The organism is Streptomyces sp. NPDC057137, from assembly GCF_042670825.1.
Classification (GTDB): Bacteria; Actinomycetota; Actinomycetes; order Streptomycetales; family Streptomycetaceae; genus Streptomyces.
The window spans coordinates 1-56,629 of record NZ_JBHUUW010000013.1; the positions used below are offsets into that span (position 1 = coordinate 1).

Sequence of the window (56,629 nt, forward strand, 5' to 3'; positions counted from 1 at the left end):
GGATCCTCCCGGTGGCCCGCACGGTCGCGTCGTGCGCGGTCAGCCGGCGGGCAGATGCCGCGCCCGTGTCTCCCGCCCCCGCAGCCTCGGCGTGAACGTCGCGTGGAAGATCGTGGACGCCGCCCCGACGGCGGCGGCCCCGGCACTCAGCACGGACGGCTCCACCTCGACCCGGCGCAGCCGCCGGGCGGTCGGGAACTCGTTGACCGTACGGGCGATCTCGGCCAGGTAGAAGTCGGCGACGTCGTCCGTGAAGAAGGGCCCGCCGAGGACGATCAGATCGATGTCCAGCAGGTCGATCAGCCCCAGCGCGCCCCGCCCGACCGCCTGGGCCACCTCGCGTACGGCCGCTGCCGCCGCCCGGTCGCCGGCGGCCGCCGCCCGGCCCACCGCCAGATACGCGGCGGTGCTCCCGCTCGTCGTGGGCACCGGGCGCAGACCGCCGCGCGCCGCCAGGTCGGGCACGGACACCGGCGGATTGCACTCGGGCAGGATCTCGGGACGGCCGTCCTTGTCCACCCGCCCCAGCGCGATGGCGCAGAGCTGGCCGAACTCGCCCGCGTTCGAGCTGACGCCCCGGTAGATGTCGCCGTTCAGATAGAGGCCGGTGCCCACGCCCGTACCGAGGTAGAGATACGCGAAGTCCCTGGCCCGCCGGTCACGGCCGATCCAGCGCTCGCCCGCCGCGGCGGCCGTCGAGTCCTTCTCCATGATGACCGGGCACGGGAAGTGGTCCTTGAGGAGATACAGCAGCGGAAGATCACCCCAGGCCGACATCAGGGGCGGTCCCAGGACGGTCCCGGACGCGATGTCCACCGGCCCCGGCACCGCGACCCCGATGCCGAGGAATCCCTCGGGCCGTACGTCCCCGCCCGCCTCGGCCAGCGTCTCGCGGCCCAGCGCCGCCACCCGCTCCACGAACTCCGCCGGATCGGTGTCCGCGCTGACGGACCGGGTGCGGGTGCACACGATCGCCCCGTCGAGGTCGATCACGACCGCCGTCAGCAGCTCGGGATCGATATGGATCCCGAGCGCGTGCGCGGCGGCCCCGCGCAGCCGTACCGGCGTACGCGGCTTGCCCGACGTGGCGCGCAGCTGCGCGTCCTCGATCAGGATGCCCCGGTCGAGCAGGGACCGGGCGATCCGGGACACCGACTGCTGGGTGAGACCGGTGCGGTGGGCGATCTCGCCGCGCGTGATGGTGCCGGACAGCCGGACGGTCTCGATGACCACGCACTCGTTGAACGACCCCAGGTCGATCTGGTTGACGCCGCTCCAGGTGTGACCTCGCGCCGAGCTGTCCGTCGGGTGCTCGGCCCGCAGATGGCCCGCCACGTTCTCGCGCAGCCAGCGCACACCGCGGTACGGGTCGTCGGCGCGCCCCGCCGCGTACCGCTCCAGTTCGGCGGCCAGGTCGAGATAGACACGCCGCGAGGACTCCGGATGGCTGGTGCTGTCGAGGGCGATCATGGCCCGGAGGAACGTGCGCCAGGTGGCGCGCGCGGGGATGTGATGGCGTGTCATCTTGCCTGTGGCGCCGGGCGGTTGGAAGACCTCGGTGGCCGGGGCGGGGTCGCTCCCGGGGGCGTCGTCCCACAGGGTGATCGCGTGCAGGGCGAGATCGGGATGCCGTCGGCTCGCCTGCGCGAGATAGCCGGCCAGCGCCCGGTCGGACGCGATGACGTCCGGGCGGTGCGGGGAGTCCGGGCCGGGTGGCCAGTTCCCTGTGCCCGCGCCGGGTCGGGCGGTGGAGCCGGAGCCCGAGCCGTCCGCGGGACCGGTGGCCGTTGACGGGCGCTGCCCGGGGTCGGCGCCGGAGGCGCCGCTCGTGCCGACCCCGTGGGCGGGGTTCCGGCACGGTCCGCCGGGCGCGGTCACGCCGGCCGAGCCCTCCGCCGGGTCGGTGGTCGAGTCCCCGCAGGTGCTGCTCGCCGCGTCGCGCTCGGCGTCCGCGCCGGGCCGACCGGCTCCGGTACCGGCGTGCCCACCGGGCCGGGTGGCGGAGCCGGGGACGACGGCCGCCGGGCGGCCGTCGTCCCCGGTGCTTCCGTCAGGGGTGGGGCTCGCCGCCTGCTCCGTCTCCGCGCTCGCGCCGGACCCCGACCGGTGGACCCGTCCCGCGCCGGGACCGGGCCCGGTGGGGGGCCCCGGATCCGGGTCGCCGGTCGGCCCGGGACCCCGGCGCCGCGTCGATGCCAGCGCCGCGTCCAGAGAGCGGTCGAGGCCCGCCAGGACGTCCGCCCCTATCACCGTGCCCGCCCTGGCCGGGGTGCTCGGGACCAGGCGGGTGCCCGCCAGGAGGACCCCGCGCAGCGCGTCCGCGTAGAGGCCCATCACCCACACGTCGGCGCCCGGCAGCGGTGGGCGGGTCGGGACGGACGGGGACACCGGCTCGTCGGGGACCAGCCGCCAGCGGCGGCGGATGCCGGCGACCGTGGCGTGCGAGAGGCCCAACTCCCGTGCCACCGCGCGCGACGCGCCGCTGCCGCCGGGGGCGAGCAGCGTACGCGTCACGACCTCGGCCTCGTCGACCGTCGCCGGTCTGCCGGTCCGGGGCCGGTGTTCGAGACCGTCGATGCCCGCGCTCGTCCAGCGCTGGCGCCAGCTGCCGACGGTCTGCCGCGACACCCCGAGCCGGCGCGAGATTTCCGCGTCGCGCAGCCCGTCGGCCGCCAGCAGTACGACACCGGCCCGGGTGGCGAGCGGGCCGCCCTCGTCGGCCCAACGGCGCAGCACGGCGCGGAGTTCGGGGGAGAGCGCGCCGTCGCCCGGTCGGGTGTCGGACGGTCGGGTGTCGGACGGTCGGGTGTCAGACACCGGGGACGCCCCTCGGACCCGCACCGCGCACCAGCCGCAGGGTCAGGATCTGGAAGGGCCGCAGCGTCAGCGCCACCGACCGGCCGGTGTGCGCGTGGACGGCGAGTGTGTCCTCCAGGAGGTCCGTCTCGCGCACGGCGGTGAACGGGAAGCCGGCGGTCAGTGTCGTACGGGCCCGGCCGCCCCGTGACTCGTACAGCCGGACCACGACATCACCCGACCGGTCGTCGGCGAGCTTCACCGCCTCGACCACGACGTCCGGACCGGCCACGCTCACCAGCGGCTCCACCGGCCCGGCCGCCGGGCCCGGCCGCAGCGGGAGGTTGAGGGCGTAGCCCTCCGAGATCGCGTCACCGACATCGGCGCCGGGCCGCAGCGTGTGCCGGAAGTGCTGCGGCCCGCGGTCGGCGTGCGGGTCGGGGCTGTGCGCGGCGCGCAGCAACGAGAGCCGTACGAGCGTGGTGGTCCCGGCGTCCGCGCGGGTCCGGCGCGACACGTCGTAGCCGTACGTGGCGTCCGAGGCGAGTGCCACGCCCCAGCCGTGCTCGCCGACATGGATCCAGCGGTGCGCCCACTGCTCGTAACGGGCCGCGTCCCAGCTGGTGTTCTCGTGCGTGGGACGCTCGACATGGCCGTACTGGATCTCGCCGCGGCTGTTCTCGGCGTGCACGTCCAGCGGCCAGACGGCCTTGAGGAGCGTGTCCTGTTCCCGCCAGTCGACGTCGGTGTCGATGGTCAGCGCGCGGCTGCCGGCCGTCAGCGTCAGGCGCTGCGTGATGGTGGACCTGCCGGTGCCGCGCTCCACCCGTACCCGCGCCAACAGCGGTCCCTCGTCGGTCACTTCGACCGACGAGGCGACGTCGAGATCGCGGTGCGTGTCGGGACGCGGTGCGTCGAGCCCGGTCGCGCTCCACAACGCCGGGTCGTCCCGGTGCAGTTGGAGCAGATTGCCCGCGACGCCGGGTGCGATGGCCTCGCGGTCCGCCGTCAGGTCGAGCGCGGAGCGTACGAGCCCCGCCGAGTCGACGTGGATCCGCAGCAGCCCGTTGTCCAGCAGATGCCCGCCGCCCCGTTCGGGGCCGGCGGCGGTGACGGTCACCGGCGCCGTGCCGTCGAGCGGCAGCCCGGCCGTACCCCGGCCGAGCGCGGGAGCCTCGGCCAGCACGGCGAGCCGCCCGCCGGACAGCGGCTGGCCCGCGCCCGCCGCGCCCGGCTCCGTCAGCCGGTCCTGGTCGAGCACGACCACCTCGCGGCGGGCGCGCGGCCCGGCGTTGAGGACCGTCGCCCCGTCCGGCCCGCCCGCCGCCCGCCGGATCAGGCTCTCCAGCCTGCGGTGGATCGCGCGGTACGTCTGCTCGGCCTCCTCGTGCACCCAGGCGATGGCGCCGCCCGGCAGGATGTCCCGGCTCTGGTGCAGCAGGACCCGCTTCCACAGGGCGTCCAGCTCCTCGTACGGGTAGGGCACCCCGTCCCGTACGGCCGCCGTCGCCGACCACAACTCGGCCTCGCGCAGCAGGGATTCACTCCGGCGGTTGCCCCGCTTGGTGCGGGCCTGGCTGGTGTACGAGCCGTGCTGCGTCTGCGCGTACAGCTCGCCGCGCCACACCGGGGCGTGCGGGTACTCGTCGAGCGCGTCCCGGAAGAAGTGCGCGGGGTGCTGGATCTCGACCCGGGGCGAACCCTCCAGATCGGCCAGCCTGCGGGCGCGTTCCAACGTCTCGCGGGTGGGGCCTTCGCCCTCGCGGTCCGCGTCGTGGTCGGAACCCTCGGAACCGTCGGAGTGGTCGGGGGCGTCGGAGCCGACGGGCCCCTGGCCGAACGGCATCAGCGAGCGGCTGCCGCCGCCCTTGTCCGCGTACGCCGCGACCGCGTCGGCCAACTCGGGCCCCGTGAGCGCCGCGTGGCGCGGACCGGCGGGCGGGCAGTGGGTGAAGATCCGGCTGCCGTCGGCGCCCTCCCACCAGAACGTGTGGTGCGGAAGGGAGTTGGCGTCCCGCTCGGCGAGCGTGTGACCGAGCAGCCAGCGCGCCCCTGCCAGCACGGCGAGTTGGGGGAGAGCGGCACTCATGCCACCGGGCCCGGGCAGCCAGACACCGTCGGGGCCCAGGCCCAGCTCGTCCCGGTAGAAGCGTCTGCCGAACGTGAACTGCCGTGCCAGCGACTCCCCGCCGGGGAGATTGAGGTCCGGCTCCACCCACATGCCGCCCACCGGGACCCAGTTGCCCCGTGCGACGGCCTTGCGTATCCGCTCGAAGACATGCGGGTGCTGGTCCTTCATCCAGGCGTGCTGCTGTGCTCCCGGCGCGGCGAACACCAGCTCCGGGTACTCGTCGGCGAGCGTGGCCACGCTGCTGAAGGCGCGGGCACTCGCGCGCACGCTCTCGCGCATCGGCCGCAGCCGGGCGGATCCGGAGCGCGTGTGCCCGACGGCGGCGACGGTGTGCGCGGACTCGTACGCCCGGCGGGCCAGCACCGGCGCGAGGATGCCCCGCGCGTCGGCGGCCGTCCCCGGGATGTCACGGGGGTCGACGGCGTCGACGGCCCGGTCCAGTGCCCGCAGGATCTCGTGGCGGCGCGGCAGTTCGGCGGGGAGCGCGCGCATCAGGCTGTCCAGGACATCGATGTCATGGATGAGCTGCCAGATGTTCTCGTCGCGTACGGCGAGATCCGCGCGGAGCAGCTGGTGGAGGGGTTCGTCGCCGGCGGTGACCGGGTCGCCGAAGTGGGCCCCGGCGCCAGTGGCCGGGTCGATCGCCGGATTGGCCGCGGCCTCGACGAGCAGCCGTACGGGCTCGCCGCCGCGCGCCTGCGTCGCGACGGTCACGGTCCTGTTGTGCGGGTGCAGGCCCTGGAGCGGTGTGCCGTGCTCGTCGTGGACCAGCCCCTCGGCGCGGTCGCCGCCGAGGTCGATGACCGCCTCCACGCGGCGGCCGGCCCAGCGCTCGGGCACGTCGGCGCTGAAGCGGAACCAACTGGTGGACCAGGGGCCGCCGCCCCATGTCTCGCCCACGACGAACGGCGTGTACCCGGCGCGGAGCGCCACGTCGACGGGCACCGGCTCGCCCGGGATGTGCCAGGCCCCGACCTCCATGGGAAGCCGCCCGGTGTACAGCGCGGGGCGCAGCCGACGGTCGAGGAAATGCGCTGTTCGCGCCTCTCCGGACTTCCTTCGGTCATGCATGGGCGGCCCTCCCTGTCCAGCCAGTAACCGCCATGTAAAACCAAGAGTGTTATCAAGTCAACGCCTGTCCCGATTACTTCTGAGTTCCTGGTGGTGGGGGCTCTGCGATTGATTTGTCAGTCGAATTCCCGCCCGTAAAGTTCCCCTCCTGGACATTAATTGCCCTGACGAATCGGGAAACGGAGAACCATGGGAAACCGTGCGAGAAGCGCGGGAGATGCGCGCATAAGAACGGCAGGAAGGCCGCCGCCTTCCTGCCGTTCGTGTGGGGGGTGGGGGCCGTCGGGCCCCCCGCCGGGAGACTACGGCCGTACGGCCTCCGGCCTCGCGCAATCGCTGCGCACCGGCAGCCAGACACCGTCGCGCGCTGCGTCGAGCAGCGTCAGCATGACGTCCAGGACATGGCGCGCGAGTTCGCCGGACGCCCGGTGCGGCCGGTCCTCGGTGAGCGCGGTCGCCAGATCGGCGAGACCGGTGCCGCGCCCGGCGTCCCGGTAGCCGCCCGACACCGCAAGCCGCTCCCACTCGCCGCCGGCCCGGTGCAGCTCCACCGGCCCGTCGAAACCGTTGGGATCGGGCATGGACAGCGAGCCCTCCGTGCCGTGCACCTCGATGCGGGGCAACCGGGCCGCGTGGATGTCGAAGCTCATGACCAGCGTGGTCAGCGCCCCGCCCGCGTGCTCCAGGAGTCCGGTGACATGGGTGTCCACCTCGGCGTCGAAGTGCTCCCCGGCGCGCGGTCCGCTGCCGATGGTCCGCTCGGCGCGCGGTTTGGACGCGGCCCCGGTGACCCGGCTGACGGGCCCGAGGAGATGGACGAGCGCGGAGAGGTAGTACGGGCCCATGTCGAGCAGCGGCCCGCCGCCGGGCCGGTAGTAGAACTCGGGGGCGGGATGCCACCTTTCGTGCCCGGCGGTGGTCATGAACGCCGTGGCGGCGACCGGGGCGCCGATGAGCCCGTCGTCCACCGCCGCGCGCGCGGTCTGCACGCCCGTACCGAGCACGGTGTCGGGGGCGCAGCCGATCCGCAGTCCCCGGCTCTCCGCCGCCGCGAGCAGACCGTCGGCCTCCTCGCGTGTCATGGCCAGCGGCTTCTCGCCGTACACATGCTTTCCCGCGTCGAGCGCGGCGCGCGCCACCTCGGCGTGTACGGCGGGCAGCGTCAGGTTCAGTACGGCGTCGACGTCGGGGCGCCCGACCAGCTCGGCGACCGTGGCGGCGACGGCGACCCCAGGCACCCGCGCGGCCACGGCCTCGGCGCGGGCCGGGTCGAGGTCCGTCACGGCGGTGAGCCGTACGTCGTCCAGCTGTTCCAGCGTCTTCACATACTCGCCGCTGATCTTGCCCGCGCCGACCATGCCGATCCTCAGCGGCTCGCCCACAGCGGTCCCCTTCCGGTCGGCGCGCGCCGGGAGCGGGGGCCGGGCGGCGGGCCCGATGCGGTGGCTGTCACGGTCGTTGCACGCTCCCGTCGGTGTTGCGCAGCAGGGCCCAGCGGTCGTGCTCCAGCGGCTCGGGCACCGGATGTCTGCGCGCCGCCGCCTCGTCGAAGTCGACGCCGTGGCCGGGCCTCTCGTGCGGGGACAGCGCGCCGTCGTTCGCCACGACCGTACCGGGGAAGACGTCGAGCACGGCGGGCTTGAAGACCGCGGCCTCCTGCACACCGAAGGCGTGGCTGCTGATGTTCATGGCGAGCGTGGCGGCCTGGGCGACGGGGCTGACGTCGGCGGGGCCGTGCGGCGCGAGCCGTACGCCGCGCAGTTCGCAGTAGGCGGCGAGCTTGCGGGCGGGGGTGAGACCGCCGAGCGTGGGGACCCGGATCCGGGCGAAGTCGATGGCGGGGCCGTCGAGCAGCGGCAGGAACTGGCCGACGTCGTGGAAGAGTTCGCCCACGGCGAGCGGTACGGGGGAGCCGGCGCGCAGCGCGGCGAAGTGGCGCGCGTCCTCCGGGGCGAGCACGTCCTCCACGAAGTACAGCCCGGCGTCCTCGACCCGGCGCAGGAAGTCCCGGGCCTGCCGGGGGTCGAGGCGTTCGTGTACGTCGTGCAGCAACTCGACCTCGTCGCCGACCTGTTCGCGTACCGCTGTCAGGACGCGCGGCACGGTCCGTACGTACGCGGCGGAGTCCCACGGCACCGAACGGGTGCGCAGCGCGTGGGCGTCGGCGGAGCCCGTGGCGCCGGTGCCGTAGGTGTCGGAGCCGGGCACGGACGCCTGGACGCGGACATGGCGGTAGCCGCGCTCGCGCGCCGCCACGACCTTGTCGGCGATCTCGTCGGCGCTGTCGCCGCTGACATGGGTGTAGGCCTCGGCGTGGGTACGGACCCGGCCGCCGAACAGCGAGTACAGGGGCGCGCCCAGGCGTTTGGCCTTGAGGTCCCACAGGGCGACGTCGATTCCGCCCAGCGCGTTGCCGGTGACCGAACCGCCGCGCCAGTAGGCGCTGTTGAGCAGCAGCCGGTGGATGTCGTCGATGTCGTCGGGATCGCGTCCGACGAGCATGGGGGCCAGATAGTCGTCGAGCACGGACCGTACGGCGAGGGTGCGTTGCGGGTCGCTCGCGCAGCCGAGGCCGTAGAGCCCCGGTTCGTTGGTCTCGACGCGGACGATGAGATGGGGGCAGCCGTGCGGTGCGGTGAGGAAGGTGGAGACGGCCGTGATGCGGATCTTCGCACCGCGTTCCTCGACCCAGGGAGCGGGGGCGAGGATGTCGGAGCGGGCATCAGGCTGAGCCATTCGAACTCCAGCGTACAGATAGCAGGATGATGTACTGCTATCCGAACGTAGAGAGAGCGTCTTTAATTTGTCAATGACTCTACCAAATATGGGTCGAACAGTCTTCAGTGCTGTCCGAGCCGTTTGAGGAGGGTCCGCAGCGAATGTGCGGCCTCCGTGACGGCTCCGGCGATCTCCTGTGCGCGGGCGTCGTCCATGCGGCTCTTGGGGGCCGAACAGCTGATCGCGTCGCCGCCGCCGTGCCCGGTGCCGAGCGCCACGGCCACGCACCGGATGTCCACGGAGTTCTCGCCGTCGTCCATCGCCCAGCCCTGCAGCCGCGCCTCGGCGAGCTGGCGGATCAGCTCGTCGGGATCGGTCACGGTGTCGGGCGTGAGCCGGGCCAGCGGCCAGTCCAGCCGGCGCTGCACCTCGGCCGCGTCGTACTGCGACAGCATCGCCTTGCCGAGGGCCGTGGCGTGCGCCGGCAGCCGGCGGCCCACCGCCGAGTACATCCGCAGGGCGTGCCGTGACTCGCGTTTGGCCAGGTAGACGACGTCCGTCCCGTCCAGCCTGCCCAGGTGCACCGACTCGCCGGTCTCCTCGGCGAGCGCGTCGAGCACCGGTCCGGCGAGGCTGGCGACGTCGTCGCCCTCCAGATAGGCCGTGCCCGTCAGCAGGGCCTTGAGGCCGAGGCTGTAGCGGGTGCCCGAGGCGTCCAGGTCCACCCAGCGCCGCGCCTCCATCGTCCGCAGGATCGCGTGCAGGCTGCTTTTGGGCACGGCCATCGCGCTCGCCATCTCGGCGAGCGAGAGCCGGGCACCCTCGGTGCCGAGCAGTTCGAGCACTTCGAGCACCCGAGCCGCGGACTTGACCTCCTCGGGCTTACGCCCTCGCGCTGCTGCTGCCACCGATTCCACGGAACCTCCGCTCCCCGCACCGGCGCCCCTCGGCGATCCGGTCAGCACGATTCTCGACGTGCGTCTTGACGCTATATCACCGCAACCATAAGTTCAGTCACTCCAACGTCATTCGGCCTTCTGAACGGGTTGATTCTTAGGTAGGGGCCATGCGCATACCTTTCGCACGGAATGTCCGGCTCGTGGCTCTGGCCGCGACCACCGCGCTCACACTCACCACCCTCTCCGCCTGCGGCGGCTCGGACTCCGGCTCGGACTCCAAGTCGCTGGAGATGTGGACCTTCAAGCAGTCCCATGTCGGTGCCCTGCGCGCGGCGGCCACCGAGTTCAAGAAGGAGACCGGCATCTCGGTCAAGGTCGAGGTGTACACACCCGACGACGCCTACACCACCAAGGTGCAGAGCGCGGCCAAGACCGGCGGCCTCCCCGATGTCCTCGAAGTGCACTCCGACGGTGAGGACTTCGTCCTCGGCGCGGCCGGCGTCACCGCCGACCTCCAGGACCAGATCCCGGACGACTGGAGCGGCCGCTTCCAGGAGGCGATCAAGGGCTCCGGCACCGTCACCCCGCAGAAGTTCAAGGAGTCGCAGGCCAAGGACTCCACGTTCAAGGGCGTCGAGGAGGGCCAGCGCTTCAGCGTGCCCCTGACCGCCGGCACGTTCGGCATCGTCTACGCCAACAAGCAGAAGCTGGCCGACGCCGGCATCACCAAGGCCCCGACCACCTGGGAGGAGTTCCTGGCGGCGGTCCAGGCCACCCACCACAAGGACCCCAAGACGGGCGGGATCAGCCTCGGTCTGAAGGTCAAGTCGACCGGACTGACCTGGGTGCTCCAGCCGCTGGCGTTCGCCCAGCTCGGCAAGCAGCCGTACTGGGACCTCTTCGGCAAGGACAAGGCCACCGACTTCGGCTCGGCCAACGGCACCAAGGTTCTGAGCATGTACGACCAGCTCACCCCGTACTGGATGCCGGGCTCCCAGACACTCAGCATCGACGAGGCCGACCAGGCGTTCGCCCAGGGCAAGTCGGCCTTCGCCGTCGGCGGCACCTTCACCCTCGCCTTCCTCCAGCAGAACGACATGAAGGCCGACGACGTACTCGCCTTCGGACTGCCCGCACCGAAGGACGGCGCCGTACCCGACCGGGCGCTCGGCCCGCTCGCGCTGACCGGACTGAGCCTCACCGCCACCAGCGAGCAGCCCGAGAACGCCAAGAAGTGGATGGAGTTCCTCTCCGGCACCGACGTCGCCGCCCGGTTCGCCAAGGACTCGGCCGACCTGCCCGCCACCGAACTGGGCGCCGACTCCGCGAAAGTCCTCGGCCCCGCGCTGACCTCCATGATGGAGAGCTTCGACGGCACCGAGGAGACCACCTACGACCCGAGCGACAACTCCTTCCGCCCGCCGGGCTACGACCAGGACGTGGCCGGTGAGATCGTCACCGATCTGAGCCCGCTCGGCCGGGACACACCGGCGCAGACGGGAGCCAAGCTCCGCGAACTCAACAGCAACTACTGGGCGACCCAGTGACCACAGCACCTCGGCCCACCACGGTGGGGGAGGCCGGGAGCGTCGGCAAGAGCCGTACGCTCCCGGCCGGGGCGGCGGACACCGCCCCCGGCCCCGGCAAGCGGCCCTGGCGCCGCAAGTTCGGCGGCGAGGCCCTCTCCGGATATCTGTTCGTCGCCCCCGCGGTGGTCCTCTTCGCCGTCATGGGCCTGTACACCGTCGGTTACGGCTTCCTGCTGAGCTTCGCGTCCTGGAACGGCTTCATGCCGCACTGGACCTGGGTCGGCCTGGACAACTACGCCGACCTGCTCTGGCGCAGCCCCGTCTACGCGCCACGCGTGCGCAGCGCGGGACTCAACACCCTCTGGGTGATGATCGCCGTACCGGCGCTGACGGTCATGGTGTCGTTTCCGCTGGCCATCCTGCTCAACCAGGCACGCAGGATGCAGGCCGTCCTGCGCTCGGTCTTCTTCCTGCCGTACGTCACCAGCGGTATCGCCGTCTTCTTCGCCTGGCAGTACATCCTCCAGCCCGACGGCGCCGTCAACCTGCTGCTCGGCCAGCTCGGACTCGGCTCGCTCCAGCAGCCCCAGGGCTGGCTCGGCAACCCCGACACCGCGCTGCCCACACTGATCGTGGTGACCGTGTGGGGCGCCGTGCCCGTGTCCATGCTGCTGTATCTGACCGGGCTCCAGTCCATAGACCGCAGCCTGCTGGAAGCGGCGCAGCTCGACGGCGCCGGCTGGTGGCGGACGAACGCGTCGGTCGTCTGGCCGCTGCTGCGCCCCATCACGGCCATCGTCGTCCTGCTCAATCTGCGCGAGTCGCTCCAGGGCTTCCAGACCTTCCTGGTGATGACCAACGGCGGACCGGGCGACCACACCAATGTGCTGGGCCTGGAGGCGTACAGCCTGGCCTTCCTGAAACAGCTCCGTCCCACCCTGGGGCTCGCCAGCGCACTCGGCTGGCTGCTGTTCGCCGCCGCCCTGGTACTGGCCCTGATCAATCTGCGAGCGCTGCGGAGCAAGACATGACCTCGATCCCCGTGGCGGACAAGCGCGCCCACGCGACCGCACACCCCGACAAGTCCGACAGGCCGGCCAAGCGGCCGGGCGAGAGCAGGGCCCGCGGGCGCCGGACCCTGGCGCGCGTCGTCGTCGGTCTGCTGCTCGCCGGATACGGACTGGTCAGCGTCTACCCGTTCCTCTGGATGGTGTCGGCCGCGTTCAAGGACCAGCTGGAGGTGGTCAGCGGCGGTCATCTGATCCCGAAGAACCCCACCTTCGACACCCTGATCGACACCTGGAACAAGCTCCACTTCTTCGACTTCTTCCTCAACAGCCTGCTGGTCACCCTCTACACCGTGGTCCTCACGCTGGTGATCTACGCGGCGGCCGGCTACGCCTTCGCCGTGCTGCGCTTCCCCGGCCGCACCTTCCTGCAGCGGCTGTTCATCTCCCTGCTCTTCGTGCCCGGCGTGACGGTGATGCTGCCGATCGTGCTGCTGGAGAACGAGATGGGCATCCTCGGCACCCATTGGGGACTGGTGCTGCCCTTCGTCAACGGCGGTGCCCCGCTGTCGATCCTGCTGATGACCGGGGCGTTCAGCACCATCCCGGCCGAACTGCGCGACTCCGCGCGCGTCGACGGCGCGAGTGAGTTCCGGATCTTCCTCAACATCTATCTGCCACTGGCCCAACCCGCCCTGATCACCGTCGCGTTGCTCACCGCGATCCCGACCTGGAACGAGTACCTGCTCACCCGGGTCTCGCTCACCGACCGGTCGACCTTCACCCTTCCGCTCGGCCTCCAGACCCTCGCGGCCGAGAACGTGCCCCACTACAACAACCTGATGGCCGGAGCCCTCATCGTGGTCATCCCCGTCGTGCTGCTCTTCCTCTGTCTCCAGCGCTACTTCGTCAACGGCCTCGTCGGGGCGGTGAAGGGCTGATGCGCGTCCTGGTCACCGGAGCCGCCGGACACATCGGCGGCCATGTCATCGACGACCTGCTGGCCCACGGCCACCGGATCGTCGCCACCGACGTCGTCCCCGTCGAGGATCCCCGGCCGGACCGCGTCCACACCGGCGATCTGCGCGATCCCGACCTGGTACGCGACGCCATGGCCGGCGCCGAGGCCGTCGTCCATCTCGGCGCCATCCCCCACCCCAACTCCGACGACGACAGCGCCCTGTTCGCCACCAACTGCCTCACCGCGCACCGGGTCCTGGACGAGGCGGGCCGCACCGGCGTACGCCGCGTCGTCGCCGCCTCCAGCCTGGCGGCCGTGGGACTCGCCTGGTCGCCGAAGCCGCAGTCCCCGCGCTACGTACCGCTGGACGAGGAACATCCCACGCTCGTCCAGGATCCGTACGGTCTCTCCAAGGTGGTCCTGGAGGAGACGGCCCGCGCCACGCACCGGCGCCACGGCACCGACATCGTCTGTATGCGGTTCCCGTTCACCGGCACCGGCGAGCGGCTGGCGGCGCAACTCGCCGCCGTACGCGACGATCCGGCCGCCCACCGGATGGACCTCTGGGGATGGCTCGACACCAGGGACGCCGCCAGGGCCGTCCGGTACGCGCTCCTCGCCGAACTGACGGGATGTCACATCCTCAACGTCGCGGCGGACGACACGTCGTCGCCCGTGCCGACGGCCCAACTGCTCGAAGAACACCACCCGGGCGTGCCGTACTTCGCCGAACTGACCGGCCACGCCTCGCTGTTCGACACCTCGGCCTGCGCACGGCTGCTGGGCTTCGCACCGGAGCACCGCAGGAGCCCTCTCGACGCGGAGACCGACGCGGACGCGAAGGGATGAGAGGGAGGCGTGACGAGGGGTGGCACGGCTCGGGCGCGGAGTACGGCTCCGCGCCCCCCGCTGATCCGCGCCCCCGGGAAATGGGGTTAGGCTCGGGCGCGCCGCCCGCCCGCGGCGGAGAAGACGGAGAACGCGCACCATGGACACCACCCCGCGCCCCGCTCCCGGTCAGCTCACCTACCGGGACGCCACCGCAGACGACGTCAAGCCGCTCGTCGCGCTCATAGAGTCCGCCTACCGAGGCGAGAGCGCCCGCGCGTCGTGGACCTCCGAGGCCGACCTGCTGGAGGGCCAGCGCACCGACGAGCAGGGCGTCCTCGACGTGATCGAGGCCGACGGCAGCCGGCTCCTGATGGTCGAGTCCGACGGTGCGCTGGTCGCCTGCTGCCAGCTGGAACACCGCGGCCCCGCCGCGTACTTCGGCATGTTCGCCGTCGACCCCGAGGCGCAGGGCGGCGGCCTCGGCAAGCGCATCATCGCCGAGGCGGAGCGCCGCGCCCGCGCGGACTGGGGCGTCGGCGAGATGCACATGACCGTGATCGTCCAGCGCGAGGACCTGATCGCCTGGTACGAGCGCCGCGGCTACCGCCGTACGGGACAGCTGACCCCCTTCCCGTACGGCGACGAGCGTTTCGGCATCCCGCAGCGCGACGACCTGGCGTTCGAGCTGCTGGTCAAGCCGCTCGACTAGACGCCGTGGTTCGGCTCAGGCCGTGAAGCGGCCGGTGCGGCGGATCTCCGGGAAGTCGGTGGTCGCGCCGTCCAGCCCGAACGCGCGGACCAGCCGCAACTGGTCCGGGGTGTTCACCACCCACCCGATGATCCCGAGCCCCGCCGCGTGCGCGCGCTCGACGGCCTCCAGTGTCAGCCGCCGGATGTTCAGCGCCAGCGAGTCCGCGCCGACCGCGACCGCCCGGTCCACGATGTCGCCGCCCCAGCGACTGGCGATCAGCACCGTCCGTACGCCGGGCACCAGGGCGGAGATCTCGGCGACGGCCTCGTCGTGGAACGAGGACACCTCCACCCGCCCGACCAGCTTCCGCCGGTGCATGACCTCGGCCAGCGCGCGCGCCGCCGCCACGTCCTTGATCTCCGCCTGGAGCGGTGAGCCCACCGCGTCCAGGACCTCCTCGAAGACCGGCACGCGCTCGCCCTGCCCCGCGTCGAGCTCCCGCAGCTCGGCGAGGGTCCGGTCGGCGATCGGGCCCGTTCCGTCCGTCGTACGGTCCAGCTCGGCGTCGTGCATGACGACGAGCGCGCCGTCCTTGCTCAGATGAAGGTCGAGTTCGATGGCGTCCATACCGGCCCGCTCGGCGTGCAGGAAGGAGCGCAGGGTGTTCTCGGGTTCGACACCCATCACTCCACGATGACCGATGGTGAGGAAAGTCAAGGCTGACTCGCTTCCGTCGTCGGCGGCTCCCGCGCGGCGCTGTCCGGCCCCACGCGGCACGGCGGCAGCCTAACGGCCACGGGGCCGGTCTGGACCCGTGCCGTACCCGTACAGGCTTGGGCCTGTCGTCCACGACGAGAACGGCAGGAAAAACGCCCGTAAACCCGAAGCGAGGCAGGATAATTTGTCTCGTCCGCCCTTGTACGGGAGAATCGAAGACCGATACGGTGCTTTGACGCCAGCTTCTCCCGTGGAGGACATGACATGACGGAAATTCTTGTGCAGGACCGACCCGGAGGGCATGCGACCGACGACCAGCGGGTGGTCGAGCACCCCGCCTGGACCGAGCTCAAGAACGCCGTCGAGGAGATCCGCCCCTGGCAGTCCAAGGACGGTTCCATAGATTTCGACGCCGACGACGCGCCCCCGCGCGCCCTCGCCGAGGTCACGCTCGACCGCGTGACCGCCGCCGTCGAGCAGCTGTCGCCCCTGCTGCCGCACGACGCCGCCTACCACACCGCGCTCGTGGCGGACCTCCGCAAATGGGCCGACAGCGCCTTCGACGTACCCGACTTCCTGGACTCGCTGCTCGCCTTCCAGCCCGCGGCCGACCGGGTGGACCGGCTTCAGCACCTGGTCGTCTTCCCGATGTACACGCAGAACGGCAACCCCGACCGCAACCTCGAAGCGGTCGTCCTGCGCATGGTCTGGCCCGAGTGGCTCGCCGAGCTGGAGCGCACCCGCTACGACAACCCTCTCTTCTGCGGCATCACCTTCGAGGACTTCACCGCCGGTTACGACACCAACTCCGCGGTCCTCTTCCCCGAGACGATCGCCGTCCGGCAGGCCCCCGAGCGGTTCAGCTGGGGCGGCATCTTCTGCGACCGCGAGGCCGCCCGCTTCCGCCGGGTCAGCGAGGCCGCCGTCGGCATCCTCGGTGTCGAACTCCCCGACGACATCCGCGAGATGATCGGCGACCAGGACCGCTGCCAGCAGGCCTTCGTCCTCTGGGACATGATCCACGACCGCACCCACAGCCACGGCGACCTGCCGTTCGACCCCTTCATGATCAAGCAGCGGCAGCCGTTCTGGATGTACGGCCTGGAGGAACTGCGCTGCGACCTCACCGCCTTCAGGGAGGCGGTGAAACTGGAGGCCGACGGCGTCGCGCAGGGCCGCGATGTGCAGTACGCGGTGCTCTTCGACCGGATGTTCCGCTTCCCCGTCACCGGCGCCCGTGAGCGCAACTACGACGGCCTCGGCGGCCAGCTCCTGTTCTCGTACCTCCACAAGCACGACGTGGTGCGCTGGACCGACAACACCCTGCGCATCGACTGGGACCGGGCCCCGCAGGTCACCCAGCAGCTGCTCGGCGAGATCGAGAGCCTCTACCGGGCCGGTATCGACCGCCCGAAGCTGGTCCACTGGTTCGCCGCCTACGACCTCGTCTCCACCTATCTGGCCCCGCACCCGGGATCGCGCTGGGCCAAGGGCCCGGACGCCCTCGACCTGGATCTGCCGCCGCGCAAGCTGGTCGACGACGTGCTTCCGGACGAGTTTCCGCTCAGCATGTTCTACGAGGCCCTGGGCAAGAAGCTCAAGACCGTCATCGCGTCGACCCGGGGCATTCGGGCGACGAGCACCGAGCAGCGAGCCGCGTGAGCTCGTACGACAGCGGAGACACGGGGGACACCGGCATGACGGAGAAGACGACCATGAGCGGAAGCAGCGGAGCGGGCGGCGCACTGGACGGCGCCGTCGTCGCGGTCGCCGGAGCGGGCGGCCCCGCCGGGCGCGCCACCCTGCTGCGCCTGGCCTCGGCCGGTGCGACGGTGGTGGCGGCCGACGCGGACGCCACGAGCCTCGCCGAGGCCGTCGATGCCACACGCCGCGTCCACGGCGACGCCACCGTCACCGGCGACACCGTCGACCTCCTCGACCCGGCGGCCACCCGCGCCTGGGCCGCCAAGACCGAGAAGGACGCCGGCCGGGTGGACGGCCTCGTCCATCTCGTCGGCGGCTGGCGCGGCGGCAAGAACTTCGCCGACACCGACCTCGCCGACTGGGACCTGCTGGAGAAGCTGCTGATCCGCACCGTCCAGCACACCTCCCTCGCCTTCCACGACGGCCTGCTGCGCAGCGACCGCGGCCGCTACGTGCTGGTCAGCGCGGCGGGCGCGAGCAGGCCCACGGCCGGCAACGCCGCCTACGCGGCGGCCAAGGCGGCGGCCGAGGCCTGGACGCTGGCCCTGGGCGACGACTTCCGCAAGGCCGGGGGCGACGAGGGGCCGCGCGCGGCGGCTGCGATCCTGGTCATCAAGGCACTGGTGCACGACGCGATGCGCGCCGAGCGCCCGAATGCGAAGTTCGCGGGCTTCACGGACACCGGAGAGCTGGCCGACGCTATCGCCGGAGTCTGGGACCGGCCCGCCGGTGAAGTGAACGGAAACCGCCTGTGGCTGACCCCCGAGTCATGAGGTCCCGTACGACGGCCGCGCGTACGCACCACGACCCCGACACGCGCGGCTTCGCCAGCGACAACTACGCGGGCGCCCACCCCGAGGTGCTGGCCGCGCTCGCGCTCGCCAACGGCGGCCACCAGATCGCGTACGGCGAGGACGAGTACACCGACCATCTCCAGCGCGTCATGCACGGACACTTCGGCCCCACCGCGCAGGCTTTCCCGGTCTTCAACGGCACCGGGGCGAACGTCGTCGCGCTCCAGGCGATGACCGACCGCTGGTCCGCGGTGATCTGCGCCGAGTCCGCGCACATCAACGTGGACGAGGGCGGGGCGCCCGAGCGGGTCGGCGGGCTCAAGCTGCTCGCCGTGCCGACCCCGGACGGCAAACTCACCCCGGAGCTGGTCGACCGGCAGGCATGGGGCTACGACGACGAGCACCGCGCCATGCCGCAGGTCGTGTCGATCACCCAGAACACCGAACTGGGCACGGTCTACACCCCGGACGAGATCCGCGCGCTCTGCGAGCACGCCCACGAGCGGGGCATGAAGGTCCATCTCGACGGGGCCCGGATATCCAACGCCGCCGCCTCCCTCGACGTACCGATGCGCACGTTCACCAACACCGTCGGTGTGGACGTGCTGAGTTACGGCGGCACGAAGAACGGCGCGATCTTCGGCGAGGCCGTCGTCGTGATCGACCCGGACTCGGTGCGCGCGATGAAGCGGCTGCGCAAGCTGTCGATGCAGCTCAGCTCCAAGATGCGGTTCGTCTCGGTGCAGTTGGAGGCGCTGCTGGCCGGCGACCTGTGGCTGCGCAACGCCCGGCACAGCAACGCGATGGCGCAGCGGCTCGCCGACGGCGTGCGCGCGGTCGACGGCGTCGAGATCCTGCACCCCGTCCAGGCCAACGCCGTCTTCGCCCGGCTGCCGCACGACGTGAGCGTGCGCCTCCAGAAGCGCTTCCGCTTCTACTTCTGGGACGAGGCGGCCGGTGACGTGCGCTGGATGTGCGCCTTCGACACCACCGAGGACGACGTCGACGCGTTCGTACAGGCGCTCAAGGAAGAGATGGCCAGGTAGCCGACGGCCGGCGCGGTCGAGGGCTGGCGGTGCATTACAGTGGACCTCTCGGTGTGCTGTGATGCACCGCTTCCGTATGTCCCGAGGCAAGGCTGACGATGACCCTGACACTCACCGTGTCGGACGAGGTGCACACCCTCGTCCCCGGCTTCACCCCGCTCGCCGTCGAGGCCCACGGGCTGGTGAACGGCCCCAGCAACGAGGCGAGTTCGGCGCTGCTCGACGACGCGGCCCGGCGGCTCGCCGCCCGGCTCGACGGGCGCGCCCCGCACGAGGACCCGCACATGGCCGCCTGGCGCGCGGCGTACACGGCCTTCGGCAGCAAGCCGTCCCGTACCCGCAACTCCGCCGAGGCGCTGGCCAAACGCGCCCTCGCCGACGGCGGACTGCCCCGGATCAATCTGCTCGTGGACCTCTACAACGCGATCAGCGTGGCCCATCTGATCCCCGTCGGCGGCGAGGACCTCGACCGGATCACGGGCGCCATGCGCCTCGTACGGGCCACCGGCGACGAGCCGTTCCACACCGCCGCGGGCGGCGAGAGCGTTATCGAGCACCCGGACGCGGGCGAGGTCGTGTGGCGCGACGACGAAGGCGTCACCTGCCGGCGGTGGAACTGGCGCCAGGGTGTGCGCACCCGGCTCACCGAGGAGTCGGTGAACGCCGTCTTCCTGCTGGAGAGCCTGGCCCCGATGACCCGGGCGGAACTCGACGCCGCGGGCACCGAACTCGCCGAATCACTGGAGAAGCTGAGCCCCGGGGCGCGGATCACGGTGCACCCCGCGGGCTGACGCGCCACCGGACGACCGGCCGGCGGCCCGGCCCGGCATGACGGACCAGCAGTGACGTTTCGGTGCAGTCGTCCGTAGGGCCGTGGGGCTCAGCCGGCTTCGCGGGCCTCGGCCGGCGTCGGAGCCGTACCGCCCAGGTGCGCCGGCACCCACCAGGTGTCGTTCGCGTCCTTGGGCCGTACCGGATAGGCGCGCTGGGCGGCTTCGAGCAGCTCCTGCACCCGCTCGCGCAGCCGCCGGGTGATCGCACCCGCGTACTGGTCGGCGGGGGCCTCCAGCGGCTCGCCGACCCGCATCGTCACCGGGATGTGGCTGCGCCGGAAGTTGCGCGGGCGCCCCTTGGTCCAGAGCCGCTGGGTGCCCCACAGCGCCATCGGGATCAGCGGCACGCCGGCCTCCTGCGCCAGGCGCGCCGCGCCGGACTTGAAGGACTTGAGCGTGAAGGACTGCGAGATGGTCGCCTCGGGGAACACGCCGATGATCTCGCCGGAGCGCAGCGAGTCGAGCGCGTGCGAGTAGGCGGTCTCGCCCTGATTCCGGTCCACCGGGATGTGCTTCATGCCGCGCATGAGCGGCCCCGAGACCTTGTGCCGGAAGACGGAGTCCTTCGCCATGAAGCGGACGAGGCGCTTCTGGGGGATCGCGGTGAGCCCGGTGAAGATGAAGTCCAGATAGCTGATGTGGTTGCTGACGAGGACGGCACCGCCGGTACGCGGAATGTTCTCGGAGCCCTGAGTCTCGATCTTGAGGTCCAGCGCCTTGAACATCGTGCGGGCGGCGCCGATGACCGGCCGGTAGACGAGCTCTGCCATCTGGAGGAGACCCTTCTGTTCCCGGGGAGGGTTCTCCCGACGGAAGCTACGCAGCCGTAGGTTTTCGGCATTGGGCAGATCGTGCCCCAAACGAGGCCTTGTGGCCAGTCCTGCCGACGGCGCGGAGCGAGATTCTCATCACGTCATTCCCGGGTGATCAGGGCGTTTGCCGCAGCTCAGCGCAGCGCCGCGGTCGTACGGCGCAGCAGGAGGTACATCTCGCAGCCGAGGCAGTAGCCGAAGACGGCGTTGAGGAAGGCGGCGGCGAGCGCGCACGCCGTGGCGGCCAGCCCGAGCCAGAGAGGGCCCCACAGATAGCCGACCAGCCCGACCACCGCGAAGACCAGCCCGACCGCCTGCGCGAAACGCGGCGGCTCCGGGGACTCGAACTCCGTGGGCGGTCCGAGCCTCGGCCGTACGACGGCGCGGAACAGCCACCCGTACGGCGACCGCCCCACGCCGGCCAGCGCGCCCACCGCGAAGACGAGGGCCTGCCAGCCGAGAAGCGCGCCGCTGCCGGTGACGAGGACCACGGCCAGGACGAGGGTGGTGACGGCCGCGCCGAAGCGGGGGCCCCTGACATCAATGTTCATGACACCAGCATCGCTCAGGGCCGTACGCCCGGGACCGCGGAATATTTTGCGGTCGTGTGAACGCTGCACCAGGGATGACGACGACAGGGCTCTTGGTGTGCGTGGCGGTGCTCGCGGCGGCGAGTCTCTTCGGCGTGCTCCACCGCCGTACGAACGGGAGGCTCAAGGTGCGTGGGCGTGACGGCGAAAGGCGGCTCGGCGCGGCCGAGTTGGGCGCGGAGTTGGGGGAGCGCGCCACGCTCGTCCAGTTCTCCAGCGCGTTCTGCCAGCCCTGCCGTGCCACCCGGCGCACGCTTACCGAAGTCACCGGCATGGTCGACGGCGTCGCCCATGTGGAGCTGGACGCCGAGGACCGACTGGAGCTGGTCCGCGAGTTGGGCATCCTCAAGACGCCCACGGTGCTCGTCCTCGACGCGACGGGCCGGATCGTCCGCAGGGCGGCCGGGGCGCCCCGTAAGGCCGATGTGATCGCCGCACTGGGCGTGGCCGTCTCCGGCGCGACGCCCGGCGACTGAGAGTTCCCCGGTCGGCGGGGCGGTGGGCGAGCCGGTGGGCGTTGGCAAGGTCACAGTTCACCGCGCTTGCCCAGCGGGCATCAGGTCGATGTACTGGCGAGTAATATTATGGTCGGTGTGCGGGTCGACCTGACCGGAAAACCCCCCATCAGGCGCCTATGCTGCGAACGACAAGGCAGCCCGGAAAATGACGATGCAGTAGGAGAGCCGGCGTGAGCTTGAGGATCGTTGTCTGTGTGAAGTACGTGCCCGACGCCACGGGTGACCGGCATTTCGCCGATGACCTGACGCTGGACCGTGACGATGTGGACGGTCTGCTGTCCGAGCTGGACGAGTACGCGGTCGAGCAGGCGTTGCAGATCGCCGCGGCCCACAACGACGCCGGCGACGGCGACGCGGAGGTCACCGTCCTGACCGTCGGCCCCGAGGACGCGAAGGACGCGCTGCGCAAGGCGCTGTCGATGGGCGCGGACAAGGCGGTCCACGTCGAGGACGACGATCTGCACGGCACGGACGCGCTGGGCACCTCGCTGGTCCTGGCGAAGGCGGTCGAGAAGACCGGCTACGACCTGGTGATCTGCGGCATGGCCTCCACCGACGGCACGATGGGCGTCCTGCCCGCGATGCTCTCGGAGCGCCTGGGCGTGCCGCAGGTGACGCTGCTGTCCGAGGTGTCGGTCGAGGGCGGCACCGTCAAGGGCCGCCGCGACGGCGACGCCGCGACCGAGCAGCTCGAAGCCTCCCTGCCCGCCGTCGTGTCGGTGACCGACCAGTCGGGCGAGGCCCGCTACCCCTCGTTCAAGGGGATCATGGCGGCGAAGAAGAAGCCGGTGGAGTCCCTGGACCTGGGGGACCTGGACATCGAGGCCGGGGACGTCGGTCTCGAAGGCGCGTGGACGGCGGTCGACTCGGCCACGGAGCGCCCGGCCCGTACGGCGGGCACGATCGTCAACGACGAGGGCAAGGGCGGCGACCAGCTGGCCGAGTACCTCGTGAGCCAGAAGTTCATCTGACGGGTGCGGTTCACCGCCCCCGTAGCCGGTCCCGGTTCCTTCACGCACACGCATTCGCAGGAGAACACATCCCATGGCTGAAGTCCTCGTCTATGTCGATCATGTGGACGGCGCCGTCCGCAAGCCCACCCTGGAGCTGCTGACGCTGGCCCGCCGCCTCGGCGACCCGGTCGCCGTCGCGCTCGGCGCGGGCGCCGCGGCCACCGCCGCCACGCTGGCGGAGCACGGCGCGGTGAAGGTGCTGACCGCCGACGCCCCCGAGTTCGCCGACTACCTCGTCGTCCCGAAGGTCGACGCCCTCCAGGCCGCGTACGACAGCGTGTCCCCGGTCGCCGTACTCGTCCCCTCGTCCGCCGAGGGCAAGGAGATCGCCGCCCGCCTCGCGGTGCGCATCGGCTCGGGTCTGATCACCGACGCGATCGACCTGACGGCCGACGACAAGGGCCCGGTGGCGACACAGTCGGTGTTCGCCGCCGCGTACACCACCAACTCCCGTATCACCAAGGGCACTCCGGTCATCACCGTGAAGCCCAACTCGGCCCCCGTCGAGCCGGCCGCGGTCGCGGGCGCCGTCGAGGAGCTGGCGGTCACCTTCGGCGCGGCCGCCACCGGCACCAAGGTCGTGGCCCGCACGCCGCGCGAGTCCACCGGCCGCCCCGAGCTGACCGAGGCCGCGATCGTCGTCTCCGGCGGACGCGGCGTCAACGGCGCCGAGAACTTCGCGATCATCGAAGCGCTCGCCGACTCCCTCGGCGCGGCCGTGGGTGCCTCGCGCGCGGCTGTCGACGCCGGGTGGTACCCGCACTCCAACCAGGTCGGCCAGACCGGCAAGTCGGTCTCCCCGCAGCTGTACATCGCCTCCGGTATCTCGGGCGCCATCCAGCACCGGGCGGGTATGCAGACCTCGAAGACGATCGTCGCGGTCAACAAGGACGCCGAGGCGCCCATCTTCGACCTCGTCGACTACGGCGTCGTGGGCGACCTCTTCCAGGTCGTGCCCCAGCTCACCGAGGCCGTCAAGGCACGCAAGGGCTGAGCCCGAACAGCACCGAAGGGGCCGCGCGGCGTGTGCGCCGAGCGGCCCCTTCGTGCTGCGCGCTCGCTTCCCGGGCCGCTCCGGGCGACCATTGACGCAGCCTGGATCAGACGATTAACTTCACCATGCGGATGATGTATTCCATATAGCGGAAAGTGGAGGCGCTGGAATGGGCGTGGGAATGGATCAGGGCCGGCAGGACAAGGTGACGACGAGCCTTCCGGAAGCGGTCGGGGCGAGCATCAGCGCCTCGCTCGCACCGGTCGACGCGGAACTCGCCCGCCGGTACCCGGGAGACCCCGGCACCCGCCAGCCCGTCCACACCGTCTACGTCCCCGCGGACGCCTTCGACGCGGGCACCGTCCGCTCCTGGGGCGACCAGGCGCTCGCCGCCCTCGACGAACACGCCCCCGACGCCGCTTCCCTGGCGCGCGCCCTCGGCCTCTCCGACGAACTGGCCGGCCCCGTGTACGAGCGGGTGCGGGCCAAGCTGGAGCGCGAGCCCGTCGAGGATCTGCGGATCGACTTCGAGGACGGCTACGGGGCGCACTCCGACGAGGAGGAGGACCTCGCCGCCGCGCGCGCCGCGCGCCTGGTCCACGAGGCGTACGCCGACGGCACCGCCGCCCCGTACATGGGCATCCGGATGAAGTGCCTGGAGGCCCCCGTACGGGACCGGGCCATCCGCACCCTCGACATCTTCCTCAGCGGACTCGTGGCGGCCGGCGGGCTCCCCGCCGGGCTCGTCCTCACCCTGCCGAAGGTCACCTATCCCGAACAGGTCACCGCGATGGTGCGGCTGGCCGAGGAGTTCGAGAAGGCGCGCGGCCTGGAGCACGGCCGGATCGGCTTCGAGATCCAGATCGAGACCAGCCAGTCCATCCTCGCCGCCGACGGCACCGCCACCGTGGCCCGGATGATCGGCGCGGCGGACGGCCGCGCCACCGGACTGCACTACGGCACCTTCGACTACAGCGCCTGCGTCGGGGTCAGCGCCGCCTACCAGTCCAGCGACCACCCGGCCGCCGACCACGCCAAGGCCGTCATGCAGGTCGCCGCCGCCGGCACCGGCGTACGGGTCTCGGACGGCTCGACCAACGTCCTGCCCGTCGGCCCCACCAGCCAGGTCCACGAGGCGTGGCGGCTCCACTACGGGCTCACCCGCCGCGCCCTGGCCCGCGCCTACTACCAGGGCTGGGACATGCACCCCGGCCATCTGCCCACGCGCTACGCGGCCGTCTACGCCTTCTACCGCGAGGGCCTGGAGGCCGCGGCGGCGCGACTCGCGGCGTACGTGGCGAAGACCGGCGGCGACGTGATGGACGAGCCCGCCACCGCCAAGGCCCTCAGCGGCTATCTGCTGCGCGGCCTGGACTGCGGAGCCCTCGACAGCGGCGAGGTCACCTCGCTGACCGGTCTCACGCGCGCCGACCTGGAGAGCTTCGCGTCCCCACGCCGCGCGGCCCTCACGGTCTCGGCGCCGTAGGTCCGGTCGGTCCGGTCGGTCCGGTCCTCCCGGGCCGGTACCCACCGGCCCCGTCCCACCCGACACTTGAGCCCCTTAGTCTGTCGGTGACCCCACGAGGACCGTGACCAGGTCCGCGCGGGTGAACGGAACAGCGACACGCGACAGGCAAGGGGCAAGTGGTGTCTACGGGGGAGTACGGGCGCGACGAGGAACCGGGCAGACTGCTCGCCGGCCGTTATCGCGTGCTGGCGCAGCTGGGGCGGGGCAACACGAACGTCTTCGTCAGCGACGTCTACATCTCCGGCGGCGACAACGACCAGCCGCTGCCGGGCCTACCGGTCTGCTGACGGCGGCAGTTCGCCCGAGCCGCGCGCGATCAGCCGGGTGGGCAGCACCACCTGGCTGGGCGCGTCGGCCGCCCCGTCCAGCCGGCGGAACAGCCGCTCCGCCGCGGTACGGCCCAGGGTCGCGGCGTCCTGCGCGATGACCGTGACCCCCGGCTCCAGCAGGTCGGCCAGTTCGATGTCGTCGAATCCGACGAGGGCGACGGGCCGGTCGTGCGCGGCCAGTGCCCTTACGACGGTGACGGTCACCCGGTTGTTGCCGGTGAAGATCGCCGTGACCGGCTCCGGCGCGCCGAGCATCGTGACGACGGCCTCGTGGACCCGCTCGGGCGCGGTCGTGCCCAGCGACACCCACGAGTCCTCCACCGGCAGACCCGCCTCGGCCATCGCGGCGCGGTAGCCGCCGAGGCGCTCCACCGCCGTATGGATCCGGGGCTGGTCACCGATGAAGCCGATCCGCCGGTGGCCGTGCGCGACCAGATGGGCGGTGCCCGAGCGCGCGCCGCCGAAGCTGTCGGAGAGCACGGCGTCCGCGTCGATCTGCCCGGCGGGGCGGTCGACGAAGACCGTCGCGACTCCGGCCTTGATCTCCGGCTCCAGATAGCGGTGGTCGTGCCCGGCGGGAATGATGATCAGCCCGTCCACCCGGCGCGCGCACAGGGCGAGCACCAGTTCCTGCTCGCGGTCCGGGTCCTCGGCGCTCGAACCGTTGATCAGCAGCGCCCCGTGGGCGCGCGCGACCTCTTCGACCGCGCGGTTCAGCGGGCCGTAAAATGGGTCGGCGAGGTCTTCGAGCACCAGACCGATGCTGGCGGTACGGCCCTTGCGCAGCACCCGGGCCGAGTCGTTGCGGCGGAAGCCCAGCGCGTCGATGGCCTCCTGGACGCGCCGCTCGGTGTCCGGCGTCACGCCCGGCTCCGCGTTGACCACGCGGGACACCGTTTTGAGCCCGACTCCGGCACGGGCTGCCACATCTTTCATGGTGGGCCGATTACCGTAGCGGGGCTCGGGGTGACGGGCGGTGTCGGCCACTGTGCGCTGTCCTGTCGTCGTTCGGTTGTCGTGCAAGGCTTGTGGCGTTGAGCATAGGCCCTGGACAACGTTGTCAGGTGAATGGAGACTGTTCCACGAACCCGCAGGTCCCACGCGCGTCCGCGACACCCCCGCCCGCGGGGACCCTCTCGTCCACTGGAGATCCGACACTGATGCATACCGACCTCGTAGCCGCTCTCGACATCGGCGGCACCAAGATCGCCGGCGCGTTGGTGGACGGCGGCGGGAAGATCCTCGTACGGTCCCGTCGGCCGACCCCGGCGACCGAGGACGGTGAGTCGGTGATGCGCGCGGTCACGGAGGTGCTCGAAGAGATCGGCGCGTCGCCGCTGTGGGCGCGTACGACGGCCGTCGGCATCGGCAGCGCGGGCCCCGTGGACGCGGTGGCCGGCACCGTCAGCCCGGTGAACGTTCCCGGCTGGCGTGGTTTCCCCTTGGTGGAGCGGGTCCGGCTGGCCACCGGCGGGCTGCCGGTGACGCTCGTGGGCGACGGCGTCGCCATGACGGCGGCCGAACACTGGCAGGGCGCGGCCCGCGGCTACGACAACGCGCTGTGCATGGTCGTCTCCACCGGCGTCGGCGGCGGTCTGGTGCTCGGCGGCAAGCTGCACCCCGGCCCCTCGGGCAACGCCGGTCATATCGGCCATATCAGCGTCGATCTCGACGGCGACCTCTGCCCGTGCGGCGGACGCGGCTGCGTCGAGCGCATCGCCAGCGGGCCCAACATCGCCCGCCGCGCCCTGGAGGGCGGCTGGCGGCCGGGCCCGGACGGTGACACCTCGGCGGCGGCGGTCGCCGCGGCGGCCCGTACCGGCGACGCGGTCGCGATCGCCTCGTTCGAACGCGCCGCGCAGGCGCTGGCCGCGGGGATCGCCGCGACGGCGACCCTCGTGGACATCGGAATCGCGGTCGTCGGCGGAGGAGTGGCGAACGCGGGCGACGTGCTCTTCCTGCCGCTGCGCCGCGCGCTGCACGACTACGCGACGCTCTCGTTCGTCCAGAACCTCACGGTGGCACCGGCGTTGACCGGTACGAACGCGGGTCTGGTGGGCGCGGCCGCGGCTGCCACGCTGGGGCGCGGGCCGGCCGCCCCGGCCAACAACAACTCGGCGATGACCGCTCCGACGAGTATGTGACGGGCGTGACGCGCCTTGCTCCAGGGGCAGGTGACGGACCGTCAAATGCCTTCCTGTGCAGCCGTCTTCACCGGTGTGTCATTGCGCGCGTTTGCGGTGGAGGCTGTTCGGCTCTGTTGGATGAGCCCCGGTAACGGTTGTTCGATATCGCGTCAGAACCCTTGACGACTCCTTCTCAGGGGAGTGAGATCCAACCCTCGCGTTCGGTTGTGTTGGGTCGCACCCCTGAGGAGGGGGACATGTCTCAGTCTCCGTTCAACGGTTCGGTGGTACCGGCGAGTCTGGCCGGACACCGGATCTCCCGGCGAAATCTTCTGCGTGGCGCGGCGGCCGGAGCGGGTGCGATCGCACTGCCGTCACTGCTCGCCGCGTGCGGCGGCGGCCCCGGCGGTGACGGAAAGACCGTCACGTTGGGCTCGAACGCCTCCGACCCCGTTCCCAAGAAGGCGTTCGCCCAGGCTTTCGCGGCGTACGAGAAGCAGTCCGAGGACAAGCGGACGGTCGACGTCAACACCGTCGACCACAACAGCTTCCAGGAGAACATCAGCCGGTATCTGCAGAGCAAGCCGGACGACGTCTTCATGTGGTTCGCCGGCTACCGGATGCAGTTCTTCGCCGAGAAGGGGCTGCTGCACGACATCAGCGACCTCTGGGGCGACTACACCGGCTTCTCCGCCGCGCTCAAGGCCCAGTCGACGGGCTCCGACAACAAGCAGTACCTCACGCCGTATTACTACTACCCGTGGGCGGTCTTCCACCGGAAGAGCGTCTTCGAGCAGTACGGCTACGAGGCGCCGCGCACCTTCGACGAGTATGTGGCGCTCGCCAGGCAGATGAAGAAGGACAAGCTGATTCCCATCGCCTTCGGCGACAAGGACGGCTGGCCCGCGATGGGCACCTTCGACTACATCAACATGCGCACCAACGGATACGAGTTCCACAAGTCGCTGATGGCGGGCGAGGAAGCCTGGACCGACAAGCGCGTCAAGGACGTCTTCGACACCTGGCGCGGCATCCTCCCGTACTGCCAGCAGGGCGCCAACGGCCGTACCTGGCAGGAAGCCGCGTCCAGCCTCCAGAAGGGCGAGAGCGGGATGGCCGTCTTCGGACTCCCGCACCCCGGCCAGCAGTTCGCCGAGGACGAGCAGGACGACATCGACTTCTTCGCCTTCCCCGAGATCAACCCGGAGCACGGCCAGGACGCGGTCGAGGCGCCCATCGACGGATTCCTGCTGGCGAAGAACTCCAAGAGCCTGAAGAACGATCAGACCATGGAGAGCGCCAGGGATCTGCTGTCGTGGCTGGCCACCGGCGAGGCCGAGGACCTCTATCTCGCGGGTGACCCCAACAATGTCGCGGTCAGCGAGGACGCCGACATCTCCAAGTACACGCCGCTGCAGAAGAAAGCGGTGGACCTGATCTCGGGATCGAAGCAGATATCGCAGTTCATGGACCGCGACACCCGGCCCGACTTCGCCTCCACGGTGATGATCCAGGCCATCCAGAGCTTCATCAACGAGCCGAACGACGTGGACGGGCTGGTCAACGGGATCGAGCGGCAGAAGAAGACCCTCTTCGCCTCCGACGCCGGCAGCTGATCCGTGGCGTCCCTCACGACGCGTCGCACCCGGCGGCGGGGCCCGCGGCGGTTCTCCGCCCGGGATCGTGCCGTCCTGTGCGTGCTGCTGGGCATACCGCTCCTGCTCGACCTCGTCATCGTGTGGGGTCCCACCGTCGCCTCGATCGTGCTGTCCTTCACCGGCTGGGACGGCATCAGCGACATCGAGTGGGTCGGCACGGAGAACTACGAGAACCTGTTCACCAACTACCCCCAGTTCTGGCCGGCCGTTCAGCACAACCTCCTGTGGCTGGCCTTCCTCGGCCTGATCGCCACCCCCTTCGGGCTGCTGCTCGCCGTACTCATCGACCGAGGTGTGCGCTTCAGCCGCTTCTACCAGTCCACGATCTATCTGCCGGTCGTGCTCTCGCTCGCCGTCGTCGGCTTCATCGCCCAACTCGTCTTCTCCCGTGACCAGGGCGCGCTCAACGCGATCCTCGGCGACACCGAGAACCCCACCGACTGGCTCGGCGATCCGGACCTCAACATCTGGATGGTCCTGCTGGCCGCCGCCTGGCGGCACACCGGCTACGTGATGATCCTCTATCTGGCCGGTCTGAAGGCCGTCGACGCCTCTCTCAAGGAGGCGGCGGCCATCGACGGGGCGAGCGAGACTCAGACATTCTTTCGGGTCGTCTTTCCCACTCTGCGACCGGTCAACGTCATCGTCGGCGTCATCACGGTGATCGAGGGGCTGCGCGCCTTCGACATCGTCTACGCCGTCAACAAGGGCAGGAACGGCCTCGAACTGCTCTCGGTGCTCGTCACGGACAACATCATCGGAGAGGCGAGCCGGATCGGCTTCGGATCGGCGATCGCCGTCGTCCTGCTCGTCGTCTCCATGGGCTTCGTCGTGACGTATCTGGTCCAGGAGATCCGAGGGGAGAAGTCCCGATGAGCGCCACCGTCCACCCCGCCCGCAGACGCCGCGTCACGACCGCCCGCAGGCGTCGTATCATGCCCGCCCGCAGGCCCCGTATCACGCCCGGCCGGCTCGGTGTCCACATCTTCCTGATGGCGGTCTCGCTCGGGTTCCTCGCGCCGCTGCTGCTGGCCGTGTACGCCTCGCTCAGGCCGTACGACGAGACGGCCGAGCGTGGCTACTTCTCGCTGCCCGACACGCTCTCCTTCGACTACTACCGGCAGGCGTTCACCGACTCCGGGATGACGAAGTACTTCGTCAACACCTTGCTCATCGCCGTCCCCGGCGTGCTGCTCGCGCTCTTCCTCGCCTCGTTCGTCGCCTTCGCCGTGGCGCGGCTGAGGATGCGCGGGTCGATCGTGCTGCTGATGCTGTTCACTGCGGGCAACCTGCTGCCGCAGCAGGTGATCATCACGCCGCTGTACGTCCTGTTCAACCGCATCCCGCTGCCGTACTGGATGTCCGACTCGATGACCATGTACGACTCGTACTGGGCCGTCGTCGCCGTCCAGGTCGGCTTCCAGATGGGCTTCTGCGTCTTCGTCCTGGCCAACTTCATGCGCACGCTGCCGATCGAGATCCTGGAGGCGGCGATCGTCGACGGCGCGAGCGTCTGGGCGCAGTACTGGCGGATCACCCTGCCGCTGTGCCGGCCGGCCCTCGCGGCCCTCGGCACGCTCCAGTTCACCTGGATGTACAACGACTTCCTGTGGGCGCTGGTCTTCATCTCCGACGGGGACAAGCTGCCCGTGACCTCGGCGCTCAACAATCTGCGCGGCCAGTTCTTCACCGACTACAACTTGTTGGCCGCGGGCTCGATCATCGTGGCTCTGCCGACGATCATCGTCTTCCTGCTGCTCCAGCGGCACTTCATCGCCGGGCTCACCCTCGGATCCAGCAAGGGCTGACAGCCGGGGCCGTGACTGCCTTCGCGGCACCCCCGCGGCCGCGACTTCCTCAGGAGGCGGGTTCTCTGGACTGCTGCGGCACCACCACCAGGAAGACGTCCGACTCCAGATCCATCACCACCTCGGCGGGGGTGCCCTCCCTGCGCCGCGCCCGCGCGAACTCCTCGGCGCGCCAGCTTCCGCGCGGGTCCCCGGCGGGGAATCTCTCCAGTACGTCGCGGTGCATCGCGTACCCCCTTGTCATATCCCGCTCCAACGACCTTCTGTCCGCATGTGTTACGGCTCCGGCTGAAAACGCTTCATGAGACAGGACGCGCCGCAGCCTCCGTAAGAGGTGGCGAACAGGCCACGGACCGGCAACAGCAGGGTGTCGACGGGGCAGCCGGAACCGGCCACGTGTTTCCACTGCCGGGTGTTGCGGGCAATCCACATGGGGCTACGGAAGAGGGGGAACCGTGATCGTCTGGCTCAACGGCGCGTTCGGAGCGGGCAAGACCAGTACGGCACGCGAGCTGATCGACATGATCCCGAACAGCACCCTGTACGACCCCGGGCTGATCGGATCCGGGCTGCGGGAGCTGCTGCCGCCGAAGCGACTCGCCGAGGTGAGCGACTATCAGGACCTGCCCATCTGGCGCCGGCTGGTCGTGGACACGGCCGCCGCGCTGCTCGCCGACGTGGGCGGCGTACTCGTCGTCCCGATGACGCTGCTGCGGCAGGAGTACCGGGACGAGATCTTCGGCGGTCTGGCATCCCGTCGCATTCCTGTCCGGCATGTGCTGCTGGCGCTGGACGAAACGATTTTGCGCGGGCGAATATCGGGGCGCGCCGGCGGTGGGGCGGGCGGCGACGACCCGGCTCGGACCGAGCGCGCACGGCAATGGGCGTACGAACACATCGAGCCCTACCGCACGGCCCTCGGCTGGCTCACGTCCGACGCGCTCGTCGTCGATGCCGGGGGGCTCACCCCGGCGCAGAGCGCGGCGGTCGTCGCCGAGGCCGTCCACGCGGGCACGGACGGGCTCTGCGAGATCGTGCAGACACCCGAGCCGACGGCGGAGACCGTCGCGGCGGGTGTGCTTCTCTTCGACGAGCAGGACAGGGTGCTGCTCGTCGATCCCACCTACAAGCCGGGCTGGGAGTTCCCCGGCGGTGTGGTCGAGCGCGGCGAGGCGCCGGCGCGTGCCGGGATGCGGGAGGTCACCGAGGAGATCGGGATCGAACTCGACCACGTGCCGAGCCTGTTGGTGGTCGACTGGGAGCCGCCGAGGCCGCCGGGCTTCGGCGGTCTGCGGCTGCTCTTCGACGGTGGCAGGCTGCCGGCCGCCGACGCCGAGCGGCTGCTGCTGCCCGGCTCGGAGCTGCGCGGCTGGCGTTTCGTCACCGAGGACGAGGCGGCGTCGCTGCTGCCGCCCGCGCGCTTCGAGCGGCTGCGCTGGGCGCTATGTGCCCGGGAGCGGCGGACCGTGCTCAATCTGGAGGCCGGTGTCCCGGTCGGCTGACACGCGCAGCACGGAGGCGGCGTCCGTGGTGGCGTCGGTGACGAGCGGATCGCCATGGCCGAAACAGATGGTCGACGGACCGAGCGCGGCCAGCCGGATCATGGACCGCTTGGCGCTCTCGCGGTTGACGTTGAACACGCCGAGCATCACCCGGCGCTCGGCGGCGGCCACGGCGTCACCCGTGAACAGCACGCCGTGGAACGGCAGATGGACGGCGATGGAGCCGTACGTGTGCCCCGGTACGTGCACCACCCGGGCGCCGTCGCCGAAGGGCAGCTCGTCGCCGTCCTCCAACTCGCGGTCGACCCGGGTGGGCGGCGCGGGCGGCACGGTCAGCCCGTGCTCGTACAGCGGGATCTCCCAGTCGAGGAGCAGCGGGTCGGGCACGGGCCACTCGCCGCGGATGACGGGTGCGTCGAGCCGGTGTGCCATCACCTCGGCGCCGTACCGCCCCGCCAGCTCCTGCGCCGCGCCGACATGGTCGCGGTGGCAGTGGGTGAGGACGATACGGCGCAGGTTCCCGGGGGTGAGACCGAGATCGCGGATGGCGTATTCGATCTCCGGTCCCGCGTAGAGGTGACCGGAGTCGACGAGAGTCAGCTCGTTCTCGTCCTGCCACAAGTACGCCTGACCGATGGGGAAACGGAGCATATGCAGCCGTGGACTGATCGCAACGAGATCCATATCTCGAATGTATGCAGTGTGGAAGGGATGTGCGCACCACTTCGCTGACGGCGATTTCCGCTGTCCGCAGAACGGCGGAGTGAACCTCCGCGTGAACTCCCGCGTCGGGGCCCGCGCCCCGCCCGGTGCTCCACCCGCCGTCCTGCCATGTGACGCTCCGTCAGACCTGCTTCGACCGGGCGTAGTTGACCAGGAAGTGCGCCTCGGCCACGGACAGCCGCTCCAACTCCTGCGGCGACACACTCTCGTTGACCGCGTGGATCTGTGCCTCCGGCTCGCTCAGCCCGATCAGCAGGATCTCCGCGTCCGGGTACAGCGCGGCCAGCGTGTTGCAGAGCGGAATGGAGCCGCCCATGCCGGCGGTCTGCATCTCCTCGCCCGGGTAGGCGACGCGCATCGCCTCGGCCATCGAGGCGTACGCGGGGCTGGCGGTGTCCGCGCGGAACGGCTGCCCCTGCCCGACCTGTTCGACCGCGACCCGCGCGCCCCACGGGGTGTGCGCCTCAATGTGCGCGGTGAGCAGCTTCGTCGCCTCGGCGGCGTCCTGGCCCGGCGGTACCCGCAGGCTGATCTGCGCGCGGGCGCTCGCCTGCAGCGACGGGGTCGCGCCCACGACGGGCGGGCAGTCGATGCCGATGACGGTGACCGCCGGCCGGGCCCAGACCCGGTCGGCGACGGTGTCCCGGCCGATCAGCCCCACACCGTCCAGCACCTTGGCGTCCTTGCGGAAGTCGGCCTCGGGGTAGGCGAGTCCGTCCCAGTCGGCGTCGGCGGCCAGGCCGTCCACGGTCGTCGAACCGTCCTCCGACCGCAGTGAGGCGAGCAGGTGGATGAGCGCGGCGAGCGCGTCCGGCGCCGCACCGCCGAACTGCCCGGAGTGCAGGTTGCCTTCCAGGGTGTCGACCTGGACGCGCAGCATGGTCATCCCGCGCAGCGTCGCCGTGACCGTCGGCAGCCCGACCCGGAAGTTGCCCGTGTCACCGATGACGATCGTGTCGGCGGCCAGCAACTCCGGGTGCTCCTCGGCGTACCGCTCCAGACCGCCGGTGCCCTGCTCCTCCGAGCCCTCCACGATCACCTTGACGCCCACCGGCACGCCGCCCGCCGCCTTGAGGGCGCGCAGCGCCAGCAGATGCATCACGAAGCCGCCCTTGCAGTCGGCGGCGCCGCGTCCGTACCAGCGGCCGTCGCGCTCCGTCAGCTCGAACGGCGGAGTGGCCCACGCGCTCTCGTCGAGCGGCGGCTGCACGTCGTAGTGCGCGTACAGCAGCACGGTCGGGGCCCCTTCGGGGCCGGGCAGGAAGCCGTAGACGGACTGGGTGCCGTCCGGGGTGTCCAGCGCCGCGACGTCCCTGAAGCCCTCGGCGCGCAGGGCGTCGGCGACCCACGTGGCGGCGGCCTCGCACTCGCTGCGGGGGAACTGCGCGGGATCCGCCACCGACCGGAAGGCCACCAGCTCCGCGAGTTCCGCCCGCGCGCGGGGCATCAGCGAAGCGACGGTTTCTGCGATCGGACTGACGGACATGGGCACGCTCCTGGCGGGTGCGACGTTGTGTGTTTGTGTGTGCGTCGAAGACAGGACCGATCCTCCCACAACGGACCGGGTCCGAAGGCGCCGTAGGATGCCGTGCGACAGCAAGGGCCACCGGTCGGATCAGGAGCAGAAGCACATCGTGAGCAGCGAGAACGCAGACGCCGGAAGTGAACCTGGAAGCGCGCCCGGGACTGGTCCTGAGGCCGTTCCCGAGACCGTTCCCGAGGCCGGTCCGGCGGGTGAGCACGACCGGTCGGTGTGGGATGTCGTCGTGGTCGGCGCGGGCCCGGGAGGAGCGTCCGCGGCCTACGCGGCGGCTGTCGCGGGCCGCCGCGTGCTGCTGCTGGAGAAGGCGGAGTTGCCCCGCTACAAGACCTGCGGAGGAGGCATCATCGGCCCCTCGCGCGATTCGCTGCCCCCCGGCTTCGAACTGCCCCTGCGCGACCGGGTGCACGCGGTCACGTTCTCGCTGAACGGCCGGCTGGCCCGGACCCGCCGCTCCCGGCGCATGCTCTTCGGGCTCATCAACAGGCCCGAGTTCGACGCGAGTCTGGTCGAGCACGCCCAGAAGGCGGGCGCCGTGCTCCGTACGGGCGCCTCGGTGTCCCGGGTCCAGCAGCACGGCCCGGCCGTGCCCGACCGCCGTACGGTCGCGGTGGTCCTCGCCGACGGCGAGACGATCCTGGCGCGCGCGGTCGTCGGCGCCGACGGCAGCGCGGGCCGGATAGGCGCTCATGTCGGGGTGAAGCTCGACCAGGTGGACCTCGGTCTGGAGCTGGAGATCCCGGTGCCCCCGACCGTCGCCGAGGACTGGGCCGGCCGGGTCCTCATCGACTGGGGCCCGCTGCCCGGCAGTTACGGCTGGGTGTTCCCCAAGGGCGACACGCTCACCGTCGGCGTCATCTCGGCGCGCGGAGACGGCGCCGCGACGAAGCGCTATCTGGAGGACTTCGTCGCCAAGCAGGGGCTGGCCGGATTCGAGCCCGCGCTCTCCTCGGGCCATCTGACGCGCTGCCGCAGCGACGACTCGCCGCTCTCGCGCGGCCGGGTGCTGGTGTGCGGTGACGCGGCGGGGCTGCTGGAGCCGTGGACCAGGGAAGGCATCTCCTTCGCGCTGCGGTCGGGGCGGCTCGCGGGGGAGTGGGCGGTACGGATCTCGGAGGCGCACGACGCGGTGGACGCCCGCCGCCAGGCGCTGAACTACGCCTTCGCCATCAAGGCGGGTCTCGGTGTGGAGATGAGCGTCGGCCGCCGGATGCTCTCCGTCTTCGAACGCAGGCCGGGGATGCTGCACGCGGCGATCACCGGATTCCGCCCCGCCTGGAAGGCGTTCGCCGACATCACGCGCGGGGTGACGTCGCTGGGCGGTCTCGTGCGGACGCACCCGCTGGCCCGGCGCGCGCTGGACGTGCTCGACCGGCAGAAGGCGGGCGCCGCGCAGGGCGCGGAGAAGGGCCGGCGGGAGCAGGAACGGGAACCGGCGCGGGACGACGACGACCGGGACAAGGACCAGAAGGACGGCGCGGTCGCCACGTAGTCCGGTGTGTCCGGGGGCCACCGCCAGGATCTTCACGCCCGGGGGGACCTGGCGGCGCCTCCGCCGTTCCGGCCCGGTCCCCGGTCCCCGTACGAGGCGCACGAGGCGCACGAGGTCCGTCCGTCGGCCGGTGCCTTCCTGTGCGTACTGCCGCCTGTCCGTCCTGGGCCGTATCCGCCGAGTAGCGCCGTCCGCCCGCAGGGCACGGGTCCGGGCACGCCGCGCAGCGGCTGATCACACGTTGGTGCGGTGCCGTCCGGGCGTCGCGGGCCCGGCGGACCGTGCGGACACGGCCACGCCGGGCGGGCCGTACTCCGCCGGGAGTACGCGCGATCACCACGCCCGGCTGACGCCCGGGGCCCGTCGGCCGGTCTAGCGTGACCGGTATGGAACAGCAGATCAGGCGCACCGGATTCGGTCCCCCCTGGCTCAGGGGTGCGCTTGTGCCGGGCGCCGACGGGACCGGTGGCGGCCCGGATCATGGCGGGAAGCTGTCGCGGCTGCCCTGGTTCACCAGCGTGCTGCTCGCCGTCTTCGTCATGGTCGGTACGGGCTTCGCCGCGCAGGCGCAGCCCGACCGGGAACCGCTCGACGCGTTCGCCCGCGTCCTGCTGTTCGCCGGACCCGCGCTGCTCCTGCTGCGCCACCGTTACCCGGTCCTCTGCGTCTTCGGCGTCTGCCTGTCGGCGATGGTCTACCTCGGGGCGGGCTACCCCTACGGCCCGATCTTCGTCACCGTCGCGGTCGCCTGCTTCGCCGCGATCGTCTCCGGACACCGCAGAGCGGCCTGGTGGGCGATCGGCCTTCTCTGGGCCAGTCATCTGCTCGTCGGCCATCTGCTCTACCGTTTCCTGCCGCCGAGCGGCGACGCCGGCGCGCCGTGGGGGCCCGAAGCGGGCGTCTCCGCCTGGGTGGTGGCCGTTCTCGTCGGCTCCGAACTGGTCAGGGTGCGCCGCGAGCAGTGGATCCACGACCGGGCGGAGCGCGCCGCGGCCGAGGCGCGCCGCGCCGACGAGGAGCGGCTGCGCATCGCGCGCGAACTCCACGACGTGCTCGCCCACTCGATCTCGGTCATCAACGTCCAGGCGGGCGTGGGGCTCGCGCTCCTCGACTCCGACCCGGAACAGGCCCGCACCGCGCTCACCACCATCAAGGCCGCGAGCAAGGAGGCGCTGGGCGAGGTACGTCAGGTCCTCGACACGCTCAGGACCTCCGGCGACGCCCCCCGTACGCCCGCGCCGGGCCTCGACCGGCTGCCCGAGCTGGTCGAACAGGCGGCGGGCGCCGGTCTGACCGTCCAGCTCCAGAACGAGGGCGAGCCCGTCGCCCTGACACCCGGCGCCGATCTCGCCGCCTTCCGCATCGTCCAGGAAGCCCTCACCAACGTGGTGCGGCACTCCGGTTCCCGTACGGCGCGTGTCCGGGTCGGTTACGGCCCCGGCCTGCTCACCCTCCGTATCGACGACGCGGGACCGGCCACCGGCGACGAGGCCGGCGGCAGCGGCAACGGACTGGTCGGAATGCGCGAACGCGCGGCCGCCCTCGGTGGCACCATCGAGGCGGGCCCACGCCCGGACGGCGGCTTCCGCGTACGGGCCACCCTCCCCCTGAAGCCCAAGGAGACACCGTGATCCGTGTCCTGCTCGCCGACGACCAGTCACTGGTACGGGCAGGCTTCCGCGCCCTGCTCGACGCCCAGCCGGACATCGAGGTCGCGGGGGAGGCCGCCGACGGTGACGAGGCGCTGCGCAAAGTACGCGAACTCGCCCCGGACGTCGTCCTGATGGACATCCGGATGCCGGTGATGGACGGGCTCGACGCCACCCGCAGGATCACCGAGGACGGCGGCCTCGACCAGGTGAAGGTGGTCATGCTCACCACCTTCGAACTCGACGAGTACGTCTTCGAGGCGCTCCGTTCGGGCGCGTCGGGCTTCCTCGTGAAGGACACCGAACCGGAGGAACTGCTGCGCGCCGTACGGGCGGTGGTGGACGGCGACGCGCTCCTGTCGCCCGGTGTGACGCGGCGGCTGATCGCGGAGTTCGCCTCGCGCTCCAAGGTGCCGACGGCTTCGGACGGCCTCGGCGAACTCACCGAGCGGGAGCGGGAGGTGATGGCGCTCGTCGGGATCGGGCTCTCGAACGAGGAGATCGCCCGCAGGCTGGTCGTCAGCCCGCTCACCGCCAAGACACATGTGAGCCGCACGATGGTGAAGCTCGGTGCCCGTGACCGGGCCCAACTGGTCGTCAGGGCCTACGAGTCGGGGCTGGTGCGGCCCGGCTGGCTGGGCTGACTAACCGTCAGGATCAGGCCTCGCGGGGAGTGCGGGTGGTGCGGGCAGTGCGCGCGGGACCGGTCCGGTCGCTCAGCAGCCGGACGAACGCCCCGATGGCCGCTGACTGGATGAGTACGGACGCGATGAGCGCCACGTAGCCGAACGCGGACGACGACGCGAACGCCTCGCCGACCATCGATCCACCGGCGAAGAAGAGGAAGACGGTGGGCGCGGCGAGGAAGAACAGCCAGACCCCCGCGAACGACGCGTCGTCGTGGTGCACGAACAGCGTGTCGACGGCGACGAAGACCGCCGTCGCGGCGACCACGGCGAGGTAGATCTGCGAGGCCCGGTTGCCGTAGACCAGCCGGGCGGGGCCTTGGGCGAGCCGGGCCAGTGCGTTCAGGCGTCCTGACTTCATGATGGGTTTCTCCCGTGTCGGTTGAGTTCCTCCATCGTGGGACGGGCCGAACGGATGTGCCTGAGTACGGCTACTCATCCGTCCTGGCCGCCACCCTCGGCCCCGGTGCCGGCCGAGGAGGTCAGTTGAGGGTGTCGGGGTCCGGGCCCGTACGCATACCCCGGTCCAGCGCGTTGATCGCGTCGATCTCCCGCGCGTCGAGTTCGAAGTCGAAGACGTCGAGGTTCTCGTGGATCCGGGCCTCGGTGACCGACTTGGGGATGACCACGTTGCCGAGCTGCAGGTGCCAGCGCAGGACGACCTGGGCCGGACTCCTGACGTGCCGCGCGGCGATCGTGGTGACCGCGTCGTCCTTGAGGACGGCGCCCTGGGCGAGCGGGCTCCACGCCTCGGTGGCTATGCCGTGGCGGGCGTGGAAGTCGCGCAGTTCGCGCTGCTGGAGGCCCGGGTGCAGCTCGATCTGGTTCACGGCGGGCACGACCGAGGCGGCCCTGAGCAGCCGCTCCAGGTGGCTGGGCTGGAAGTTGGAGACGCCGATGGCGCGGGTACGCCCGTCGGCGTACAGCTTCTCCAGTGCGCGCCACGTGTCGAGGTAGCGGTCCCGGGCGGGGGTGGGCCAGTGGATGAGGTAAAGGTCGACGTGGTCGAGGCCGAGCTTGTCGAGGGACGTCTCGAAGGCGGCGAGCGTGGCGTCGTAGCCCTGGTCGGCGTTCCACAGCTTGGTGGTGATGAACAGCTCGTCACGGGCGATCCCGGAGTCGGCGAGTGCCCGGCCGACTCCGCGCTCGTTGCCGTAGATCACGGCGGTGTCGATGCTGCGGTATCCGGCCTTGAGGGCGGTGGCGACGGCGGCGGTGGTCTCGTCGTCGGGGACCTGGAAGACGCCGAAGCCGAGCTGGGGCATGGCCACGCCGTTGTTGAGGGTGACGGTGGGGATGGCGGTCATGGGCTACTCACTTGTCCTTGTCTGTTCTTGTCGATCTCGCTGTTCGCGGGAGGCGACGGGGGAGGGGTACGTCGCGCGGTCAGCGCCGCGCCGCGACGGACCGCCGGGCCGGGGCTGGAACCGGGACCTCTGCCGGTACGGCGGCGCGGCGCTCCAGGGTGCTGGAGAACACGGCGAGGACCAGGGCCGAGGCGGCGAGCGCCGCGCCGACCCAGTTGGGCGCGGTGTAGCCGAATCCGGCGGCGATGACGACACCGCCGAGCCAGGCGGCGAGCGCGTTGCCGAGGTTGAAGGCGCCGATGTTGACCGCGGACGCGAGGGTCGGCGCCCCGTGCGCGTAGTCCAGTACGCGCTTCTGCAGCGGTGGCACCGTGGCGAAGCCGAGGGCTCCGATGAGGAACACGGCGACGGCCGCCGTCATCTTGTTGTGCGCCCCCGCCGTGAACAGGGCGAGGACCACGGTCAGACCGCCGAGCGCGGTGAAGAGCATCGGCATGAGCCTGCGGTCGGCGAACTTCCCGCCGATCAGATTGCCCGCGACCATGCCGAGGCCGAACAGGACCAGGAGCCAGGTCACGGACGATTCCGCGTAGCCGGCGACGTCGGTCATCATCGGCGCGATGTACGTGATGGCCGCGAAGACGCCGCCGAAGCCGAGCACCGTCATCGCCATGGCCAGCAGCACCTGTACGTGCTTGAAGGCGGCCAGCTCGTGGCGCAGCCGTACGCCTTGGGGCTTCGGCGTGTCGGGTACGAGCTTCGCCACGCCGACCAGGCCGGCGACACCGAGCGCGGCGACGATGAAGAAGGTGACCCGCCAGCCGGCGCTCTGCCCGACGAACGTACCCAGCGGCACGCCGACGACATTGGCGACGGTCAGGCCGGTGAACATCATGGATATGGCGCCCGCCTTCTTCTCGGGGGCGACCAGTTCGGCGGCGACGACGGAGCCGATGCCGAAGAACGCGCCGTGCGCCAGCGAGGCGACCACCCGGCCGACGAGCATGACCGCGAAGACCGGTGCGACGGCCGAGATGACGTTGCCCACGATGAACAGGCCCATGAGCAGCATCAGCATGTTCTTGCGGGACATCCGGGTGCCGAGGGCCGTCATGAGCGGGGCGCCGACCATGACGCCGAGGGCGTATCCGGTGACCAGGAATCCGGCGTGGGGCACCGAGACGCCGAAGTCGGCGGCGACATCGGGCAGCAGACCCATGATGACGAATTCGGTGGTGCCGATACCGAAGGCCCCGATGGCGAGAGCCAGGAGCGCGAGGGGCATGGGAGTGGCCTTCCGAGGCGAAGTTGCGGTAGCTCTTTACGAGCGGCCACAATAATTGCACACGCGTGTTAATTGCAAGCGCGGTATAGTTGCGTACGCCTGGCCGGCCGCCGAAGGCTCTCAAGGAAGGACGCGTGACAACGATGACCGCAACCGACCCCGCGCTCACCGCCCTCGCCCAGGGCTGGTGCGCGCTCTCCTTGCTCCACGGCAGGATCGAGTCGCACGTCGAGCGCGCGTTGCAGGCCGAGCACGGCCTCAGCGTGCGGGAGTACTCGCTGCTCGACGTCCTCAGCCGCCAGCACGACGGTGAGGGCGGTCATCTGCAGATGAAGCAGGTCGCGGACGCCGTCGTCCTCAGCCAGAGCGCCACCACGCGGCTGGTCACACGCCTGGAGGACCGGGGGCTGCTCGCCCGCTATCTGTGTCCGACCGACCGGCGCGGTATCTACACGAACGTCTCCGCCACGGGCCTCGCCCTGCTGGGGGAGGCCCGCCCGACCAACAACGAGGCGTTGCGCGAGGCCCTCGACGCCGCCGCGTCGGAGCCCGACCTGGCCCCGCTCGTACAGGTCGTCAAGCGGATGCCCCAGCCGGTCGAGGCCTGAGGCCCCTCGTCGGGCGGTCGGCCGAGCCTCTCGGCCAGTAGCCGGTCCCGTGCTCCGGGACCGCGACGTCCTGCCGGACGTCGGCAGCCTCAGTGGCGCGGAACGGCCGGTGCGTCCGCGGGTACGACTGCTCGCGCCTGATCGGCCGTGACGTCCGTGGGGAGCGCCGGTTCGGGCGCCGAGAGGTTGCGCGCCGAGTACGCGATGAGGGCAGCGGCGGCGGCCAGCAGGGCGACGGTGGTCAGCGCGACGGGCAGCGAGAACCAGTCGGCGAGGAAGCCGATCGCGGGCGGTCCAAGCAGCATGCCGCCGTACCCCAGCGTGGACGCGGCGGCGACGCCGCTCGGGCCCGCGAGCGCGCCCGCCCTGGCCACGGCCACCGGGAAGATGTTGGCGAGGCCGAGTCCCGTGACGGCGAAGCCGGCCAGCGCGAGCCAGGTCGTCGGCGCGAGGGCGCCGAGGAGCATGCCGAGCGAGGCGAGCACGCCGCCGGCGACCAGCGTGCGGGTCTGGCCGAGCCGTTCGAGCAGCGCCGTACCGGACAGGCGCCCCACCGTCATGGCGAGGGCGAAGAGGGAGTATCCCGCGGCGGCGAGCCCGGCACCGGCGTCCAGGTCCTGGGCGAGGTGCAGGGCGCCCCAGTCGGCGAGGGCGCCTTCCCCGTAAGCGGTGCACAGTGCGATCACGCCGAAGAGGACGACCAGCCGGCGGGTACGTCGGTCGAGCCGCCGGGGGGCCGGTGTCCCCTTGGAGGGGGCGGCGGGGCCGGCGGCCGTGGGCACCGTGTGGCGCAGCAGCGAAGGGCCGGCCAGCGCCGTGACGAGCAGACCGACGCCCGTGAGCGCGAGAAGGTGCGTCGAGACGGAGAGGCTGCCGGCCACCAGACCGCCGAGTCCCGCGCCCGCCATGCCTCCCAGGCTGAACGCCGCGTGGAAGCTGGACATCACGGGGCGGCGCAGCACGGCGACGAAGTCGACGGCCGCGCTGTTCATCGAGACGTTGAGCGAGCCGTACGCGGCGCCGAAGACGAGCAGGACCAGGCCGAGCGTCAGCGCCGAGTGCGTCTGCGCGGGCAGGGCGATGCTCAGAGCCAGCAGCGGCATGCTGACCACGGTCACCGGATGGCTGCCGAACCGCTTGCACATCCGCCCCGTGAACATCATCGTCACCACGGCCCCGGCGGACACCCCGAGGAGGGCCAGACCGAGGTCGCTCGCCGACGCGCCGGTCTGCTGCTTGATGGCGGGGATACGAACGACCCAGCCGGCGAAGAGGAAGCCGTCCAGGGCGAAGAACACGGTCAGGCTGATACGGAGTCGGGCGAGGCGGGACAGCGAGGCGTCGGTGGCGGGATCTCCGCCGCGGCCCCCCGATATGGCCGTCCGGAGTTTGTTTAGGTTCGGCACAAAAGAAGGATAGGGGCTCGGGGCCGATCCGTACAAGACGGCGGTTCACCGCCGGGATCATGGGAGACTCACCCATATGAACGGCAAGGCGACGACGACCAGAACACGACTGGAGAGAGGCCGCAGCGCGCTCGGCCCCGCACTGGAACTGGTTCACACGGGCCGCGCGCCCACCCGCGCCGTCCTCACCACCGAACTGGGCGTCACCCGCGCGACCGCGGGCGCCGTCGCCGCCGAACTGGAAGCACTCGGCCTGATCCGGGTCGACTCCCGCCCCGGCGCCGCCGCCGGTTCCCAGGGCCGCCCCTCGCACCGCCTCTCCGTGGACGACACCGGCCCCGTGGTCCTCGCCGCCCAGGTGCACGCCGACGGCTTCCGCGCCGCGCTGGTCGCCCTCGGCGGCCGTACGGTCGCCACGGCGCCCGGCTCCGTGATCGTCTCCTCCGACCCCGCCCAGGTGCTCCGCGCCGTCGTCGCCGAGGGCGCCGCCCTCCTGCGCGAGAGCGGACGGCGCTGCGTCGGCGCCGGACTCGCCGTCCCGTCGGCGGTCGCCGAACCGGAGGGCACCGCGCTCAACCCGCTGCACCTCGCCTGGCCGGCGGGCGCCCCCGTACGCGACCTTTTCGTCGAACAGGTACGTGCCGCCGGCATCGAGGGCCCCGCCTTCACCGGCAACGACGTCAACCTGGCGGCCCTCGCCGAACACCGGCACGGCGCGGGCCGGGGCGCCGGTCAACTCCTCTGCGTCGCCACGGGACATCGCGGTGTCGGCGGCGCGCTCGTCGTGGACGGCCGTCTGCACACGGGCAGTTCGGGACTGGCGCTCGAAGTCGGCCATCTGACCGTCAACCCCGAAGGCAGGCCCTGCCATTGCGGCAGCCGCGGCTGTCTCGACGTCGAGACCGACCCGCTGGCGTTCCTCGACGCGGCCGGCCGGGACCCCGGCCCCGAGGTGTCGCTGCTCCAGCAGTCGCGCGACCTGCTCCGTACGGAGTACGCGGACCGGTCCGTACGGGCGGCGGCCGAGGAGCTGATCGACCGGCTGGGCCAGGGGCTCGCCGGACTCGTGAACATCCTCAACCCGGACCGCGTCATCCTCGGCGGCCTGCACCGCGAACTGCTCGACGCCGACCCCGCCCGGCTCCGCGCCGTCGTCGCCGACCGCAGTCTGTGGGGCCGCAGCGGGAGCGTGCCGATCCTCCCCTGCACGCTCGACCACAACAGCCTGGTCGGCGCCGCCGAACTGGCCTGGCAGCCGGTCCTGGACGACCCCCTGGCCGCACTGACCTGACGGGCCTGGGCCGACGGGCCCCGGCCCGGTCGTGAGGCCCGCCCCGGACCCTCCGTCCGAACCCACGACCCGGACCCATGACCCGAACTCACCACCCGTCCGGCCGCACCACGGACGGTCCGCCGCGCCATCGCGGGTAGGTCACCACCTATGACCGAGAAGCCGTCCGGCACCGAGCCCCTGCCGCCCCCGCCACGCTGGTTCCAGCGCCTCGACCGGTGGCTGCGCGCCTCGCCGCTCGGGGTCGCCTGGATCAGCGGGCGCGAGATGGAGCTGATGCACCGGGCCATGGGCTTCGCGGCGCTCGGATTTCTCACCCTCGTCCCCGTGCTGGTGCTGGTCGCGGCGGCCCAGCCCGAGAGCGGCCACGGCTTCGCGCGCTGGCTCGGCCAGGCCATCGGCGTCACCCGCGAGTCCCAGTTGCAGGTCGAGCGGCTGTTCGGCGTGCCGGACACGGCGCTCCAGCGCACCACGGCCTTCGGCCTCGCCGCGCTGGCCGTCTTCGGACTGACCTTCGGCTCCGCCGTCCAGACCGGCTACGAGAAGGTCTGGGACCTGCCCACCGCGCGCTGGCACACCATGTGGCGCCATGTCGTCTTCCTCGCGGTGCTCGTTGCCGCGCTGCTCGGCTTCGTCAACACACCTTCCCCGCCCGGCGATGTCACCGGCCCGCTGACGGTCATCGTGATCGACGTCATCGGCACGTTCCTGTTCTTCTGGTTCGCCCAATGGGTCCTGCTCGGCGGGCGTGTCCGCTGGGACGCGCTGCTGCCGGGCGCCGTGGCCACCACTCTCGGCCTGCTCGGCCTGCGGGGCTTCTCGCAGCTCGTCTTCTCGCCGCTGATCGCCTCCAGCGCCGTCACCTACGGCCCGTTCGGGACCGTCCTGGTCCTCCAGTCCTGGCTCGTCGGCGTCGGATTCGTCGTCTACGGCGGGGCGCTGGTGGGCCGCCTCGCCCACGAAGGCCGGGTGTTCCGCCGGCTGAAGGACCTCGACGAGAGCTGACTCCCTCCGCCCGGCCCTCCGGGGGAGCAGCCGGGCAGGGCCCGCGTACTCCCCGCGAGGTACCCGTACTGCCGCTGGCCGTACGACGACTCGGACCCCCTCCCGGCGCGACTCTCGGAAGCGACAGAGAAAGACGGAGAAGAGTCGCGAACCGAGGAGTTGAACGAGATGAACACCCTTGCGAACAGTGGCGGACCCGGCCCCTGGATCCTGCTGTTCCCGATCGTCTGGGCAGCGGTGATCGTCGGTGGCATCACCCTCCTGCGCCGCACCGTCTGGCGCGGACGCCGGGGCGGACCCCCGTGGCAGTCCGGCGGTTTCGGGCGCGACGTACGGGACGCCCGAGACGTACGGGACATGACCGACACGCGCGACGCGCAGTCGCCGATCGCCATGCTGGGCCGGCGGTTCGCCGCCGGTGAGATCGACGAGGACGAGTACTGGCGCCGGCTGTCCGTTCTGGACGAGCAGTTCGGCCGTACGGGCAAGGGCGGTGCGGCGTGAGCACCACCACCACGGCGGCCACCGCCACCGCCGGCACCAACGCCGCCCGCGTCGTCGACGCCGTGAAGGTCTACGGCAGGGGCGACACGGAAGTGAGGGCCCTGGACGGGGTGAGCGTCGACTTCCCGGTCGGCCGGTTCACCGCGGTCATGGGGCCCTCGGGCTCCGGCAAATCCACCCTCATGCACTGCGCGGCCGGACTCGACACACTCACCTCCGGCGCCGCGCTCATCGGCGACACCGACCTGAGCACGCTGGACGACCGCGGACTGACGCTGCTGCGCCGCGAGCGCGTCGGCTTCGTCTTCCAGGCCTTCAACCTCATTCCGACCCTCACCGTCGCCGAGAACATCACCCTCCCGATGGACCTCGCCGGCGCCCCGCGCGACGACGAGTGGTACGACGCCCTCATCGACGTCGTCGGGCTGCGCGACCGCCTGCACCACCGGCCCGGCGAACTGTCCGGCGGCCAGCAGCAGCGCGTCGCGGTGGCCCGCGCCTTCGCGGGCAGCCCCGACGTCGTCTTCGCCGACGAGCCGACCGGCAATCTCGACTCGCGTTCCGGCGAGGAGGTCCTGCGGCTGCTGGGCGGCACCGTGCGCCGTACGAACCGCACGGTCGTCATGGTCACGCACGACCCGGTCGCCGCCGCCCACGCCGACGAGGTCGTCTTCCTCGCCGACGGACGGCTCGTGGACCGGATGCCGGACCCGACGGCCGAGCGCGTGCTCGACCGGCTGAAGGCCTTCGACACGAGGACGGGCACCACACCCGTAACTCCGGGGGTGCGGTCATGAGCGGGACGCGTGCCTCGTTGCGTATCAGCGTCTCCTCGCTCCGCGCGCACAAGCGGCGCTTCGCCGGGACCTTCACCGCCGTCCTGCTCGGCGTCGCCTTCCTGACGGGCACCCTCGTGATGGGCGACACCCTGCGCGGCAGCTTCGACACCATGTTCGGCGACGCGGCGGGCGGCACCGACGCCGTCGTCCGCAGCGCCGACGCCGTGACCGTGCCCGGCGACGCGCTCGGCACCCGCGAACCGGTCGACACCGCCCTGATCGAGCACATCGAGAAGGTCCCGGGCGTCGCCGCCGTCGCACCCAGGATCGAGGGCGCGGGACAACTCGTCGGCTCCGACGGCGAGCCCGTCGGCGGCCAGGGCCCGCCCACCGTCGCCGGCAACTGGATCGACGACGCCCAGCTCAACCCGTACCGGCTCGCCGAAGGGCGGCTGCCGCGGAAGAGCGGCGAGGTCGTGCTCAACCGGGGCGCCGCCGAGACGGGCAAGCTGGAGATCGGTGACACCACCGTGCTCCGCACGCCCGACCCCGTACGCGTGACGGTCGTCGGACTCGCCACGTTCGGCGGCGAGGACGGCATGGCCCAGGTCACCTACACCGGAATGACCAGGGCCGACGCGGAGAGGTACCTCACGCCCAAGCCCGGTGAGGCGGCGAGCATCCAAGTGCGCGCCGGTCCCGGCACCGGCCAGCGGGAACTCGTGGACTCCCTGCGTACGGTTCTGCCGTCCGGCGTGGAGGCGATCACCGGACAGCAGTCCGCCGACGAGAACCAGGAAATGATCTCCGGACAGTTCCTGAGCCTGTTCACCACACTGCTGCTCGTCTTCTCCGGCATCGTGCTGCTCGTCGCGACCTTCTCCATCCACAACACCTTCGCCATCGTCGTGGCCCAGCGCACCCGCGAGAACGCGCTGCTGCGGGCCCTCGGCGCCTCCCGGCGCCAGGTCGTGGGCGCCACGCTCGCCGAGGCGACCGTCGTCGCGCTGGTCGCGTCGGCCGCCGGGCTTTTCGGCGGCATCGGCATCGCCGCCGGGATGCAGGCACTGTTCCCGGTCATCGGATTCCCCTTCCCTGAAGGGGCGTTGGTGATCAGCGCGCTCTCGATGCTGCTGCCGCTCGCCGTCGGCGTGGTCGTCTGTCTCGGCTCGGCGCTCCTGCCCGCCGTACGGGCCGGGCGCACCGCACCGCTGGCCGCGCTGGGCGAGACGGCCGTGGACGACTCGGCCGCGTCCAGGAACAGGGCCGTCGTCGGTACGGTGCTCGGCCTGGCCGGGATCGGCACGATCCTGGTCGGCGTCTTCGCCGCACCGTCCCTCGTGCTCGCCGGCACGGGAGCCGTCCTCGCACTCGCCGCCTTCGTGGTGCTCGGCCCGGTGGCCTCCTCCTACGCCGTGCGGCTCCTGGGCGGGCCCCTGGACCGGCTGCGTGGTGTCTCGGGCGCCCTGGCCAAACGCAACGCCCTGCGCAGTCCCAGGCGCACGGCGGCGACCGCCACCGCGCTGATGATCGGCGTCGCCGTGGTGTCCCTGTTCACGGTCTTCGGCGCCTCGCTGAAGGCCACCATGGACCAGACGGTGTCCCGTTCCTTCGCCGGGGACCTCGCGGTCAGCGTGCCGGCGTTCGGCGGCGGAGGCAGCGGGCTGAGCCCCAAGCTCGCGCCCGCTCTGGCCGAACTCCCCGAGGTGGGCTCGGCCGTGGGGCTCGGCAGGGGAGTGGCGAAGGTCGACGGGGACGGCCGTCAACTGACCGTCACCGACCCGGCCGCGCTCGCCGAGGGCTTCGATCTCGGGTCCGTGGACGGCTCGTTCGACGGATTCGGCACCAAGGGCATCGCCGTGTCGCGGTCGCAGGCCGACGACCGGAAGCTGAGGACCGGCGGTACGACACAACTCACCTTCACCGACGGCCGGAAGGAGACCTTCACGGTCGAGGCGGTCTTCGAGCGGTCCGAACTCGCCGGGGACTACATCATCACCCGCGCTGCCTGGGCCCCGCACCGTACCCAGGACGCCGACTCGCTCGTCTCCGTCACCTTCAAGGACGGGGTGCCCGCCGCCGAGGCCACGGCCGCCGTGGAGAGGACGGCGGCGACGTTCGGCGATCCGGACGTCCAGACGCGCGACGAGTACGCGCGGACCTCCGCCGGAGCCATCGACATGATGCTCACCCTGATCTACGCGCTGCTCGCCCTCGCCGTGGTCATCGCGCTCCTGGGCATCGCCAACACCCTCACCCTCGCCGTCCACGAACGCACCAGGGAACTGGGCCTGTTGCGCGCGGTCGGCCAGACCAGGGCGCAACTGCGGGCGATGGTCCGCTGGGAGTCCGTGCTGGTGGCCGCCTTCGGTACGGCGGGTGGACTGGCACTCGGCGGGCTGCTCGGCTGGGTCGTCGTCAAGGCGTCCGAGGGCGCGGGAGACACGGCCTTCGCCTTCGCCGTGCCGCCGGCGCAACTGGTACTCGTCGGCGTGGTCGGGCTGACGGCCGGCGTGATCGCGGGGTGGCGGCCCGCGCGCAGGGCGGCACGCCTGGACGTCCTGCGCGCCATCGCCACGGAGTGACGCGGTAGCCGGTGATGCACCGGCGCCGTGATGCGCCGGGGCATGGCGCCCCCCGCCCGGTCAGCCGACGACGGCTGACCGGGCGGCGGTGTGTTCGCGCTTCCCGGCCACGGCGCGGATGCCCGCGAAGGGACCGTCCGCGAAGGGACTGTCCGCGAAGGGGCCGGAAGTCAGGGAGGCGCCGGAGAAGGGGCCGTCCGTCGTCGCGCCGTACAGCGGATGCCGGGGCGGAGCGGCGGTCGACGGGGCGGGAAGCGTGAACCAGATGACCTTTCCCGCGTCACCCTCCGCGCGTGCGCCCCAGCTCTCGCTGACCGCCTCGATCAGGGCGAGACCGCGCCCGCACATGTCGAGCGGGTCCGCCTCCTTGATGGTCGGCAGGCGCGGATCGTGGTCATGGACCGCGACCGTGAGCCGGTCGAGCAGGAGTCTGATGTCGACGGTGCACATCTTGTCCGGCTGTGCGTGCCGGTGGACGTTGGTCAGCAGCTCGGTCACACCGAGCGCCGCTTGGTCGATGAGTGGGTCGAGCTGCCAGTAGCGCAATTGCGCGGAAACGATTCTGCGGACCTGGCGGATCCGCGACGGCAGGGCCTGGAGCTCCACCGTGCACTGCCTGCTCGGCTGGCTGATCACGGCTGCGACTCCCCGATTGAGGTCCGGAAGAAGGCATGGATCACATCCAGCAGCTCACTCGCGAGGCTCGCTGCTGTCTTGCCCGGCGGGGCTGGATCGCAGCGTCACCACCGGTTCACCCTGAGTGATGTACACCACAGTGAACCACGCGGTACGGGACCGCAACTCGCGCGCCGTGGCCCGCCCCGGTCCCGGGGCAGGTCGCGGCGCCCGACGTCAGGTCTTCGCCGTACTCGCCTTGCGTACGGTCTCCAGGAAGCGCCCGGCCAGCAGCCGGCCCTCCGGCCGGTGGCCGTCCCCGCCCATGGTCAGCCGGTAGCGCGTACCGTTCACGGTCGCCACCGTGCTGTCGTCACCCCGGAACCACGGCCTCGCCGCCTGCACCGCCCGCAGGGGCGCGCTGTCGATGACCCGTCCGTAACTGGTCAGAAGCGCCAGCCTGCCGTCCTGGATGAGCACCCGGCCCGCTTTCGTGAGCGAGCGGGGCCAGCGCTCTATCTCGACGCCGCTCGCGCTGAACTCCGGTTCCGCCACGGCTGATCCGCCCCCTTCGTGCTGTTCCCTGTAGGGAAGTCTGCACAACTCGACGCGCGGACGCCAGAGCGACTTCCCCGCCAGTCCCTGACGACACGTCACGACTCGTCACAGCCGCCGTCGGACGCCCGGCGAGCGTCGCGCCCAAGGCGCGGCTATGGATACCCAAAGGCACGGTTTGCGCAGGTCGAGGGCTTACTGTTGCGCCGGGACACGAGCCCCGGCACGGGAACGGGCGGGACGAGGGACGGCACGCATGACGGAGCAGCAGCAGACCATCGACGTCAACCGGGGCGACCCCGCGTACCGTGCCTGGCTCAAGGAGGCCGTACGCAAGGTCCAGGCCGACGCCAACCGCTCGGCCGACACCCACCTCCTGCTCTTCCCGCTGCCCGAGCGCTGGGGCATCGACCTGTACCTGAAGGACGAGTCCACCCACCCGACCGGCAGCCTCAAGCACCGCCTCGCCCGCTCGCTGTTCCTGTACGGGCTCTGCAACGGCTGGATCCGCCCCGGCAAGCCCGTCATCGAGGCGTCCAGCGGCTCGACCGCTGTCTCGGAGGCGTACTTCGCGAAGCTGATCGGCGTCCCGTTCATCGCGGTCATGCCGCGTACCACCAGCCCCGCGAAGTGCCGGCTCATCGAATTCCACGGCGGGAGCTGCCACTTCGTGGACGACTCGCGCAGGATGTACGAGGAGTCGGCGGACCTCGCCGCCGAGACCGGCGGGCACTACATGGACCAGTTCACGTACGCGGAGCGGGCCACCGACTGGCGCGGCAACAACAACATCGCCGAATCGATGTACCAGCAGCTGCGGTTGGAGCGCTACCCGGAGCCCGCGTGGATCGTGGCGACGGCCGGCACCGGGGGCACGTCGGCGACCATCGCCCGCTATGTGCGCTACATGCAGTACGACACCATGGTCTGCGTCCCGGACCCGGAGAACTCCTGTTTCTTCGACGGCTGGACCCGCCGCGACCCGCAGGCGTGCAGTGACCGCGGCTCACGGATCGAGGGCATCGGCAGACCCCGCATGGAACCGAGCTTCGTGACCGGAGCGATCGACCGGATGATGAAGGTGCCGGACGCGGCGAGCATCGCCGCCGTACGCGTCCTGGAACGCAACATCGGCCGCAAGGCGGGCGGTTCGACGGGCACCGGGCTGTGGAGCGCGCTGAGGATCGTCTCCGAGATGGTGGCCGACGGCCGCAAGGGCAGTGTGGTGACGCTGATCTGCGACCCGGGCGAGCGGTACCTCGACAAGTACTACTCCGACGACTGGCTCGCCGCGCAGGACATCGACGTCGCGCCGTACACCGCCACGATCGAGGACTTCCTGCGGACGGGCGTCTGGCCGAACTGAACGGCGCGGCACGGCACGGCACTGAACGGCGCGGCACTGAACGGCGCGGCACTGGACGGCCCGGCACGGCACTGGACGGCACGCGGCGCTCTGTTTCCCCGGGGTTTCCGGAACGCCCGTGACCGGCGTGCGTTGTTGCGCCCCGGTAAGAAGATCGCGACGTTCGCTCGCGACCGCTGACGCGCCCGCGAAGCCTCCGTACAGTCACTCCGCACCGGCCGGACCACCCCTCCGGACCTGGCCTTTCGCCCGCACGATCACCGTGCCGGAGGCCGCCCGGGACTTCGGGACCCCAGGTCCGTGTCCCGCGGTGGGTGCGGCACGAGCACAGGAGACGCCATGAACGCCCCCGCCTTCGACCCCGGCGACGCCAGGAGGACCCTCGTCGCGGCGCTCGGGCGCCGCGGCTTCCTGCGCGCCGCCACCGCCGTGACCGCCGCGTCCTCCGCGGCGGTGGCTCTCTCGCCGGGGCAGGCGCGGGCGGCCGGGTCCGGCAGGGCCCCCACGACGCCGTTCCCGAAGGAGATCCTCCAGCCCGGCAGGGGAGCGGTCCACGGCAAGCACTACCTGCCCTCGCTGCCGGACCAGGTCCGCTGGGGATACGTTCCCGCGCTCGACGCGCAGCCGGTGCTGAGGATGCGCTCCGGGGAGACGGTGACCGTCGACTCGCTCTCCCACGAGGGCCTGCTGGAGGACCAGGGACGGGACCCCGTCGCCTACTTCGCCGGCCACGGTGTGCGCGCCGATCAGGTGCTCCGCGACGGGATCGCGGTGGCCGGCGACTACACGAGGAGTCCCCGCGACTTCGACGTCGACGGCCCGCACGTGGTCACCGGCCCGATTCACGTCAAGGAGGCCCGGCCCGGCGACGTACTGAAGATCGACATGCTCTCCATCCTGCCGCGGGTGCCCTACGGCGTCGTGACCAGCCGCCACGGCAAGGGCGCCCTCGCCCGCCAGTCCGACGGCTCGGCCCCGGCCGGGACCACGCTCGGCGAGGTCATGCCGCCGGTGTCGACGGACGGCCGGCCCGACGACGACCCCGCCGACTACGGAAATGTCTCGCACTTCACGCCGGTCCGCCGGGGTAAGGGCCAAGCCCTCAACGGCGTGCTGCCGGTGGGCGGTTCGGGCGAGGTGGCGTTCCCGCTCAACCCCCACATGGGCATGATGGGCGTCGCCTACGCGGCCGGGGACACGCTCACCGCACCGCAGCTCAACTCCATACCGCCGACCCTCGGCGGCGGCAACATCGACATCAACCTCCTTACCCAGGGCGCCACTTTCTACCTTCCGGTCTTCGCCGAGGGCGCGCTGTTCTACACCGGCGACCCCCACATGGCCATGGGCAACGGCGAGGTGGCGCTCACCGCGATGGAGGGTTCCCTGCGCACGACCTTCCGGCTGACCGTATGCAAACGGGGCTCCGGCGACGCCCCGTCCGTCGCCTTCACTTACCCCTTCGCCGAGACGCCCGACGCCTGGGTGCCGGTGGGCCTGTCCGACCCGGACGGCATCCGGAACGGCCAGGTCGGCGACCTCGACATCGCCATGCGACGCGCCGTGGTCAACGCGCTCGACTTCCTCCAGCACGATCTGGGCATGAGCCGCTCGGTGGCGTACGCCTATCTCTCGGCAGCCGCGGACTTCCAGGTGTCGCAGGTCGTGGACCGTACGGTCGGCGTACACGGAGTGATCAAGAAGAGCCACTTCGACGACAGGCACTAGGGCCTGTCTTCAAAGTCCCGCCTGGCCCGCGACGCCTGGCACGGCACCTCGCCACGTTGTCGGAGTCATGCGAGTACGCCCAGTACGAGCATGATCCTCCGCCTTGCGATGCACCGCACCAGACGCCGCGGGCCCCGCCCTGCGGGCGGACGGCGCTACTTTGACGACAGGCCCTAGCTGTCAGCGCCAGGAACTCAGGCCGAGGATGCGGCTGTTGAGGGTGCGGGCCTGTTCGCCGGCCCACTCCGCCGCGAGCGACGCTGCCCTCTGGGCGGCCGGGATCAAGCCGGGGGCTTCGCGGCGGATTCAGCGGACCGTCGGGGCCGGCGGTGAGACCGCCTCGTACAGTTCGGCGGCGGTCTGGGTGACGAGGTCGGAGAGGGTCGCGTCCGGGTCGGCCAGCCAGCGGGACGTGGCGCGGCGGGAGACCGCTATGGCCACGTCGATGATGAAGCGTGCCTTGCCGGGCTCGACGCCGCGGTGTTCGAGCGCCCGCGCCAGCGCGTGGGCGATGTCGGCGAGTTTGATCAGATCGCGCTCGGCCAGTGCCGGGCTGGCGGCGATCACCCTGACGCGGCGCAGCAGGAACTCGCGCGACTGAAAGACCTCGTCGGCGGTTCCCAGCGCGGTCAGCAGCGCCTCGATCGGAGTGAGGCCGGGGTCGGCCGCCTCGACCCGGGCGGCAAGGTGGGCTTCGAGGTCTTTGCCGGCGAAGAGGACTTCCCGCTTGTCGGGGAAGTAGCGGTAGAAGGAGCGCTCGGTCAGACCGGCGGTGCGCGCGATCTGCGCGACCGTGGTGCGCTCGAACCCCTGCGACTCAAAGAGGTTGAGCGCCGCGCGCTCGAGCCGGCCCTGTGCGTCTGATTCCCATCTCGGCATGCCCACCAGGATATGACAGCAGAGACTGCCGTCGCGGCGCGCTATGATTGATGACAGCAGATGCTGTCATCACGTAGGAGATCGTTATGAAGGCTCTTCAGTTCGACCGGTTCGGGACCCCGGACGTGATCGTGCTCCGCGAGGTCCCGCAGCCGGAGCCGGGACCCGGCCAGATCCGGATCGCCGTACGGGCGTGCGGTCTGACGCCGGGCGACTGGGCGGTGGTCGACGGACTGCTCGCCGACCGGTTGCCGCCACTGCCGCGCGGGCTCGGCGTCGAGATCGCGGGCACCGTCGACGCGCTCGGAGAAGGCGTCATCGACGTCGAGATCGGCGACCGGGTGTTCGGCCCGGCGGCCTTCGACGGCCCGACGGCCGGGGCCGCCGAGTATGCGCTGATGGCGGTCTGGGCTCACGTTCCGGAGGGCGTCACCGCCGAGCAGGCCGCCGCGCTGCCGATGGCGGCCGAGACGGCATGGCACGCGCTCGACGACCTCGGTGTCCAGCCGGGTGAGCTGCTGCTCGTCCATGGCGCGGGTTCCACCGTGGGCGAGGTGGCGGTGCGCTTGGCGCTGCACCGGGGTGTCCGGGTGATCGCCACCGCCGGGCGGACGCGGGCCGCGGCCCTGGAAGAGATCGGCGCCCGGGTGACCGGCTACGGCGACGGCATGGCCGAACGCGTCGCCGCACTGGCCGGAGGCCGCGTCGACCGCGCCCTGGACACGGCCCCGACCGGTGGCCGGATCGACCGCGCCCATCAGGCCAGCCCGGCGGGCGGCTCGCTGCCGACCCTGATCGGGCTGACCGGTGACTCCGACCGCGTCCTCACCGTCTCGGACTTCGCCGCCGCGGCCGAGCTGGGCGCCCGGGTCACCCAGATCGAGATGCGCTACGACCGGATGAGCGAGTTCGCCCGGCTGGCCGGCGAAGGCGTCCTCGTCGTATCGGTCGCCCGCACCTACACGCTCGACCAGATCCAGGAGGCCGCCGAGCTCAGCCGGTCCCGGCGGCCCGGCGGCAAACTCATGCTCGTCCTGTGATCGGGTTACTGGCCTGGTCGGAGGCCATCGCGTGAGGTTCGGGAGTCCGTACCCCGTCACGCCGCCGCTACGACGTCACTTCGCGTCCCGCTCCGGCAGGGGTGAGTAGCGGCTGGGACCGGGAGTCCGGCCCTCCGGGGCGTAGTCGCAGTCGAGACTGGAGATCTCGTAGTCGTCGCCCTCGTTCTGCTCCTGGTCGACGACCACCGACGCGGTGCACGCGCGGCCGTGCCCGTCGGTGAACGTGACTATCTCGCTGTAGTCCGTCGGGGCGCTGCATCCCGCGAGCAGAAGCGCCGCTCCGGCGCAGACCGCCGCGCCGAACCCCCGTAGCCATTTCATCCGTTGCCCCTCCGCGTCCGTTTCCGCCGACCGACTCGGCTGCCGCGCCACACCGTAGCCGTCAGCGACGGTACGGTCACCGTGTCCACGGCGTACAGCTCATGGGGCGCGGGGCGTTCAGCGCACCGCGGGGAGTTGTTCGCCGTCGGTCAGCCTTCCCGTCAGGTTCACGGAGCTGTCCCGGGGTGCCCGGACCGCCAGCGTCCTGCCCCGTTCGTCCGCCCGGACCGCGCCCGTGGCCGTGATCCGTGTGACGTCGCGGCTGCCCGCCGCCAGCAGGAACCAGGTGCCCGACGGCGCCCGCCAGTGCGTCCCGGCCAGCACGTGCTGGCCGAACCTGCTGCACGACGCCGTGTCCCGGTCCTCGGCCACCACCGTGCCCGGTTCGACGGGCGACGAGGCGGGCTGCTGGAACTGCACCATGATCCGGCCGGGGCCGCGCCAGGAGTCGGCCCGGGTGCAGACCCATGTGGACCGCGCGCCGGTCTCCGGCAACTTCTGCTCGGCGAAAGCCCAGTTGTTGACCGCCCGTACGCCGGATCCCCGCAGGCTCCTGAGCGAGCATGCCGTACGTGCCCAACTGACCAGCGCCGTATCGCCGGTGGCCTCGCGCGGCTGACGCGCGGGCGCGCCGGTGC

52 protein-coding genes (1 of these 52 cut by a window edge) are annotated in these 56,629 nt (G+C 71.4%); 31 read left to right on the top strand and 21 right to left on the bottom strand.

Annotation, left to right across the window (positions count from 1 at the left end):
- Positions 1–39 precede the first annotated feature (39 nt).
- The 5 genes from ACFT9I_RS13680 to ACFT9I_RS13700 form a co-directional block, all read right to left on the bottom strand.
- Positions 40–2,817, bottom strand: a complete 2,778-nt coding sequence (locus ACFT9I_RS13680; protein WP_382563800.1) for an ROK family protein — start codon at positions 2,815–2,817, stop codon at positions 40–42.
- Entirely contained in the window at positions 2,810–5,998 is a 3,189-nt protein-coding gene (locus tag ACFT9I_RS13685; protein ID WP_382563802.1) for an alpha-mannosidase, read from the bottom strand. The genes ACFT9I_RS13680 and ACFT9I_RS13685 overlap by 8 nt, the downstream gene beginning before the upstream one ends.
- Positions 5,999–6,300: 302 nt before the next feature.
- A complete protein-coding gene (locus ACFT9I_RS13690; protein ID WP_382563804.1) occupies positions 6,301–7,380 on the bottom strand; it encodes a Gfo/Idh/MocA family protein in 1,080 nt (359 codons plus the stop codon).
- Positions 7,381–7,447: 67 nt separating this feature from the next.
- Complete coding sequence (locus tag ACFT9I_RS13695; protein ID WP_382563806.1) at positions 7,448–8,734, bottom strand: enolase C-terminal domain-like protein; 1,287 nt, start codon at positions 8,732–8,734, stop codon at positions 7,448–7,450.
- A 104-nt stretch (positions 8,735–8,838) separates the two neighbouring features.
- Complete coding sequence (locus ACFT9I_RS13700; RefSeq protein ID WP_382563808.1) at positions 8,839–9,624, bottom strand: IclR family transcriptional regulator; 786 nt, start codon at positions 9,622–9,624, stop codon at positions 8,839–8,841.
- A 191-nt stretch (positions 9,625–9,815) separates the two neighbouring features.
- Between ACFT9I_RS13700 and ACFT9I_RS13705 the strand changes: the two genes are divergently transcribed.
- The 5 genes from ACFT9I_RS13705 (at position 9,816) to ACFT9I_RS13725 (ending at position 14,652) form a co-directional block, all read left to right on the top strand.
- Positions 9,816–11,162 (top strand): ABC transporter substrate-binding protein, encoded by a 1,347-nt coding sequence (locus ACFT9I_RS13705; protein WP_382563810.1) that lies wholly within the window; start codon positions 9,816–9,818, stop codon positions 11,160–11,162.
- Positions 11,159–12,175: a carbohydrate ABC transporter permease gene (locus ACFT9I_RS13710; RefSeq protein ID WP_382563812.1), complete on the top strand. Its 1,017-nt coding sequence runs from the start codon at positions 11,159–11,161 to the stop codon at positions 12,173–12,175. The genes ACFT9I_RS13705 and ACFT9I_RS13710 overlap by 4 nt, the downstream gene beginning before the upstream one ends.
- On the top strand, positions 12,172–13,092 hold the full coding sequence (locus ACFT9I_RS13715; RefSeq protein WP_382563814.1) for a carbohydrate ABC transporter permease: 921 nt from the start codon (positions 12,172–12,174) through the stop codon (positions 13,090–13,092). The genes ACFT9I_RS13710 and ACFT9I_RS13715 overlap by 4 nt, the downstream gene beginning before the upstream one ends.
- Entirely contained in the window at positions 13,092–13,961 is an 870-nt protein-coding gene (locus ACFT9I_RS13720) for an NAD-dependent epimerase/dehydratase family protein (RefSeq protein ID WP_382563816.1), read from the top strand. The genes ACFT9I_RS13715 and ACFT9I_RS13720 overlap by 1 nt, the downstream gene beginning before the upstream one ends.
- Positions 13,962–14,100: 139 nt before the next feature.
- Entirely contained in the window at positions 14,101–14,652 is a 552-nt protein-coding gene (locus ACFT9I_RS13725; protein WP_382563818.1) for a GNAT family N-acetyltransferase, read from the top strand.
- A gap of 15 nt (positions 14,653–14,667) precedes the next feature.
- Here the strand turns inward: ACFT9I_RS13725 and ACFT9I_RS13730 are convergent, their stop codons facing one another.
- A complete protein-coding gene (locus ACFT9I_RS13730) occupies positions 14,668–15,351 on the bottom strand; it encodes a glycerophosphodiester phosphodiesterase (RefSeq protein WP_382563819.1) in 684 nt (227 codons plus the stop codon).
- 264 nt (positions 15,352–15,615) lie between these two features.
- On the opposite strand from ACFT9I_RS13730, the gene ACFT9I_RS13735 reads away from it, so the two are divergent.
- The 4 genes from ACFT9I_RS13735 to ACFT9I_RS13750 all read left to right on the top strand — a co-directional run bounded on the left by ACFT9I_RS13735 (position 15,616) and on the right by ACFT9I_RS13750 (position 19,686).
- Positions 15,616–17,013, top strand: a complete 1,398-nt coding sequence (locus tag ACFT9I_RS13735; RefSeq protein ID WP_382563822.1) for a DUF6421 family protein — start codon at positions 15,616–15,618, stop codon at positions 17,011–17,013.
- A 35-nt stretch (positions 17,014–17,048) separates the two neighbouring features.
- Entirely contained in the window at positions 17,049–17,828 is a 780-nt protein-coding gene (locus ACFT9I_RS13740) for an SDR family NAD(P)-dependent oxidoreductase (RefSeq protein WP_382563824.1), read from the top strand.
- Entirely contained in the window at positions 17,825–18,895 is a 1,071-nt protein-coding gene (locus ACFT9I_RS13745; RefSeq protein ID WP_382564029.1) for a threonine aldolase family protein, read from the top strand. The genes ACFT9I_RS13740 and ACFT9I_RS13745 overlap by 4 nt, the downstream gene beginning before the upstream one ends.
- 98 nt (positions 18,896–18,993) lie before the next feature.
- Positions 18,994–19,686, top strand: coding sequence for a B3/4 domain-containing protein (locus ACFT9I_RS13750; RefSeq protein WP_382563826.1), 693 nt, complete (start codon positions 18,994–18,996; stop codon positions 19,684–19,686).
- A gap of 89 nt (positions 19,687–19,775) precedes the next feature.
- Here ACFT9I_RS13750 and ACFT9I_RS13755 read toward each other — a convergent pair whose 3' ends face one another.
- Positions 19,776–20,498: a lysophospholipid acyltransferase family protein gene (locus tag ACFT9I_RS13755; protein ID WP_382563828.1), complete on the bottom strand. Its 723-nt coding sequence runs from the start codon at positions 20,496–20,498 to the stop codon at positions 19,776–19,778.
- A 176-nt stretch (positions 20,499–20,674) separates the two neighbouring features.
- The gene (locus ACFT9I_RS13760) at positions 20,675–21,091 is read right to left on the bottom strand and encodes a DUF4395 domain-containing protein (protein WP_382563830.1); all 417 of its coding nucleotides are present in this window, start codon (positions 21,089–21,091) and stop codon (positions 20,675–20,677) included.
- A 74-nt stretch (positions 21,092–21,165) separates the two neighbouring features.
- Between ACFT9I_RS13760 and ACFT9I_RS13765 the strand changes: the two genes are divergently transcribed.
- From ACFT9I_RS13765 to ACFT9I_RS13785, 5 genes are all read left to right on the top strand, one after another.
- Positions 21,166–21,606, top strand: a complete 441-nt coding sequence (locus tag ACFT9I_RS13765) for a TlpA family protein disulfide reductase (protein WP_382564030.1) — start codon at positions 21,166–21,168, stop codon at positions 21,604–21,606.
- Positions 21,607–21,818: 212 nt separating this feature from the next.
- On the top strand, positions 21,819–22,619 hold the full coding sequence (locus ACFT9I_RS13770; RefSeq protein WP_382563832.1) for an electron transfer flavoprotein subunit beta/FixA family protein: 801 nt from the start codon (positions 21,819–21,821) through the stop codon (positions 22,617–22,619).
- A 73-nt stretch (positions 22,620–22,692) separates the two neighbouring features.
- Positions 22,693–23,655 (top strand): electron transfer flavoprotein subunit alpha/FixB family protein, encoded by a 963-nt coding sequence (locus ACFT9I_RS13775; RefSeq protein WP_382563834.1) that lies wholly within the window; start codon positions 22,693–22,695, stop codon positions 23,653–23,655.
- Positions 23,656–23,836: 181 nt separating this feature from the next.
- Complete coding sequence (locus ACFT9I_RS13780; protein WP_382564032.1) at positions 23,837–25,141, top strand: DUF6986 family protein; 1,305 nt, start codon at positions 23,837–23,839, stop codon at positions 25,139–25,141.
- 161 nt (positions 25,142–25,302) lie between these two features.
- A complete protein-coding gene (locus ACFT9I_RS13785) occupies positions 25,303–25,470 on the top strand; it encodes a hypothetical protein (RefSeq protein ID WP_382564043.1) in 168 nt (55 codons plus the stop codon).
- Here ACFT9I_RS13785 and ACFT9I_RS13790 read toward each other — a convergent pair.
- On the bottom strand, positions 25,456–26,499 hold the full coding sequence (locus tag ACFT9I_RS13790; protein WP_382563836.1) for a LacI family DNA-binding transcriptional regulator: 1,044 nt from the start codon (positions 26,497–26,499) through the stop codon (positions 25,456–25,458). The genes ACFT9I_RS13785 and ACFT9I_RS13790 overlap by 15 nt on opposite strands.
- 173 nt (positions 26,500–26,672) lie before the next feature.
- Between ACFT9I_RS13790 and ACFT9I_RS13795 the strand changes: the two genes are divergently transcribed.
- The 4 genes from ACFT9I_RS13795 (at position 26,673) to ACFT9I_RS13810 (ending at position 31,104) form a co-directional block, all read left to right on the top strand.
- Positions 26,673–27,656, top strand: a complete 984-nt coding sequence (locus tag ACFT9I_RS13795) for an ROK family protein (protein WP_382563838.1) — start codon at positions 26,673–26,675, stop codon at positions 27,654–27,656.
- A gap of 239 nt (positions 27,657–27,895) precedes the next feature.
- Positions 27,896–29,254 (top strand): ABC transporter substrate-binding protein, encoded by a 1,359-nt coding sequence (locus tag ACFT9I_RS13800; RefSeq protein ID WP_382563840.1) that lies wholly within the window; start codon positions 27,896–27,898, stop codon positions 29,252–29,254.
- A gap of 3 nt (positions 29,255–29,257) precedes the next feature.
- Positions 29,258–30,172, top strand: a complete 915-nt coding sequence (locus ACFT9I_RS13805) for a carbohydrate ABC transporter permease (RefSeq protein WP_382563842.1) — start codon at positions 29,258–29,260, stop codon at positions 30,170–30,172.
- Between the two features lie 59 nt (positions 30,173–30,231).
- Positions 30,232–31,104, top strand: a complete 873-nt coding sequence (locus tag ACFT9I_RS13810) for a carbohydrate ABC transporter permease (RefSeq protein WP_382564033.1) — start codon at positions 30,232–30,234, stop codon at positions 31,102–31,104.
- Between the two features lie 49 nt (positions 31,105–31,153).
- On the opposite strand, the gene ACFT9I_RS13815 is transcribed toward ACFT9I_RS13810, so the two are convergent.
- Positions 31,154–31,330 carry a hypothetical protein gene (locus ACFT9I_RS13815; protein WP_382563844.1) on the bottom strand — a complete coding sequence of 59 codons (177 nt, stop codon included), beginning with the start codon at positions 31,328–31,330 and terminating at the stop codon, positions 31,154–31,156.
- A gap of 229 nt (positions 31,331–31,559) precedes the next feature.
- Here ACFT9I_RS13815 and ACFT9I_RS13820 point away from each other — a divergent pair, with 229 nt between their 5' ends.
- On the top strand, positions 31,560–32,606 hold the full coding sequence (locus ACFT9I_RS13820) for an NUDIX domain-containing protein (RefSeq protein ID WP_382563846.1): 1,047 nt from the start codon (positions 31,560–31,562) through the stop codon (positions 32,604–32,606).
- On the opposite strand, the gene ACFT9I_RS13825 is transcribed toward ACFT9I_RS13820, so the two are convergent.
- On the bottom strand, positions 32,547–33,290 hold the full coding sequence (locus ACFT9I_RS13825; RefSeq protein WP_382563848.1) for an MBL fold metallo-hydrolase: 744 nt from the start codon (positions 33,288–33,290) through the stop codon (positions 32,547–32,549). The genes ACFT9I_RS13820 and ACFT9I_RS13825 overlap by 60 nt on opposite strands.
- A gap of 160 nt (positions 33,291–33,450) precedes the next feature.
- Positions 33,451–34,815 (bottom strand): dipeptidase, encoded by a 1,365-nt coding sequence (locus ACFT9I_RS13830; RefSeq protein WP_382563850.1) that lies wholly within the window; start codon positions 34,813–34,815, stop codon positions 33,451–33,453.
- A gap of 148 nt (positions 34,816–34,963) precedes the next feature.
- Between ACFT9I_RS13830 and ACFT9I_RS13835 the strand changes: the two genes are divergently transcribed.
- The 3 genes from ACFT9I_RS13835 to ACFT9I_RS13845 all read left to right on the top strand — a co-directional run bounded on the left by ACFT9I_RS13835 (position 34,964) and on the right by ACFT9I_RS13845 (position 38,654).
- Positions 34,964–36,361: a geranylgeranyl reductase family protein gene (locus tag ACFT9I_RS13835; RefSeq protein ID WP_382563852.1), complete on the top strand. Its 1,398-nt coding sequence runs from the start codon at positions 34,964–34,966 to the stop codon at positions 36,359–36,361.
- Positions 36,362–36,747: 386 nt separating this feature from the next.
- Entirely contained in the window at positions 36,748–37,992 is a 1,245-nt protein-coding gene (locus tag ACFT9I_RS13840; protein WP_382563854.1) for a sensor histidine kinase, read from the top strand.
- Positions 37,989–38,654 carry a response regulator gene (locus ACFT9I_RS13845; protein WP_382563856.1) on the top strand — a complete coding sequence of 222 codons (666 nt, stop codon included), beginning with the start codon at positions 37,989–37,991 and terminating at the stop codon, positions 38,652–38,654. The genes ACFT9I_RS13840 and ACFT9I_RS13845 overlap by 4 nt, the downstream gene beginning before the upstream one ends.
- 13 nt (positions 38,655–38,667) lie before the next feature.
- On the opposite strand, the gene ACFT9I_RS13850 is transcribed toward ACFT9I_RS13845, so the two are convergent.
- From ACFT9I_RS13850 to ACFT9I_RS13860, 3 genes are all read right to left on the bottom strand, one after another.
- On the bottom strand, positions 38,668–39,057 hold the full coding sequence (locus ACFT9I_RS13850; protein WP_382563858.1) for an SCO4225 family membrane protein: 390 nt from the start codon (positions 39,055–39,057) through the stop codon (positions 38,668–38,670).
- Between the two features lie 121 nt (positions 39,058–39,178).
- A complete protein-coding gene (locus ACFT9I_RS13855; protein ID WP_382563860.1) occupies positions 39,179–40,003 on the bottom strand; it encodes an aldo/keto reductase in 825 nt (274 codons plus the stop codon).
- A 79-nt stretch (positions 40,004–40,082) separates the two neighbouring features.
- Complete coding sequence (locus tag ACFT9I_RS13860) at positions 40,083–41,288, bottom strand: MFS transporter (RefSeq protein WP_382563862.1); 1,206 nt, start codon at positions 41,286–41,288, stop codon at positions 40,083–40,085.
- Between the two features lie 143 nt (positions 41,289–41,431).
- Here ACFT9I_RS13860 and ACFT9I_RS13865 point away from each other — a divergent pair, with 143 nt between their 5' ends.
- Positions 41,432–41,896 (top strand): MarR family winged helix-turn-helix transcriptional regulator, encoded by a 465-nt coding sequence (locus ACFT9I_RS13865; RefSeq protein ID WP_382563864.1) that lies wholly within the window; start codon positions 41,432–41,434, stop codon positions 41,894–41,896.
- Between the two features lie 89 nt (positions 41,897–41,985).
- On the opposite strand, the gene ACFT9I_RS13870 is transcribed toward ACFT9I_RS13865, so the two are convergent.
- Positions 41,986–43,302: an MFS transporter gene (locus ACFT9I_RS13870; RefSeq protein WP_382563866.1), complete on the bottom strand. Its 1,317-nt coding sequence runs from the start codon at positions 43,300–43,302 to the stop codon at positions 41,986–41,988.
- Positions 43,303–43,378: 76 nt separating this feature from the next.
- Between ACFT9I_RS13870 and ACFT9I_RS13875 the strand changes: the two genes are divergently transcribed.
- The 5 genes from ACFT9I_RS13875 (at position 43,379) to ACFT9I_RS13895 (ending at position 49,466) form a co-directional block, all read left to right on the top strand.
- Positions 43,379–44,593, top strand: coding sequence for an ROK family protein (locus ACFT9I_RS13875; protein ID WP_382563868.1), 1,215 nt, complete (start codon positions 43,379–43,381; stop codon positions 44,591–44,593).
- A gap of 150 nt (positions 44,594–44,743) precedes the next feature.
- A complete protein-coding gene (locus tag ACFT9I_RS13880; RefSeq protein WP_382563870.1) occupies positions 44,744–45,598 on the top strand; it encodes a YhjD/YihY/BrkB family envelope integrity protein in 855 nt (284 codons plus the stop codon).
- A gap of 168 nt (positions 45,599–45,766) precedes the next feature.
- Positions 45,767–46,102, top strand: coding sequence for an SHOCT domain-containing protein (locus ACFT9I_RS13885; RefSeq protein ID WP_382563872.1), 336 nt, complete (start codon positions 45,767–45,769; stop codon positions 46,100–46,102).
- On the top strand, positions 46,099–46,899 hold the full coding sequence (locus ACFT9I_RS13890; RefSeq protein ID WP_382563874.1) for an ABC transporter ATP-binding protein: 801 nt from the start codon (positions 46,099–46,101) through the stop codon (positions 46,897–46,899). Before ACFT9I_RS13885 ends, ACFT9I_RS13890 begins: the two co-directional genes overlap by 4 nt.
- Positions 46,896–49,466, top strand: a complete 2,571-nt coding sequence (locus tag ACFT9I_RS13895; RefSeq protein ID WP_382563876.1) for an ABC transporter permease — start codon at positions 46,896–46,898, stop codon at positions 49,464–49,466. The genes ACFT9I_RS13890 and ACFT9I_RS13895 overlap by 4 nt, the downstream gene beginning before the upstream one ends.
- 60 nt (positions 49,467–49,526) lie before the next feature.
- On the opposite strand, the gene ACFT9I_RS13900 is transcribed toward ACFT9I_RS13895, so the two are convergent.
- Complete coding sequence (locus ACFT9I_RS13900) at positions 49,527–50,102, bottom strand: ATP-binding protein (protein WP_382563878.1); 576 nt, start codon at positions 50,100–50,102, stop codon at positions 49,527–49,529.
- Positions 50,103–50,318: 216 nt separating this feature from the next.
- Positions 50,319–50,636, bottom strand: a complete 318-nt coding sequence (locus tag ACFT9I_RS13905; protein WP_382563880.1) for a hypothetical protein — start codon at positions 50,634–50,636, stop codon at positions 50,319–50,321.
- Between the two features lie 256 nt (positions 50,637–50,892).
- Between ACFT9I_RS13905 and ACFT9I_RS13910 the strand changes: the two genes are divergently transcribed.
- Entirely contained in the window at positions 50,893–52,002 is a 1,110-nt protein-coding gene (locus ACFT9I_RS13910; RefSeq protein WP_382563882.1) for a PLP-dependent cysteine synthase family protein, read from the top strand.
- A gap of 339 nt (positions 52,003–52,341) precedes the next feature.
- Positions 52,342–53,730: an acetamidase/formamidase family protein gene (locus ACFT9I_RS13915; protein WP_382563884.1), complete on the top strand. Its 1,389-nt coding sequence runs from the start codon at positions 52,342–52,344 to the stop codon at positions 53,728–53,730.
- Between the two features lie 306 nt (positions 53,731–54,036).
- Here ACFT9I_RS13915 and ACFT9I_RS13920 read toward each other — a convergent pair whose 3' ends face one another.
- Positions 54,037–54,609, bottom strand: coding sequence for a TetR/AcrR family transcriptional regulator (locus ACFT9I_RS13920; protein WP_382563886.1), 573 nt, complete (start codon positions 54,607–54,609; stop codon positions 54,037–54,039).
- Positions 54,610–54,695: 86 nt separating this feature from the next.
- On the opposite strand from ACFT9I_RS13920, the gene ACFT9I_RS13925 reads away from it, so the two are divergent.
- The gene (locus ACFT9I_RS13925; protein ID WP_382563889.1) at positions 54,696–55,649 is read left to right on the top strand and encodes an NADP-dependent oxidoreductase; all 954 of its coding nucleotides are present in this window, start codon (positions 54,696–54,698) and stop codon (positions 55,647–55,649) included.
- A 75-nt stretch (positions 55,650–55,724) separates the two neighbouring features.
- On the opposite strand, the gene ACFT9I_RS13930 is transcribed toward ACFT9I_RS13925, so the two are convergent.
- Together ACFT9I_RS13930 and ACFT9I_RS13935 are read right to left on the bottom strand one after the other, a co-directional pair.
- Entirely contained in the window at positions 55,725–55,991 is a 267-nt protein-coding gene (locus ACFT9I_RS13930; RefSeq protein WP_382563891.1) for a hypothetical protein, read from the bottom strand.
- A gap of 117 nt (positions 55,992–56,108) precedes the next feature.
- A protein-coding gene (locus tag ACFT9I_RS13935) for a hypothetical protein (protein WP_382563892.1) crosses the window boundary here: on the bottom strand, positions 56,109–56,629 show its end. It continues 1,447 nt past the right edge of the window; 521 of the gene's 1,968 nt are visible here — the last part of the coding sequence; its start codon lies beyond the right edge, outside the window; the stop codon is at positions 56,109–56,111.

Bases quoted from the DNA above. Each gene is read 5' to 3' on its own strand.
- ACFT9I_RS13735 (WP_382563822.1), top strand. From the start codon at position 15,616: ATGACGGAAATTCTTGTGCAGGACCGACCCGGAGGGCATGCGACCGAC.
- ACFT9I_RS13760 (WP_382563830.1), bottom strand. From the start codon at position 21,091: ATGAACATTGATGTCAGGGGCCCCCGCTTCGGCGCGGCCGTCACCACC.
- ACFT9I_RS13840 (WP_382563854.1), top strand. From the start codon at position 36,748: ATGGAACAGCAGATCAGGCGCACCGGATTCGGTCCCCCCTGGCTCAGG.
- ACFT9I_RS13765 (WP_382564030.1), top strand. From the start codon at position 21,166: ATGACGACGACAGGGCTCTTGGTGTGCGTGGCGGTGCTCGCGGCGGCG.
- ACFT9I_RS13925 (WP_382563889.1), top strand. From the start codon at position 54,696: ATGAAGGCTCTTCAGTTCGACCGGTTCGGGACCCCGGACGTGATCGTG.
- ACFT9I_RS13720 (WP_382563816.1), top strand. From the start codon at position 13,092: ATGCGCGTCCTGGTCACCGGAGCCGCCGGACACATCGGCGGCCATGTC.
- ACFT9I_RS13810 (WP_382564033.1), top strand. From the start codon at position 30,232: ATGCCCGCCCGCAGGCCCCGTATCACGCCCGGCCGGCTCGGTGTCCAC.
- ACFT9I_RS13815 (WP_382563844.1), bottom strand. From the start codon at position 31,330: ATGCACCGCGACGTACTGGAGAGATTCCCCGCCGGGGACCCGCGCGGA.
- ACFT9I_RS13775 (WP_382563834.1), top strand. From the start codon at position 22,693: ATGGCTGAAGTCCTCGTCTATGTCGATCATGTGGACGGCGCCGTCCGC.
- ACFT9I_RS13685 (WP_382563802.1), bottom strand. From the start codon at position 5,998: ATGCATGACCGAAGGAAGTCCGGAGAGGCGCGAACAGCGCATTTCCTC.
- ACFT9I_RS13825 (WP_382563848.1), bottom strand. From the start codon at position 33,290: ATGGATCTCGTTGCGATCAGTCCACGGCTGCATATGCTCCGTTTCCCC.
- ACFT9I_RS13795 (WP_382563838.1), top strand. From the start codon at position 26,673: ATGCATACCGACCTCGTAGCCGCTCTCGACATCGGCGGCACCAAGATC.
- ACFT9I_RS13850 (WP_382563858.1), bottom strand. From the start codon at position 39,057: ATGAAGTCAGGACGCCTGAACGCACTGGCCCGGCTCGCCCAAGGCCCC.
- ACFT9I_RS13875 (WP_382563868.1), top strand. From the start codon at position 43,379: ATGAACGGCAAGGCGACGACGACCAGAACACGACTGGAGAGAGGCCGC.
- ACFT9I_RS13830 (WP_382563850.1), bottom strand. From the start codon at position 34,815: ATGTCCGTCAGTCCGATCGCAGAAACCGTCGCTTCGCTGATGCCCCGC.
- ACFT9I_RS13745 (WP_382564029.1), top strand. From the start codon at position 17,825: ATGAGGTCCCGTACGACGGCCGCGCGTACGCACCACGACCCCGACACG.
- ACFT9I_RS13740 (WP_382563824.1), top strand. From the start codon at position 17,049: ATGACGGAGAAGACGACCATGAGCGGAAGCAGCGGAGCGGGCGGCGCA.
- ACFT9I_RS13865 (WP_382563864.1), top strand. From the start codon at position 41,432: ATGACCGCAACCGACCCCGCGCTCACCGCCCTCGCCCAGGGCTGGTGC.
- ACFT9I_RS13910 (WP_382563882.1), top strand. From the start codon at position 50,893: ATGACGGAGCAGCAGCAGACCATCGACGTCAACCGGGGCGACCCCGCG.
- ACFT9I_RS13880 (WP_382563870.1), top strand. From the start codon at position 44,744: ATGACCGAGAAGCCGTCCGGCACCGAGCCCCTGCCGCCCCCGCCACGC.
- ACFT9I_RS13885 (WP_382563872.1), top strand. From the start codon at position 45,767: ATGAACACCCTTGCGAACAGTGGCGGACCCGGCCCCTGGATCCTGCTG.
- ACFT9I_RS13855 (WP_382563860.1), bottom strand. From the start codon at position 40,003: ATGACCGCCATCCCCACCGTCACCCTCAACAACGGCGTGGCCATGCCC.
- ACFT9I_RS13780 (WP_382564032.1), top strand. From the start codon at position 23,837: ATGGATCAGGGCCGGCAGGACAAGGTGACGACGAGCCTTCCGGAAGCG.
- ACFT9I_RS13715 (WP_382563814.1), top strand. From the start codon at position 12,172: ATGACCTCGATCCCCGTGGCGGACAAGCGCGCCCACGCGACCGCACAC.
- ACFT9I_RS13930 (WP_382563891.1), bottom strand. From the start codon at position 55,991: ATGAAATGGCTACGGGGGTTCGGCGCGGCGGTCTGCGCCGGAGCGGCG.
- ACFT9I_RS13750 (WP_382563826.1), top strand. From the start codon at position 18,994: ATGACCCTGACACTCACCGTGTCGGACGAGGTGCACACCCTCGTCCCC.
- ACFT9I_RS13800 (WP_382563840.1), top strand. From the start codon at position 27,896: ATGTCTCAGTCTCCGTTCAACGGTTCGGTGGTACCGGCGAGTCTGGCC.
- ACFT9I_RS13895 (WP_382563876.1), top strand. From the start codon at position 46,896: ATGAGCGGGACGCGTGCCTCGTTGCGTATCAGCGTCTCCTCGCTCCGC.
- ACFT9I_RS13695 (WP_382563806.1), bottom strand. From the start codon at position 8,734: ATGGCTCAGCCTGATGCCCGCTCCGACATCCTCGCCCCCGCTCCCTGG.
- ACFT9I_RS13915 (WP_382563884.1), top strand. From the start codon at position 52,342: ATGAACGCCCCCGCCTTCGACCCCGGCGACGCCAGGAGGACCCTCGTC.
- ACFT9I_RS13725 (WP_382563818.1), top strand. From the start codon at position 14,101: ATGGACACCACCCCGCGCCCCGCTCCCGGTCAGCTCACCTACCGGGAC.
- ACFT9I_RS13920 (WP_382563886.1), bottom strand. From the start codon at position 54,609: ATGCCGAGATGGGAATCAGACGCACAGGGCCGGCTCGAGCGCGCGGCG.
- ACFT9I_RS13755 (WP_382563828.1), bottom strand. From the start codon at position 20,498: ATGGCAGAGCTCGTCTACCGGCCGGTCATCGGCGCCGCCCGCACGATG.
- ACFT9I_RS13860 (WP_382563862.1), bottom strand. From the start codon at position 41,288: ATGCCCCTCGCGCTCCTGGCTCTCGCCATCGGGGCCTTCGGTATCGGC.